Here is a 57671-nt window from a genome sequence, read left to right as displayed (position 1 = left end):
CGATGGTTCTGCGCGGCCTGGGCATTCAAGGTGCTGCCTATACGAATGCATTTACGGACATTACAGCGGATGCATGGTATGCACAAACCGTACAGGCGGGCATGAACTATGGCCTGATTAGCGGGTATGCTGACGGCTCCTTCCAGCCTCAGGCACTAATCAGCCGTCAGGAAGCTACCGTTGTGCTGTCCCGGGCAGCGGCCATTGCGGAGCTGGGCACCGCGATGGATGAGGACAAGGCAGAGCTCCTGCTGTCCACCTTCACGGATGGCAATGAAACTGCAGGCTGGGCGCGGATGAAGCTTGCAGAAGCCATTGACCTGGGACTGATTCAAGGCCGCGGCAGCAGGCTGGATGTCAGTGCCAGCCTGACCCGTGCTGAAGCAGCCGTGCTGGTACGCCGCATGCTGCAAGCAGCAGATTTGATTAACTCCTAGTATTTAGCATGATAAGAAGACCTCTCCTTTCTAGGATGAGGTCTTCTTTTTTTCGGTATAGCTTAACCTGAAATAGAAAAACCCCCGGGTCATGTGACCCCGGGGGAAGCTGGATTATGGCTTTGTAAGCTGGGCGTTGTGGTGGCCGAATTCAATTTCGTTACTGTTTAGATCGAGCACGCCATGTATGCTAAGGTTAATTACGGTATCGCTGGCAAGGTCAGCGTACCATTGTCCAAGGTCAAGGTCGACGGTATTGCTTCCGTGTGCGCCTACGTTGACAGTCTCGGGGTTCATAGGGATCTCATGTATATCGTGCGCATCCATGAACTCGTAGTTCACTGTGTTCCCAGCGGATTGAGTATTCACATCCCGATTGAAGGTCACGCGGAGGATATTGTCTTGAACGTGCTCCAAGCCAACAACCTTAAATGGTTCAGCCGGTGCATTTGGATCCTCCATGACATCCAGGGTATAGACTAACGTCAACATTTCACTATCCTGAAATTGAGATTTGACAGCAATCGCTTTAATGGTGACGTCCTCGGTGATCGAGATCGGGGCATCGTACAGCATGCTTTGATTTGTAGGTGTGCTTCCATCCATAGTGTAGTAAATTGAAGCACCCTCCGTTGCGGATGTCAGGGTTATGAGTGTCTCTTCTGTCACAGTTCCCTCTGGAATATCAGCCGTTGGCATCGCCACCTGCTCTAGCGCATCACTGGATACGGTGTAAGCTACACTCATAATATCGCTGTCTAGAAGTCCAGGCATGACAGCGATCGCCTGTACAGTCATATTGGCTAATACTGTGAGCTCTCCTCTGTATTGAGGACTGAGCCTCGTAGGCGTGCTTCCATTGGTTGTGTAATGGATCGTGGCTCCCGGCGTCGCGGTCTCTAGCTTAACCGTTGTGGAGGGAATAACTGGACCTCCCGCGATACTTGCCGTTGGCATCGCCACCTGCTCTAGCACCGGCGGTACAGGAGGAGTTACAGGCTCGGTAGGCACTGGAGGCTCAACAGGCACCGGGGGCTCCGCAGGCACTGTAGGATTAGTAGGCACTGGAGGCACTGGTGGCACCGTTACCGGAGGCTCTACAACCGGAGGAGATACAATGACCGGAGGCTGCACGGGTACAGGCTGCTCGGTTTTTTCCTCCTGCTGTTTCTTCTCTTCCTCAAGGCGCTGCTTCTCTTCTACCTGCTGTACGTAGACTTTTTTAGCTTCGTAGGAGGAAGTGACCAGCAGCTCTCGGACAGCAGGAACTGTGCCGCCAAAATTGCCATCTGCGCCGTTAACCATCAATTTCTTCTCCAAAGCGAGCGCTACATAACTCTTCGCCCAATCGGAGACCGTTTCATCCTTCACGGGAGGCGTAGACAACGCTTCTTCTTTCATGTCCAAGCCCCTCACAAAAAAGGTGGCCAGCTGTTCTTTCGTGACTTCCCCGGCAGGATTGAAGCGGTCCGAGGATACTCCGTCTGTAATCCCGGCTGCTTTGATAGCTTCAATATAAGGCAGTGCATAACCGTTAGCCGGGTCATCCGCCTTTACATCCGAAAAGGAAGATATATTCACATTTTTATCGACTTCGAGTCCAAAAATCAAGGCAGCCACTTTTGCGAATTGAGCGCGGTTCATTTCTTCCTTCAAACCGAAAGTGCTCTCGCTAACTCCTTCAAACACACCTGCACTGATCATGGCATCGAACTTGGCTTTGGTGGCAGCATCCAGATCCTTCAGGTCCGTAAAATCTGCGGAGGATTTGGCGGCAACGGAGCCGAGAGGACCCAGGGTGAGACACAGCAGCGAGAGAAGCAGAAAACTTAACCATTTCTTCATTCCAAGCAACACTCCTTTAATGTTCAAGTGATAAGCTACTCATTGTATCGGCTATAACTGGGCCAAAATGTAGGGGGTTTAATGGATATTTGCGGGGAGGAGGAGCATGGTTCACTGCTGTTTCACGAATATTTGCAAATCGGAGTGTCCATGGCTGAAAGGTGGGTCGGCAGCCGCTGTGCTTTAGTTTCATGAGAAGCTTTCTTTATGATAGTATAGACATAGGCAAGCGTCGATTTTATCAGGAAAGGAACAAAAGGCATGATTTATATATGGATCGTTCTTGCAGCAGTTATTTTGGGAGCGGTGTTGTTTATGAGCCTGCATCCTGTGTTTGGGGGCAGTCCAACTCGGGGACAGGTGGCCCGGTACAGCGAGATGAAGAACTATACCGGTAACCGGTTCAGAAATCTGGAGACGACCCGCATGAGCATGAATGTCTCGGATTTATTGTCCATGACGAGGGATTCAATGATCGGGAGGAAGGAGCGTACGCCCAAGGCTGCCCTGCCCATGGTTAAGACGGATTGGAGCCGTATAGATCGTGCAGAGGATCATGTGACATGGTTTGGGCACTCCGCTTTTTTACTTCAGATGGATTCCAAGCATATTCTCGTTGACCCCATGCTCGGTATGATGGCTTCGCCGGTCTCCTTCGCAGGAAGTAAGCGGTACAGTCAGGATGTGCTGCAGATGATACACGAGCTTCCGCCGATTGATGCGGTTCTGATTACGCATGACCATTACGATCATCTGGACTATCCGTCGATCTCCAAGCTGCGGCATAAGGTCCGTCATTTCTTCGTGCCTTGTGGTGTCAGCGCACACCTAATCCGCTGGGGGGTTCCGGAGGATGCCATTACGGAATTGAACTGGTGGGAGGAGCGGGAGTTTGAGGGCCTGCGCCTTGTGCTGACACCGTCGAAGCATTTCTCGGGCAGGGGATTGCTGAATAAGGACACGACTCTTTGGGGAGGCTGGGTCATCCTGGGACAACGGACGCGCGTATTCACGAGCGGGGATGGCGGATACGGGGCTCACTTTAAAAAGATCGGGGAGACATACGGCCCCTTTGACCTGGCGCTGATCGAAGGCGGTCAATATGATCATCGCTGGTCTTGGGTTCACATGACTCCCGAGGAGGCCGTGCAGGCAGCAAGGGATGTGCAGGGCGCGCAAATGATGCTAATCCACTGGGGGGCATTTACCCTGGCTTATCACGGCTGGACCGAGCCGATCGAGCGTGCGCTGCCAGCTGCGGAGCAGCTGAACATGAAGCTGGTTACTCCCCGGCTGGGCGAGACCATTCCTCTCATTCAGCAGGATAGAGACGAGACGTCCGGGTGGTGGAGAGACGTTGTAGGGAAGCCATAAACATACGATCCGATCGGATACAGCAGCACTAGCAGGAAGCTCCATTCAGAGATGAATGGGGCTTTTTGATGCGCTTTTTACAGAAACCGGCCTCATATTTAACATCGCTATGACCTGAGCCTAGCTTTTTTTCACTATGATAGATGAAGTGAACGCTCACATGGAATCTTTGAAATCGTCATGATCCTTGCAGTTGTGGGCAGACCAGATCAAGCAAAGGGGAAGGTGTGCAAAATGATAAATTCAAGGCTGCCCAGAAAAAGAATACTCGGCTTCATCGCCGGGCTACTTGTGTTTGTCCAGCTTGTAGTCAGCTTTGGGGGCGTGCATGCAGCAGAGGAGAGTGCTGTCGGTCCCGATACGATTTTGATTCACCAGGTGTACGGAGGTGGCGGCAAGAGCGATACACCGATCAGCCATAGCTTTATTGAGCTGTACAATCCGACGGAAGCGCCGATCAGCCTGGAGGGCTGGAAGATAGAATATTCATCTCTACGCAGCGCGGGGAACCCCGGCACCACGGCTGGGGAATGGGTGGCGCTGGAGCTTAGCGGCATCATTCCATCACATGCTTCTTATCTAATTCGGGGAGCGGCTGAAACGACCAGTGTCAGCCTGCTTCAGATGGATTCCTTTGATCTGGATTGGACAGGCCGTTATATCGACAATGACCAATATAATGTGCGTCTTGTGAACGGCAGCGGTGGCGTCGTGGATCAAGTGACTGTGAAGGAAGCGGGTAAGGACGGGGTCGAAGGCCAGGTAATCCCGTCTATCTCCAAGCAAAAATCAATCCGGCGCGTTAATTTTAACGATACAAATCAGAACAACACCGATTTCGAGGTTCTGGAATACAAAAGCCAGACGCCGGAATTCATAGCGTTACACCGTCCTCGCAGCCTGGCTGACGGAGCTTGGGGGCTGACGGCGCCGACCGAGCCAACTCCGAATCCGGTACCCAACCCGGCGCCAACTCCGCAAATCCCTGCAGTGCCAGCCGTGGGCGGAGAGCCGGCGGTCCCTGGTGGCCTATCTTACTGGGGCAGCTTCTTCACGGGCAGCCAGAATGAGGACGGCGGCGCGGCCGAAATCGTCAAGTACAACCCGGATAACGGAAATATGTATCTAGTCAACGGTAATGCTCAGACGATCGACATCATCAGCCTCGGAGATTGGAGTGCTGGCAGCGCGTCCTTTTCACTGAAGAAGCAGGTGAGCCTGAGCAGCATGATTCCCGGCTTCACCTTCGGAGATGTGACGAGCGTTGATATCCACACCGGGCACCAGCTCATTGCAGTCGCTGTTCAGGAACAGGATTACGCCAAGAATGGTGCTGTGCTGCTGCTAAATTATGATGGAGATTACGTGACCCATCTGGAGGTAGGCGTACAGCCGGATATGATTACCTTTACGCCGGACGGGCAGTATGTTCTGACTGCCGACGAAGGGGAGCCGCGCAGCGGCTACGGACCGGGAGCCGTAGATCCTAAGGGCTCGGTGTCCATCGTCGACCTGCGTGACGGCATCAACAGCGCCAAGGCGGTTCAAGTTACCTTTGAAGCTTGGGATGCAGCCCGAGCTGAGCTGGTAAATCATCAGGTTATTTTGAAAAAGAACACCCTGCCTTCTGTCGATCTGGAGCCGGAGTACATTGCGGTCGCAGATCACAGCAAAACGGCCTATGTGACCCTTCAGGAAGCCAATGCCGTCGCGGTGCTGGATATCGGGAGCATGAAGTTTACGAGCATCAAGGGACTCGGATTCAAGGATCACAGTCTTCCTGGCAACGAGCTGGACATCCACCGGAACGGCCAGATTGAAATCCATAATTACAGCGTATTCGGTGCGTACATGCCGGATGGAGCCGCTACGGCAAACATTGGCGGCGTGACCTACCTGCTGACCCCGAATGAAGGAGATGCGAGAGAGTGGGCAGAGTATGCGAACATCGGCAGCACTTCGGTAAGCGGCGGTTCCATAGATACACTGAAGAATGAAGAACATGACGGATTAGAGAATGACAAAACGTACATTCTGGGCGGTCGCTCCTTCTCCATCTGGAATGCAGAGACGCTGGAGTTGGTGTATGACAGCGGGAGTGATTTTGAAAAAATCACAGCGGAGCGCTATCCGCATCAGTTCAACGTATCCAATGACAATCTGACGCTGGATCACCGCAGCTCCAAAAAAGGGCCGGAGCCCGAGGATATTAAGGTGCTGGAGGTAGAAGGTAAGGTGTATGCCTTTATCGGGCTGGAGCGGATCGGTGGAATTATGGTCTATGATATTACGAATCCGGCTGAGGCTAAATTTTTCGATTACATGAACACCCGTGACTATAGCGCCAAGATTAAAGGAGATGTCGCGCCGGAAGGCCTGGCGGTCATTAAAGCGGCCGACAGCCCGACCGGATATCCGCTGCTGCTGGCTGCTCATGAGGTCAGCGGAACGGTCGCCGTGTATCTGCTTCATCAGGGCCATGTGGAGCCGGACAACGATGTGCGTCCGCTGAAGCTGGACGTGCAGAAGTCCACCGCATCCGGCATGTCGGTCTATCAGTATTCGGTATCACAGACTCCGGGCGCGCCTGTCTACAGCTCAGGCTATGATCTTGTTGTTCAGGTGTATGAGGGTGCAGACTACACAACGCCGGGCCTGACGCTGATCAAGCACGTCCAGAACGGAACAGACATGGTTTCTGAAGAAATTCGTATCGGCCAGAACAAGAAGGTCAAGATTATGGTGGTATCCGCCGTGGACGGCGAAAACATTCAGGTGCTTGCCGATGCTTACGGGGTGCAATAAAGATGAGAAATCTACAACGAAGAGGAACAGGCATGCGCAATTGGGTCGCTGCCTTGGTGATGGTTACATTCGGCGCAGCTTGCCTGCCGCCTGCCGCCCACAGTTCAGCACTTCTGCCTGAGGCAGGCGCGGTTTCGGCCCCTTTACAGGCCGTGAGCCAGGCATCCACGCTGACGCTGGAGGCTCCGGCACAAGCTGCAGCGGGTAAGGAGCTTGTCTTTACCGGAGGGTCCCATTCCTCCGATGTTATTCTCACTGTGCGGAATACGGCAGGTGAAATACTCTATTTCGATACCGTAAAGACGTCATCGAACCAGTATCGCAGCGCGATCACCGTCCCGGCGGCTTGGGCTTCGGGTTCATACGAGGTGTCTGCTGCCTCTGGCGGCAGCCGGGTGACCCGGCCGTTAACGATCCTGGCTTCCAGCCCGCAAAATCCCAACAACCCAGATACAGGCTCACCGGGCGGGTCCACGGGCAGTCCGGTCCAACCGGGATCGCCGTCCCCTTCGCCGATCCTGCCGGGACAGACCGGAGTTAGCCCGGATGGAGCGAAGGTGTTCCTTCAAGTGCCTGGAAGCCAGGTGAGCGGAGTCACGAAGGCCGTCGTCTCTGGAGATCAGATGAAGTCGCTGATTGAGCTGTGGAAGCAGGATGCCGGAAGTCCTTCCAAGAAGAGAATGCTGGAGCTTCAGCTGTCTGCAGGAGCGGCATCAGCTAACCGGGTCTCCCTGGAGCTGCCGGAAGGTACAGCCGCCTTGCTGAGCGGCAGCGGAATCCCCCATTTGTCCATCACCACGCCTCTTGCACAGCTGTCAATGGACACGAAAGTGATTCAGGCCTTCCAAACCCAGGTGCGCGGAGCCATGCAGATTGAGGTGTCCAAGATCGAAACCGCTGCAATGCCAGTCCTCGTGAAGACGGTGACAGGGAATCGGCCTGTACTTGATCTAAGCATCCGTCACGAAGGAGGCACCGTTGCCGACTTTGGCGGCGGCACCGTCAAGGTGTCCATTCCATATTCGGCTGCAGCGGGCGAAGCTCGTGACGCTCTGGTTGTATATCATATTGCCGAGAACGGCACCCTGACGGCCGTGCCAAATGGATGGTTAGATTCAACCAACGGGATGTATACCTTTGCCGTTAAGCATTTCTCGATTTATGGGATCGGGTATAACAAGCAGGAGTTCCGTGATGTTTCCGGGTGGTCGCAGAGTTATGTTACGTACCTGGCCGCGCGCGGTTTGGTGCAGGGCTATGGAGCAGACCGCTTTCAGCCTGGTTCTTCCATGACACGAGCGGAGTTCCTGAGCGTGCTCGCGAGGATGTCCGGGGACAGCCTGAGCATTGCCGGGGAGCAGCCGTTCAAAGATGTGAATGCCAGTCACTGGTATGCGGACATTATTCACTGGGCTTCCCGTGAAGGCATTGCTTTGGGCAAAGGCCCGGATACCTTTAAGCCTCATGATCTCATCACCCGGGAAGAGCTGGCCGTCATGCTGGGTCGCTATGTCCGGCATATCGAATATGAGCTGCCTGTGCCGGACGCAGAGGGCAGTCTCGAGTCGTTCCGTGATCGCAGCGCGATCAGTGCCTGGGCGCAGGCGGATGTCGAGCAGCTTCAACGTGCAGGTATGATTCAGGGCACGCCGGGTGGATTGTTCCAGCCGAAGGCGGCTGCAAGCCGCGAGGAAGCTGCGAAGCTGCTGGCGCTGCTTCTGCAGGGTATGAGTAAGTAAGACAGTAAATGATAGGTCGAAATTTCACAGCCCCTCTGCACGTTCAGTCGTGCAGGGGGGCTGTGTTTTCATTGCTTGTGAGTATTTTGTGAGTGTGCCTCTGTATAATTGTCGAAATATACATGATTCTGATGTTTATTGTCGTAATAGTGCTATATAATGGAACTAAAATCAGAAGAAGAGTTACTCCTGCCGTGGAATGAAGTCAAATTTAACAAAAGCGAGCTGAACACAATGGCTGAACTATCGATTATTATTCCGGTGTACAATGTGGAACGTTATATTCGTAAATGTCTGGATTCGATCCAGCAGCAATCCTATGCGGATTTTGAATTACTGCTGGTGGATGATGGCTCGCAGGACGAGAGTTTCTTCATCTGTCAGGAATATGCGCAGCGGGACAGCCGAATTTCTGTATTTCAGCAGCATAATCAGGGTCCGTCCGCGGCCCGTAATCTGGGTATTCGCCACGCGCGCGGGAATTATATTTCCTTTATTGATGCCGACGACTACATTATGCCGACGATGTTCGCGGAGCTTATTCACGGAATGAAGGAGAGCGGGAGTGATCTGGTGATCAGTCCAATGACGGTTGAGTATGTGTACTTCAAGAACAAGAGAATGCTGCGCCCCGAGCTCGCCTTTGACGGCAAGATCAGCATCTCGAAAGAACATGCTGCAGAAATTCTCTCTCTGTTTGAAACCGCACTCATTAACAGTCCCTGTGCGAGACTCTATAAAGCTAGCATCATCCAGGACTATGATATCAAGATGCCGGATGGAGTTCATTATGCGGAGGACCTTATTTTTAATATAGAGTATCTGAAATACTGCCGCTCAGTGTTTATTCTGAATCAATCCCTGTACTACTACACGAAGAAAAAAGAAGGCTCCCTCACGACCAGCTACCGCCCTCAGCAGTTTCACTCTGTCAACCTGGCGCATGATAAGGCGCTGGAATATTTGCTGGGGAGCGTTGGCATTCAAGGGGAACTGGAGCCGAAGGCGTATTATATTTTCGTGCCCAATACGATCATCAGCTTCATTAATCTGTTCTATAAAGACTGCCCCCTGACCCGGTCCGAGAAGCTGGCATATATCCGCAGCATCCTGAACGACCAGAAGGTGATGGACAAGATCGATAAGGCATACAAGCCGGGGCTTCTGCCTCAATTGTACAAGACGCTGCTCCAAACCAGACGTACCCGGTTCGTGTATTATACCTGCAAGCTGTACCGCTATTACAAGCTTTCGCTTCAGGACCTCAGCAGGAGGACGTCTTGAGAAGCATTCATTATATTTCCTGCGACGAACAGACCGGTTACGGAACGGCCGCGGCCGGTCTGATCACTGCGCTGAAGGCCGCCGGCATCAGGGTAGAGCAGACCTTGATCCGCTCCGGACGCGTGAACCGCGGCGGCATTCTGGTGCGGGAGGAGCGCTTCCCTGCCCGAGCCTCCGCCGAGGCGGTGATCATTCACACCGTGCCGGAATATTACCCGTACTGGCTGGAGAAGACAAGCCGCACGCACCCGCACGCACCGGTCTGGGGCTACACCGCCTGGGAGACCGATCGCATTCCGCCGCACTGGGCGGGACTGCTGAACCGGCTGCACGGCGTGTTTGTGCCAAGTCAGTGGAACCGGGAGGTGCTGCTGGCTTGCGGCGTGGAAGTGCCGGTGGTTGTGCTGCCGCATGTGTCAGAGTTTGGTGGGGCGACCCCGCACACAGCGCCAAGTCATGATCTGCAAAAGGTGCTTGCAGAGGCGGAAGGCCGCTTTCTCTTTTATAGCATTGGCATGTGGAATGAGCGAAAGAACCAGCCTTTGCTGATCGAGGCTTTTCGGGAGGAGTTTCACCAAGATGAGAAGGCCGTCCTTCTCTTAAAGACAGACGCCTTCGACTGGACGACCTGCCGCCGCAGCTGGAAGAAGCTGTTTCTCCGGCCGACCTTTGACTCCAGCAGCTCCAGCTTGAAGAAGCTGACGGAAGCGCATCCTGAAGGAGGACGTATACTGCATGTGACGAAGGAATGGTGTGCCGGCGATCTCGCCTGGCTGCATCAGCAGGGAGACTGCTTCGTCTCCTGCACGCGCGGCGAAGGCTGGGGTATGGGCGCGTATGAAGCCGCCTGGTACGGCAAGGCCGTTGTGATGACCTCCCACGGCGGACAGCTGGATTATTTGTCTCCGGAGGATGCTTATCTGCTGCCGTTCCAGCTGGAGCGTGTGGCCACCGCGTTCGGCAAAGGCTCCTATACCCAGGAGCAGCAATGGGCGGCGGTGGACAAGCAGGAGGTACGCAAGGTATTACGGGCAATCTATCAGGACCCGTCCCGGGCGAAGCATAAAGGCGGGCAGCTTCGGGACAAGGTGTCGCGTGCCTTCCATCCTGAGCGTATTGCCAATACATGCATAGAGGTGCTTTTTCCATGACGATGATTCCCAAGGTGTTTCACTTTGTGTTCGGCTTGAAGCCGCAGACCGAGCCCTTCCATCTCTCGCACTATATGGCGATTGTCTCCTGTATAGAGGTGAACCGGCCGGAACGGGTGTATTTTCACTATGAGCACCTTCCGTATGGGGAGTGGTGGGACCGTATCAAGGATTCCCTGGTGCTACACCCCATTCAGCAGGATGAATCTATGGCCGCCTATGATTATAAAGACCCTTCGCTTGAGCAATACCGTTATGCGCACCTGTCTGACATCTCCCGGCTGGAGATGCTGCTGGAATACGGCGGGGTGTATGTAGATATTGATACGATGTTTGTGAGGCCGATTCCGGAAGAGCTGTACCGCCATCCCTGTGTCATGGGCCATGAAAAAGTGGATCTGAACGTTTCCGCTGCCCGGGAAGCCGGCGGCTCGCTGTGCAACGCTTTGATTATGGCGGAGCCGGGCTCGCGCTTTATTCAGTACTGGCTGGATTCCATCATGCAGGAATTTGACGGCTCGTGGAGTGCGCACTCGACGTTTCTGCCGTACCGGCTCAGCCGCAGCTTTCCAGAGCTTGTTCATGTGGAGCCGGAGTCGTCCTTTTTCCATCTGGACTGGAGCCGGGAGGGCATACGCCGTCTGTTCCACCAGCAGGTGGAGCTGCCGGAGAATGTATACAGTCTGCATTTATGGAGCCATTTGTGGTGGAACAAGGAACGTAATGATTTCACTTATTTTCATGCAGGGCGATTGACGCCGCATTTTATCGCGCACGGCAGCAGCACTTACAGCGCGCTGGGACGTTCTTTTTTGCCGCAGGATGAGGTTTATGCACGGAGCGAGTATCAGAGAGAGATCTGGAGAAATCGGGTAGAGAACCTGGCTCTTTTCTTCCGCCGCATACAGAGGGCATGGCATGACTGAGGTGTTAAAGCTGAAGGCGCAATGCTACCGGCTGCGGGAAATTTATGCAGCGGCTCCAGCGGCGCTGAAGTCCAGGCTGCAGCTGGCACTGGGACTGGCCTGCGTCCTGCCGGCTGTGGATCTATTGATCGTATACGTGACCTACGTCCTCGTAATGACGCTGCAGGCAGAGCCTGCCGCGATGGGAGGATGGTCCTTCGGGCAAGAGGATCTGTCTGGACTCATGGGGCTGTTCATTGGGGTAACGCTCCTCAGGCAAATCCTTGAATATATTTCCGTGTGGCAGTCCCGCACCTTCACCCAGCGTTTGTACCGGGAGTATTCGAGCCGGCTGTTACATATGTACATGAATATGTCCTGGAAGGATTTCACCGCCGGGACCCGGGCCGTGAAGGCAAAGCATCTGACCGCAACGGCGCTGGACAGTGCATTTTCGTACCAGGTGTTTTTTAATTTTATCGGCTCGGTCATGAATCTGGTGCTGCTGGCGGGAACGATGCTGGTTCTGGCTCCGGGAGCGGTGCTGGCGGTGCTCGCGGTGCTGCTGCTGTTCGGCCGGCTGACGAGCCGGGTGATGAAGCCCCGGATCAACCGGGCTGCCCATGAGCATAACGTGCATGAGCAGAGCTATTATAACCGCCTGCATGAGAATCTGAATTTGTTTCGGGAGATTCGGGTATTTGGAGCCGAAAAGGTGATGGAGGAGCGGGCGGTCAAGGAGCTGGACCGGCTCAGTCAGGCCAAGATCTCCCTGTCGGTGCTGCCGCATATCCCCAAAATCGCTCTGGAATCGCTGTTCACCCTGGCCATCGGACTCGGCATTCTGTACGTGATTTCGGTCGATCAGGCTGGCACACCGCAGCTTATTGCCGGCCTGGCGTCGTTTACCATTTTGTCCCGCCGATTGATTCCGTCCATGTCCCTGCTCATTTCCTCCTACGCCGAGCTGGAAGGGACACACAGCCAGCTGAGTATCCTGAAGCAGGAGCTTGCACAAGGGGAGCAGGGAGCTGAAGCTCCTTCTCACAGCGTGTCCCTTCAAGAGCCGGAGCTGCTGAGACTGGAGGGAATTTCTTTTGCCTACGAAGACGACAGGGCGATGATGAAGCAGCTGTCTGTGAGCATCTGCGAGGGTGACCGCATTTCGATCTCCGGGGATTCCGGCCGGGGCAAAAGCACGCTCATGATGATTCTCGCCGGCTTCATCCCGCCCTCCCGGGGCCAGATGTATACCTCACGAAGTATAGAGCCGGGTGCAGGGGGGATTGCGTATGTGCCGCAGGAGACGGCGCTGCTGAGCGGGACGATTGCGGAGAATATCAGCTTTACGCAGGAGAGGGCGGATGAGCAGAGGATGATGAAGGTGCTGTCTCTGGTGAAGCTGGAGAGCCTGGTCCGAAGCTTGCCCCAGGGGCTCAACACGCTGGCCGGGGACAACGGCATCCTCCTCTCCGGCGGACAACGGCAGCGGCTGGGCATCGCGCGGGCGCTGTATCATCAGCCGCGTCTGCTGCTGCTGGATGAAGCGACCTCCGCGCTGGATGAAGAGACCGAGCGGCAGGTGATGTCCAGCATTTGTCATGCCATGGGAAAGGGCGCGGTTGTGTTCATCTCGCATCGGAAAGAAAATGCTAAAGCGTTTGCCACCCAGGTCATTGAGCTATAGAGGAAGGGGAGTTTCCATGGATCTGCTGACATCGCGGCCGAGCTTGGCGGTTCGGCCGCCGGAGGTGCCTTGTTCACAAGGCCGGAGGAGAGTGCCTCTGCCACCTCAATACCGGCGCAAGACAACGCATAATGCCCTGCCTCTGACAGGCCCGGACAACGTGACGGACTGCGCTGCGCCGCGTCCCCGGCTATTGCTGATCTCTCCGGTGTTTCCCGATCTGAACGGAGCCGGCAGAGAGAAGCGGGCTTGTCAGTGGACACAGAAGCTGGAGGAGAGCTATGAGGTTCATATGCTTGTCGTTCTCTCAGGCAGTCAGGCTCCCCCTGACCATGCCATGCTGAGACTTCACCCCCGGCTTCGCTATATCCATGCCAGCCCGAAAGAGCACTCCAGGGGAAAGCAGCTATGTCAAGCGCTCGTGTCTCTGTGCAGTGGACAAATCTCTCATGCCTCTCTGTCCGGCTGGCCGACAATGGGAGAGGAAGAGCAGGAGCAGCTAAGACCCTATTACAGCGGTATGAAGCTGGACAAGATCGTATGCTTCCGGCTCTATCTGAGAGAGTACGCTGTATACCTGCAGCGTTTGACAAGCTGTCCGGCGATGGAGCTGGATCTGGACGATATGGAATCCTCGACGCATTACAAAATCGCGCGCTTGTACCGGCAAGAAGGGCAATGGCCAAGATCTCTCCTCTATATGCTTCGGGGAATGCATTTCAAGCGGGAAGAGGAGCGCATGGGGCGCGACTTTGAAGCCGTGTATGTCTGCTCGGAGGAGGATCAGGCCCTGCTCCAGCACAGGCTGCCGCAGCTGCGCCTTCATGTCATGCCTAATCGTCTGGCCGGCACGCCGGTGCGCCTTCCGCTTCCGGATACGCCTCGCAGCCTGCTGTTTATCGGCTCGCTCGATTATTTCCCGAATGAAGAGGCGGTCTCCTGGCTGCTTCGGGAGGTGCTGCCCCGCCTGAGAAGAGTCAATTCGGCCTGGACACTTCATATAGCGGGACATACGAGCAACGAGACCCTGCGAAGACGGCTGAATGACAGCGGGGGCGTCCATTACTATGGACGGGTTGAGCGGGTTGAAGAGGTATACCGCCCAAGCTATATCGTCGTCTCGCCGCTTCATGCCGGCGGCGGCACAAAGCTGAAGATTCTGGAAGCGATGGGCTTCGGGCGTCCGATCGTGGCTACAGGGGAGTCGGTATACGGGCTAGGCTTAACGCCGCAGGAGCATTATGTGCCGGCCGAGACCGCCGGAGAGTTCGCGGCGGCCTGTGAGCGGCTGGCGGAATCGCCGGAGCTAGCCTTTCGTCTCTCGGATCAGGCGCGGCAGGTGTTCATAGAGAAGTACACGTTTGAGATGACAGACTACCCGGGCGGGTCGAAGTCGTCACTGTAAGCTTACGCAGCAGGAAAGTGAAGTGGGAGTGGGACAACATGAAGGTATTGATAGATCCGGAGATTTTTTTCTATGGCCGGTGCGGCATGGTCCGCTACTATAGCGCGCTGTTTCAAGAGCTGGAGCGAAGAGGGGTAGAGATGGATCTGCCGCTGCTGCGGTCACAAAGCGACTTTATCTCGGGCAGGCTTCAGTGGCTGGATCGCGCCAAGCCGCTTCTGGACCGACTGCCTTATGGCGGCAAGCTCTATACGTTCGTAAACAAGATGTCCAAGGCGTGGTACCGCCAAAAGGTGAAGCAGGGACATTACGATGCGCTGTTCATGACGTCGCCCGTGTTCGAGGATTCCTTTCTGAACGACCTGCCTGGTGGCAAGCCTTCCTTCATGGTCGTCCACGATACGATGCGCTGTGTGCTGGGTCCTGACGGATTGTATGATCCTGCAGGCAGTAATGCCGATCGGCTGGCAAGCCTGATCCACCGGGCGAGTAAGGTGTTTGCCATTTCGCATCAGACCGCGCAGGATATCGTGTCTTTGACGGGGACAGAGCAGCCTCATATGACGGTGATCCATACCGGAAATTTGCTGTCCTTGCAGGCGGAAAGAGCAGTAGAGGGCCTGCCTTCCCGGTATTTGCTGTTTGTAGGAGACCGTACCGGCCGCAAAAATTTCCGTTTCCTGCTGCAGTCCCTCTCCCGCTGGCTGCGGGAGGAGGAGACGGGCCTGCAGCTGGTCTGTACGGGACCAAGCAATCCGTGGGAGCAGGATCTGCTGGGACGTCTCGGCCTGCAGGAGCGAGTGACCTTCGTGGAAGCGCCGGATGAGGTGCTGGTGTACTTGTACCGCCATGCGGAGGGATTATTATTCCCCTCCCTGTATGAAGGGTTTGGGCTGCCGGTGCTGGAGGCCATGTCTCTCGGCTGTCCGGTGGTTACCTCCGGTCAGGGCGCTCTGCTGGAGGTCGGAGGTGAGGCTCCGATCTATGTAGATCCCTGCGATGCGGCCTCGATTCTGGAGGGCGTGAAGCTGCTGATGCAGGATGAACATCGGCAGCAGAGAATAAAGGCCGGGCTGGAGCAGTCTCGCAGGTTTACCTTGTCGCGCATGGCGGATCATTTTCAACAGGAAATGGAAGAAGTGCTGCGAGGCGGTGGCAGAGGAGAGCGTTCACGGCAGGAGGAACAGACATGATCGCCTTTTGTACCGTCATTACAATGGACTATATGGACCAGGCTGCGGTGCTGTTTCAATCGCTGGCGAAGCACCAGCAGGACTACCAAGGCTTTGCGCTGGTGATTGACGCCGATTCCGTAAGCGACCTCCCTGCGGACTTGCCGTATACGGTCATTCTGCTCGAGGAGCTGGACATTCACAATCTGGACCAGATGGTTATTTACTACAATGCATTCGAATTGTGCAATGCGGTAAGACCATCATGGATAAAGCACCTGATGCTGCACTACAACAGCAGTAAGGTCATCTATCTGGATTCCGACATTTATGTCACCTCGTCGTTCGACGAGGCGCTGAGCCTGCTGGATACCTGCCTGTTCAGCTTCACACCGCATATTACGAAGCCGCTGCCGCTGGATGGTCAGCAGCCGGATGATCTGCAGCTGCTGCAGGTAGGGCTGTATAACAGCGGCTTCTGGATGTTTAGGCAGCATGAACGCTCTTTAGAAATGCTGGACTGGCTCATCAGCCGGTTTGAAATTTACTGCTTCGATGACTTGAGCCGGAGAATGTTCTGCGACCAGAAGCTGCTGCCTATGCTGGTTCACCATTACGCCGAGGATTTCCGGAGGCTGGATGCGCCCCAGTACAATATTGCGCACTGGAATATGTTCCAGCGGGAGCTGTACCGTGAGGATGGCCGGTATTGGGTGGACGGTAAGCCGGTCGTGTTTGTTCACCTAAGCGGGTTCAAGCCAGAGCAGCCCGAGGTGCTGACACACCATCTGCACCGCATGAGTCCGGAGCTGCTGGAGGTTATCCAGCCTCTTCTGCAGGAATACGCCAGCCTGCTGACTCGCGCCGCCGCTGTGTTACAAGAAAAATCGGTCCCGGGGCCTAGGGGCTCCAAGCGGCTTGGCCGATCGCCAATCCCCGAAGTCACCAGGGAATACAAATACCTGCGCGAGCCTCGGACGGGATGGATTCTGACGGATTTTCGCAGAAGATATTATTTCCAGCATCGAAGTCTGGAAGGAGTTAAAAGACTGGAGCGGCGGGCATGGTTAAAAAAGGCGATAAAGCGCGCTCTGACCGGCTGGATTATCAGGCGATAACAGAAGTTCAAACAAACAAGCAGCCCCGCCAAAAGTGCTTCCACTTCGCGGGGCTGCTGTTATAGAGAACCGGCACGGCGCCTGTGACGAACCGCTAGAACGCAGCGTTGCAGGCCTGCATAACGCGCCCGTCTACGATCGTTGTCCGGGTGTTCCCGGACTCTAGTGCATACCTTGTCCCGTTTGCGGGGCCTTGGTGTACCCGTTCAGCATGCTGTTCATATCCTGCTGCATCAGCTGCGGCACCTGATAGTAGCCATGCTTGTTCTGATACAGGAAGATCTCATAGCTCATCTCGATAAAGTTCGGCACACTGTCCGCCATAATGCGGCGCAATACCGGGTTAGTCATCTCCAGCGCGGTCATGGCGAGCAGGGTAGCCAGGGCTTTCGTGTTGCCTAGCATATAAGCCGACAGCCCCTGATCAGACAGCTGATTGACCGAGGCATTCGGCTTCTTCGGCTGGCTGGGCTTGATGCCGTACACAATCTCGTTATTCTGCGTCATTGTATACTGCTGCGTGGGCACTCTTGGGTCCTGCCCTGTGGAGAAGGAGTCTACCATAGTGTTGTAAGCCTGAATGACGAAGCTGTGCTGCCGCTCGTTGATTCCCTTCAGCTCAGGGTCCTGGATGTGCTGCTGGTACATTTGATACTGATCCAGCATATTGATCATGCCGGCCAGCACCTCATGAGCGTCAAAAATCTCATGCCCCCCGTGATTGTTAAACTGCGATGTGCCGGGCTGCATGTTCGGTGTCATGGCGGACTGGGGGTTGTTATTCTGCATATGCATGGATGGTGTGTTCCTCCTTGAGTTGAATGATGTTCCCCTCTATCCTCTCCCGGTTTCACATATCCATGCATGAACATTATGTACATAAAATAACGCTCTTGAGCCACGATAAAAGCAGATCAACTGAAGGAAGGCAGGTCAAATCATGCTACCCACCAAGCCCATTCAGCCCAGCTGCACGTCCGAGCACGGCGAACTGGAGGCCGTGCTGCTATGCTCGCCATCGGTACTGGATGTTCCGGATCTACAAACGGCAGAGGATGTACAATGGAATGCGCCTGTCGATCAAGCCAAGGCTCATGAAAGCTTTGCCAGCGTGCGGGATACCTTACGGGCCGAAGGCGTCCATATTATTGATTATTCTACCGAGCTGACGGAGGAGGAGAGCCAGCTGAGCCGGCAGCTGATCAATCGGTTTTTTGTGCGGGATCTGGCCTGTGTATTCGGCGAAATTATCCTTCCAGGCGAGCCGGGCATCTCTATGCGCCGGCCGGAGTATATCCATGCACACCGGCTGCTGGAGACATGGTTCCCGAAGCAGTTTCACATCACGGCTAACAATAATATGCCTGCCCTGGAGTTTGGCGATTGCCTCGTGCTGAACCAGGATGCCGTCTGGATTAACGTTGGCCTTAGATCCAACATCACGAGTGTAGACGTGATCAAGGATACCCTGTTTCAGGCCGGCTTCTCCGAGATCGGTATCATAGATCTGCCGCGCCGTCCTGATACCCTGCACCTGGATATGAACTGCAATGTGGCTCATGAGGATCTCATTCTGTCCAAAAGCTATGTGCGCTACTTTCCTCTTCATGTGCTGACCCGAAGCGGCGCGCGGTACGAAATGCCGGAGCAATTCCTTAAGCGCCACGGCTTTGAGGTGTACTGGATCAAGGACTGCAAGACCGTACCGGATATTAACTTCCTGAATGTAAATCCCGAGACGCTGCTGATCAGTAAGGATGCACACAAGCAGATGCTGACTCGCCATGACAAGCTGCACAAGAAAAACATTATTGAAGTGGACGTCACAGAGCTCGAAAAAGGCGGCGGAGGCATCCGCTGCATGACACTGCCCCTGGTGCGAAAAGCTACTTGAGAATACGGGATATGGTTTGCTTCATCCGGGTGAACGGGCATTTGGACGGGCTGCTGTTATCATCGCTGAGAAAATATTGCTTCCATTCATGATTGTCATCCTGGCCGTACCATTTCAGATCGGGATGACCGGGGAACCCGTCGTATTCCACCAGACGCTTGCGGATCAGCTGCTTCATCTTGCGACCCAGCACGGTGGAGGCGTTCATCTCATCAAACACCCAGCGGGGCTGAAACGCCAGCAGCATGCCCGGAAAATGACGGCTTCGCCGCTCCACATGCGCCGGGGTCGCGCAAAATGCAAAGTAAGGCTCCCCCTGAAAACAGAACTCCCAGCCCGGATCGGTCGGATCGGTCGGGATGCCTTCGGGCCACTCCCGGGGATCCAGTGAGGTGACCTCATTCAAAAGCTTCCAGAACAGCGACCGATAATCCTCGACAGTGCTATCCTGCAGCAGCTCTTCTGGCGTCTCCACAAATACCGCTAATGAAGCGTAGTTACCGGTGCTGCGGGATATTTCGCCGTAGGCTCCAAGCGCCTGAGCCAGCTGTTGGGCCGAGCCGGGATCCCGGGGATCGCCGATAAATGCGTACCGCAGATGATTCATCAGAAAGCCCTGTCTTCCCGGAATGCAGGGATACGTATTGTCACTGTCCGCAATAATGGAGGCGAAGGATGTGAAGGCTTCCCGCTTCCAGGGAGGCAGGGTGTCCAGCTGCGCCTCCAGCTCTTTTTTATCCACGAGGATTTCCACTTAGTATTCCCTCCTTCTTTATACCGATACGATATTAAGAAGGGGTGGAATGGGTGACTGTCTATACATAGGTTTTTCAATGGGGAGTCGAAACAGAAGATTTGAAATTCACCGAGATAGGAAAAATTTACTGTTGGAGTGCCGAATTCTGTAGTAGACTACCAATGTCAATTTGAACAATGCTTGCTGAATCGCTAGCTAGAGGAGAGGACAACATGATGAAAAAGCTTATACTGCCTATGATGGCGTCTGCTGTTCTGCTTGCAGGGTGCTCGTCCGGGGATACGGCTTCCCTTGAGAAAGAAGTGGAAGATCTGAAACAGGAGGTCGCGGCGCTCAGAGACATCCTCGGCGTCACACCGGTTGTGTCCGCAGGGGGAAGCGGGGACCAGAGTGAAGCCAAAGCTCCAGCCGGAGAGGGTGGATACGTGGCAGGACAGCCTTTTGAATTTGAAGGTGTAACATATACCTTCACGGTAGGTGAGCGCCAATCGCAGTTAAGCGATAAGGTGCCCGCGGATGACGGCAAGGAATTTTATATCGTGAATGCAGACATTCATAATACAGGCAATGAGGACTATGCTTACAGCCAGGCCAGCTTTAGCGTGGTCACCTCATCTGGTGAAATAGAAGGCAATTATGTCTTCATCGATACAAAAGATCAATATGATGAGCTGGGTCATGGCGATCTGGCGCCGAACGGAAAGAAATCGGGATGGATCGCGTTCCATATCCAAAAGGGCGACCAGCCGTCCGAGCTTCGATACGAAACCAGAACCTTTGCCGAGAACAGCAAGTTCAAAGTCCAGCTGCCATAGAACAAGAACCTCCCTTGCGGATGACGGGTCAGAGCGTGAAACCCGGTGCAGGGGAGGTTTTTTCATGCTTCTCAAGGCGCTGTCGCGGGTGACTAGATGCTGAGCATACCGACCAAAGGCCAGATGCTCTTGACGACGTTCATTCCGATCTTGATCATCGGCATATAACGGTTGACCGTATTGAACAGGCCGCCCATGCCGCCCGCCGCGCCTGCTCCAGATGGATTTGCCGTTGCGCTGCTCTCCGGCGTTCCACCGGGATTGCCCTGCGGCGGGCGCCCCGGAGGCCCGAACAGTGGCCCACCGGGGTAGCCCCCGAACGACGGCCCGCCAGGGCGAGGGCTTCCCATTGGCGGGCGCCCGCCGTATCCGAACGGGGTGAGGCCGGGATAGCCGCCAAACATCGGCCCTCCTCCTGCGAAGCCCGGCATTGGACCGAACAGGCCGGAGGTGGATGCGCGTTTCTTTGCGCGTTTCTTCGATTTACGTTTGCGGGGATTGGGGTGTCTCGGCGGGCTTCCCGTGGCCTGAGATAAGGTGACATGCTTCTTGGTTAGTGTCTCCAGGGTTCCGATGCAGTAGCTTCCATCATCCAATAGCAGACAGACCGGCTGCCCGATCCACTGCTTTGCTGCTGTGTACGTCACTACACTTCCTCCTTTCTCGCCAGTACACCGGTTACATGAGCATTTTATTCGAATCAGTGCACACTTGTATGGACGCTTGTACGTAGCGAGCCAAAGGTTGGGCCGCGGCGGCAGCACAATCCTGAGGATAAGGTTGCCAAAATCTCACGGTTTCGTTATGCTACATTTAGAGCTGAATAGCGCGGGTGCTGGATGAAGTCCGGCTGAGATGGGAGCCTTGTGCTCCGGACCGTTCATCTGATCCAGGTAATGCTGGCGTAGAGAAGTCCATTCGAATTGTTCAAGCCATTCGTGTATTCTCGAATGGCTTTTTTTGCATATTTCAGCGTGTAGATCTGCTGCATGAATATCCAGCACAGAAAGGAACATGAGTATGAATGAGCGTTATTCCAGGCAGATGCTGTTCCCGCAGGTGGGTGCTGCAGGTCAGGAGAAGCTGCAAGCCAGCAGGGTGTTGATTGTCGGCATGGGGGCACTGGGCACGGTACTGGCGAACCATATGGTCCGCTCGGGGGTAGGCCATGTACGTATGGTGGACCGGGATTATGTAGAGCCCAGCAATCTGCAGCGGCAGATGCTGTTTGATGAAGAGGATGCGGCGCAGGCGCTGCCCAAGGTGATTGCGGCCCGAAACAAGCTGGCGCGCATCAACTCCGAGATCCAGATTGAGGCCGTATTCACGGACGTAACGCCTGATAATGTGGAAGGGCTGCTGGAGGGAATGGAGCTGGTGCTGGACGGCACGGACAACTTCCAGACCCGCTTTCTGCTGAACGATGCCTGCTTCAAGCAGGGCGTTCCTTTTGTATATGGGGGAGCGGTCAGCTCGCGGGGCATGAGCGCCATTCTGGTGCCGGGCGTTACGCCATGCCTGCGCTGCTTCATCCAGTCCGCGGACTCTGGCGGCCAGACCTGCGATACGATTGGGGTCATCTCGCCCATCGTTGATATTGTGGCTTCCTACCAGGCGGTGGAGGCGCTGAAATATCTCGTCGGGGACACCGGGGCGCGGCGAGAGAGCCTCATTACGATGGACGTGTGGCATAACCAGTACCATGCCATGAAGCTGGGCAAGGCCAGGGAGCAATGTCCATGCTGCGGACTTCATGAATATCCTGCGCTTACGCAGGAGGCCAATACAGAGCTCAGCCTGTGCGGTCGGGAGTCGGTACAAATCTCGGGGCACGAGCCGTTCTCCCTGTCGGTGTGGGAGGAGCGGCTAAGACCTGCCGTGCGTGAACTGAAGGTGAATGAGTACTTGCTGCGGGCGTCGTTAGCCGATGGGGAGCGGCTGGTGCTGTTCGCCGATGGGCGGGTGCTCATTCAGGGAACCGATGATTTGGTTCGGGCGAAGAGTCTGTATGCCCGTTATGTGGGCCATTAAACAATCGTGACAGGGGAGAGGAAGCAAATGATGCCAGATTTCAGGCTGTACGCTATTACAGGCGAGAATTTTCACCCTGGACGGAGCCTTCTTGAGGTCATGGAGGAAGCGATTCAGGGTGGAGCCGATATTATTCAGCTTCGGGACAAGACAAGTCATAAGGATGAGCTGCTGCAAAAAGCGAAGGCGCTGCGGGCACTGACGCGCAAATACGGCATTCCGTTTATCGTGAATGATCATGTGGAGCTGGCTCTTGAAACCGATGCCGATGGCATTCATCTGGGACAGGGAGATATGCCGATCCTGCAGGCGCGTCAGCGGGTAGGGAACAAGATTATCGGCATTTCTACCCATGCGGTGGAGGAAGCGCTGCTGGCGGGACAGCAGGGAGCAGATTACATCGGCGCGGGGCCGGTGTACGCCACACAGACTAAGGCGGACGTGGTGGCTCCGGTCGGACTATCGTATATTCGCGAGGTGGCAGAGAAGAGCCGGGTCCCGTTTGTGGCGATTGGGGGCATTAAGCTGAGCAATGTGGACGAGGTGATCCGTGCGGGCGCAACGCGCATCTGTGCCGTCAGTGAAATTGTCGGCAGTGAGAATGTGGCGGGCACGTGCCGGGCATTCTTGGCCAAGCTGGATCAAGGAGGCCGAGGAGTATGAAGCTGATGATTAACGGCGGCGAGCGTGAGGTGGATGCCCGGACGATGGCGGAGGTGATCGACCGGCTCGGCCTGAGCGGCAAGCCGGTGGTAGCCGAGGTGAACGGCCATGTGCTGGTGGCCGAGGAGTGGGAAGCTTTTCCGGTTTCGCCGGGCATGGTGATTGAGCTGGTTCATTTTGTGGGAGGGGGCTAGAGATATGCTCAAGGATACATGGCGTATTGGAGACTGCGAGATGACCTCGCGCTTCTTTCTCGGAACAGGGCTGTTTCCGAGTCCGTTCGTGCAGCAGGAAGCGATTGCGGCTTCGGGAGCCGAGGTGCTGACGTTTGCGATTCGCAGAGTCAATCTGGAGTCGGTGGAGGATGACTCGATCCTGCAGCATGTGGAGCCGGATTCATTCACGTTTCTGCCCAATACCTCGGGAGCCCGTACCGCTGATGAGGCAGTCCGGATTGCAAGGCTGGCGCGGGCGTCCGGTCTCAGTGACTGGGTTAAGGTCGAGATCAGCGCGAGCGACAAGACCTTGCTGCCAGACCCTATCGAGACGCTCCGGGCGACAGAGCAGCTGGTCAAGGAGGGCTTTACGGTGCTTCCTTATATTTCAGATGACCCCGTCATCTGCCGCAGGCTGGAGGAAGCGGGGGCGGCCGCGATTATGCCGGGCGGAGCGCCGATCGGCACGGGCCTGGGCATCCTGAATCCGTACAACCTGGGCCTGATTATCGAGGAAGCATCGGTTCCGGTCATTGTGGACGCAGGCCTTGGCACCGCGAGCGATGCAGCGCTGTCGATGGAGCTGGGCGCCTCTGCGGTATTGATGAATACGCCGGTAGCGAAGGCTAAGGATCCGGTCGGCATGGCGCTGGCGATGAAGCTTGCGATTGAGGCCGGGCGGCTGGCCTACCTATCCGGCCGGGTGCAGAAGAAGCGCTATGCATCTGCAAGCAGCGGCCTGGAGTCGATGATGCTGAAGCCTGCTTCGGCCGGCGACTTCGGGAGCTAGGAGGACCCCATGAACGATTGGATCATTATGGGCGGCGGCATTGTCGGCTTATCCTGTGCGCTGGAGCTGCGGCTTCGCGGAGCCCGGGTCCAGCTGCTGGAGACCGGAATCTGCGGCGGCCAGGCCTCCGGCGCGGCGGCTGGCATGCTGGCCCCGTATTCCGAGAATCCGGAGTATCCGGATGAGTTCTTCATGCTCTGCCGGGAAAGCCTGAACCGGTATCCGGCCTGGCAGCAGCTGGTGCGTGAGCTGTCGGGCCGCGATTTTGAATATACCGCCTGCGGCAGCCTGTATGCGGTCTATCATGAAGCGGATCTGCTAGGCCTCAGAAGCCGCATGAATTGGCAGCGGGAGTATGGCTCAAGCGCCGTTATTTTGCAGGGAGCAGAGCTGCGGGAAGCGGAGCCCGGCTTGTCGCCTCAAGTGGCAGCCGCGCTGTGGACACCGGAGGAGAGCCATATCTATGCACCGGATTTTGTGGCTGCGCTGAAGGATGCTTGCCTCAAGGCCGGGGTTCTCATTCGGGAGGGCCTGGAAGCGGTGCAGCTGAAGGAATGGGAACAGGGCATCAAGGTAGTGGCCCAAGGTGGAGAAGTCTTTCAGGGAGACCAGCTGCTGGTCTGCACGGGAGCCTGGGCAGGCGAGCTGGCAGATGAGCTGGGCATTCGGATTCCAGTTCAGCCGATCCGGGGACAGATCTGTGCGTATGCCTGGGGAGAGGAGCGCACGCCCTTGCGCCACATGGTGTTCTGCAATCAGGGCTATCTGGTGCAGAAGAGCAATGGGACTCTGGTGTGCGGAGCCAGCGAGGATATTGCGGGGTTCGATACCAGCGTGACGGACAAGGGCATCCAGCGCTTGCTGAAGTGGAACAAGAAGGTGCTGCCTGCTCTGGAGCAGGCCGAGCCGTTCCACCGCTGGGCGGGCCTGCGCCCGTCCACGCTGGATGGCCGCCCGCTGCTGGGCCGCCTGCCCCAGGCGGAGCGCGTGCTGTTTGCGGCAGGACATTACCGCAACGGCATTCTGTTGAGCCCCGTCACCGCGGCACTGGCGGCGGATTACGCGGAGGGCAAGGAAATGCAGGCTTGGCACGAGGCGTTCCGGCCAGACCGGTTTGGAGCAGCCGCCCGGGCTTAGTGAAGCGGTGAACGTTCTTTATAAGGTGGAGAAATGAGGCTCTTGCGTTGCGGAGCACAATCTCCGCCTTTTTTGGCTGTATCGGTACCCCGGGTTCGATATGTCAAGGGTCTCGCTATATTTTACCGACGAATCAGATAAGGCATCCGGGAGCTATGCTATGATTGTCAGGAGCACAACGATATCTGAGGGTAGGTTGAGGTAGCAATGAATCGATTAACCATAGGCATGTTCGCACATGTGGATGCAGGCAAGACCACACTGGCCGAGCAGATGCTGTACCATACAGCGAGTATTAAGGAGCGGGGGCGTGTCGACCATCAGGATGCGTACCTCGACAGCCATGCTATTGAACGGGCACGGGGGATTACGGTGTTTGCCGATCAGGCGATGATGACCTATCAAGGGACGGTCTATGATCTGGTAGACACCCCGGGACACGTCGATTTCTCCCCGGAGATGGAACGGGCCGTGAGCATTATGGACGCTGCCATTCTGGTGGTCAGTGCCGTTGAAGGGGTGCAGGGCCATACCGAAACGGTATGGCAGCTGCTGCATCAGCACGCTATTCCGGTGTTCTTCTTCATCAACAAAATCGACCGGGAAGGCGCAGATGTCGCCCGGGTGATGGACGAAATCCGGCAGCATCTGACCGGGGATGCCCTGCTGCTGAAAGGGCCGCTAGATGACAACAGCCTCAGCGAGTCGGAGGCTCTGCTTGAACAGCTGGCCGAGCGGGATGAGGAGCTGCTGGAGGCGTATTTGGCCGGAGAGCGGGACGGAGCCTTCTGGCTGCAGGCACTTCAAGGCCTGGTGAGGGGGCACCGACTCTTTCCGTGTGTCCAAGGCTCTGCGCTGCAGGATCAAGGGATACAAGAGTTTATAGAGCAGCTTCATCTGCTCGCCACAGCACATTATAACGAGGCGGCCGACTTCGGAGGACGCGTCTACAAGATCCGCCATGATGACAGCGGCATCCGCTGGACGTATATCAAGGCAACGAGTGGGATCCTAGCGGTGCGCGATGAGCTGCGTTGCTGTGTGGAGGCGAGTGATCCGTACGAGAAAGTGACACGTCTGGCAAGAGTTAACGGCAGCAAGCTCCAGATGGTCGAGCAGGTCCGGGCTGGCGAGCTGTTCGCGGCCGCCGGGCTTTCCTGCCCAGCGGCCGGGGATGGTGTAGGCATTGTAAAGGACAAGCTGCATTATGATATGGTGCCGACACTGACCTCCAAGGTAATATTTGAGGCATCGCTGAACGTGAAGGAGGTGCTGCAGGCCTTTTACATGCTGGATGCCGAGGACCCTTCGCTGGCCGTCATCTGGGAGGAGAGCCTGAAGGAAATCCATATTCATGTGATGGGAGTCATTCAGCTGGAGGTGCTGCAGCAGCTGGTGGAGGAACGTTTTGGCTTACGAGTGAGCTTTGGTCCACCGGAAATACTGTACAAGGAGAGTATTATGGAGCCGGTCATCGGCTACGGTCATTTTGAGCCGCTTCGGCATTATGCGGAGGTGCATCTGCGGCTGGAGCCAGGAGCGCGGGGCAGCGGCATCACATTCGAGAGCGTCTGCCATGTCCAGCAGCTCAGCAGCGGGCACCAGAATCTGATCCGGACGCATCTGTATGAGCGGGAGCATCATGGCCTGCTCACTGGCATGCCGCTGACGGATGTGCATATTACTCTGCTGCAAGGAGCCGGTCATCTGGAGCATACCCATGGCGGCGATTTCCGGGAAGCGACGTTCCGCGCGCTGCGGCAGGGGCTGGAAAAAGCGCATAATGTGCTGCTGGAGCCGTATTACGATTTCAAAATCAAGGTGGAGCTCGAAGCCATGGGACGAGTGCTGTCGGATGTTCAGCGGTGCTCCGGCACCTTTGAAGCACCGGAAATGTCGGCTTCCCATGTCGTCATCCGGGGCAGGGTGCCGGTGTCTACGTTTATGAATTACAGCACGGAGCTGGCTTCGTTCACGCACGGCAAAGGGGTACTGCAGCTTCGGTTCGGCGGCTATGGCGACTGTCATAACGAGCAGGAGGTCATTGAGCGCAAGGGCTATATTAAAGAGGCTGATCCGTTGTATACTTCCACCTCGATTTTTTGTGCGAAAGGCAGCGGATATGCAGTTCCTTGGGATGAAGCGGAGGCTAAAATGCACCTGCTGTAGCCACAAAAGCCAAGATGATAAACATCAAAAAACAGCCTCGAGGCAGCAATCCTGCGTTCGAGGCTGTACTTGTTCTACGGCTGCATGCCGTTATCAATCCGGTTCATGAACTCTTCTGCCGCACTGTAGCCCAGCTGCTTCAAATACCAGCTGTTCGCAGCAGCTTCAATCAGGCCGCCGACGTCGCGGCCGGGCTGCAGCTGAATCTCGATGTAGGGAACCTTGACGCCAAGATAATCGCTGTACTTCTGCTCGACCTCCAGCTCATTGTTCAGCGCCCGGTCCTGCCAGGACGTCAGCTCGATATCCAGCACGATGCGGGATTCATCCTGAAAGGCCGTGCGTCCGTATTGCCGCACCACATTAATGAGACCAATGCTGCGCAGCGCGAGAAATTCGCGGGACGTCTCGTTATGAGTACCCAGCAGGGTAGCCGGTCCCAGCTTCTTCAGCACAACAATATCGTCGGCGACGAGCCGGTGACCCCGGCGGATCAAGGTGTGGGCGGTTTCGCTTTTGCCAATGCCTGATTTGCCGCGGAGCAGAATACCGATGCCGGCCACATTGAGGCAGACCCCGTGGATAGAAATTTCCGGTGCGAGCTCCTTCGTCAGATAACGGTCGAGCTTCGCGATAAATTCGGTCGTGGACTCTTTCGTCCGCAGCAGCGGAATGCCTTCCTCCTCACAAAACAGTGTAAGATACGGAATATCCTGCTGATCAGCCGTGACGATAAAGCAGGGTGGATGATAATGAACAATATTCCGGATATGCAGCACGCGCTCCTCCACCGTGAGCGTGAGCAGATAGGTAATCTCCTTGCGTCCAAGCACCTGTACCCGTTCCATTGGAAAAAAATCAAAGTAACCGACAAACTCCAGCCCCGGCCGGTGCACTTTGGAGCGGGCAATGCTTCGGTCGGTATGACCGCTTCCAGCCAAGACCTCCAGTTGAAAGGCGTTGGCCAGGCTCTGAACCGTGATGGATTTCATGGTGACTCCCTCCTGCAGCTTGTCTTTCTTCTCACTTCCCTATATTCCACAGCCAGGACGCAGATTCCTGCCGGGTTCACGTTCTTTGCAGGAGCGGTCCGTGCTGGTCTGGACGGCAGAACATGGTATAATCACAGCAACAGCACTAACATGTAGGAGGCAAAGGGATGAGAGATGAGCTATTGACACAGCTTGAGGACTGGCATGAGGAGGACGAGTTCCAGCGCATTGCAGAGGCTATTGAAGAGATTCCGGCTGAAGAACAGGATTATGAGCTGATCAGCCAGCTCGGCAGAGCGTACAGCAACCTGGAGCGCTATGAGGATGCCATTACCCAGTTTCTGCGGATCGAGGAGGAAGGGCAGGAGGATCCCTTGTGGCATTACCGGATCGGACTGGCCTACTACTATGCGGAGCGCTATGATGAAGCCGAGCAGGCCTTCCGGGAAGCGGACCGCCTGGAGCCGGGCGATGAGGATACGCTGGAGTTTCTGGAGTGGATTGAGCAGGAGCGGGAAGCGTCTGCGGAGCCGGACCTCGGCGAAGAGGAGGCAGAGCCCGCCGAGCAGGCTGTGACAGCCGGAGCTCCATCCTTCCGCACCTATCAGCCGGCGGCTGCGTTGGATCTGGAGAAGGACCCGCTCAGCTTCTGGAACGATGACGCTCCGGCGGCAGAGCTGTACCGATCAGACACTCCCTCAGAGGAGCTGATCGCTTCCGTGGAGGAGGAGCTCGTCTTCAAGCTGCCAGAGTCCTACGTATCCATGATGAAGCTCCACAATGGCGGAGCGCCCCGAAACCGGTTCTACCCCGTGGAGGCTGCGCCGGGACAGGCCATCGAGATCACCGGCATCCTTGGCATCGGACGGGAGAAGAAGCACTCTCTGTGCGGCTCCTTTGGCAGCCGCCATATCATTGAGCAGGGCGGCTACCCTGAAGTCGGAGTCGTGATCGGCCAAGGTCCTTCAGGCCATGATTGCATCATGCTGGATTACCGCGAGACCGGCAATGACGGCGAGCCGGCAGTGATCCATGTGGATCGGGGTCATGGCTATGCGGTGACGAAGCTGGCGGAGAGCTTTGCGGATTTCATCGACAGATGGGCCCGGGGCTAAGCCGAGGGGGATAGAAGCTCCTTATCCTTGCATACACCGTGCGTGAACAATAACAGGCTGTCTCCCAGGGGTTTTAGGTCCCGGGGGGACAGCCTGTCCGCAATTAAGGGGTCAGTACGTCGAAGCGGACAGCTGAAACAGCCGGGCGACCTCTCCGATGCGAAATCGATTTTTCATAGTAACAATACTCCTTGGGTGTACAGGTTCAATACTTTAAGGTGAAGTGGAGGGATGCAGCATGGCGCTGTCACAGGTTGATCATGATGGACGGAAGGATAAAATGCAAGTCGCCCGCTTGGCCATGGGCTGCTTCTGGTCCCCGGAGGCATTGTTCGGTGCGCTGCCAGGCGTCATATCCACCCGGACGGGCTATGCCGGCGGCAAGCTGAAGGGGCCAACCTATCGGCAGATGGGAGATCACAGTGAAAGTGTGGAGCTTCATTTTGATCCCGGCCTGATTTCTTATGAGGAGCTGCTGCATATCTTCTGGAGGCATCATACTCCAGAGGTCATTAATGACTATAAGGGCCGGCAGTACCGCTCTCTGCTTCTGTACAGTGGAGAGAATCAGCGGAAGGCGGCGCTGGATGTTCTGAAGGAGCTGGCAAGCGCAAGCGGCAGAGCGCCTGCAACGGAGCTTCTGCCCTTTGAGGCCTTTTATCCTGCCGAGGATCGGCATCAGAAGTACTATTTGAAGCGATTTCCGGATGCGATGGGTAAGCTGGAGCAGCACTTTGCTTCTCTGGAGGACCTGCAGCGCTCTACGCTTGCAGCACGGTTAAATGGCCTGGCGAAGGGCTTTACGAACCGGGAGCGCATCCTGCTGGAGCTGCAGCAGTGGGATGTGAGCGGTGAGGAGAAGGAGCGGATACAGCGGCTGATTACCTCGATCCGGTGGTAGGTAGCCCTGGAGCAAGGAAGCCTCATTGGCTTCCACGCATAGAAGCAAGCAATGCAAAGCCCCGCGGGACCGCCCTAAGATCATCAGATCCAGGGACGGCCCCGCGGGGCTTGATCGGTTTACAGTCCAGGCAAAATGCCGGAGAACAGGCTAAGGACAAAGACGGTAGCCAGAGCGGTCAGGCCGGCAATGAAGCCGCCGAGTGTCCAGGCTTGAAGCGTCTGCGGCACGGTCAGCTTGCCGAAGCGGCTGACTACCCAGAAGCCGGAATCGTTCGGCAGGGACAAGCCGATGCCGCCTGCACAGATGGCGAGACCGAGCAGAATCGGGGATACGCCCAGATCGACAGCCATCGGTCCGAGGATGCTGGAGGTGGTCACAAGGGCCACCGTCGCGGATCCCAGCGAAGCACGCAGAATTTGCGAGAAGATAAAGGCCAGCAGCAGGACTGGAATGCTCCAGCTCTGCATCGTCTGAATCAGGTAGTCGCCGATGCCGCTCTTGTTAATGACGGCTCCGAACGCTCCGCCGGCTCCTGTAATCAGGATAATGATCCCGGCCGAGTTGATGGCCTCAGAATAGAGGCGGCTGTAAGGAATCGAGATATAAGGGCGGAGCAGGAACAGGGCAGCGAATACACTGATCAGCAACGCGACATTTTTCTCGCCGACGAAGCCGAAGAAGCTGGAAATGGATGTATCCGGCAGCAGCAGCTTGGACACGGTGTTTGCCAGAATGAGTACGATGGGAAGCGCTAACATAAAGAAGCTGAGGCCCGTGCCGATTTCCTTCTTCGGCTGGTCTGCGGGATCGACCGCAATTTCTTCCATGTCTCCGGAATGCTTCATGCGCTTGCCAATCAGCATCCCGTATAGGTAGCCGCCCACCAGTGTGGCGGGAATGGCCACGATGATGCCGTACAGGATGAACAGGCCAAGCTCTGCGCCGGTATTCTCCGCAACGACCAGCGGTCCGGGAGTCGGGGCAATCATGTTATGGGAAACGATAAGGCCGACACCCAGCGCGGTGACGAAGGAAACGATCGTAATGCCGGTCTTGGAGGACAGACTGCGAATCAGGCCGCTCAGAATGACAAAGGCAGCATCAAAAAATACAGGGATCGACACCGCGGTGCCTGTCAGCGCCAGGCCGGCGGGAGAACGCTTCACGCCGAACACCTTCAGCACGGACTGGGCAATTTTCTCCACCGCTCCGGATGCGCCGAGGAACTGGCCGAAGATTACGCCAAGGCCAATCAGAATCCCGACGCCGGTCAGCGTGTTGCCGAAGCCGGTCGTTACGGTGGATGCCACTTCATTCAGCGGCATGCCAATGACAAGAGCAGTTACGAGGGCGACGCTGACGAGCGCGAGAAAGGGCTCGATTTTTAACTTCAGAATGGCGAAGAACAGTGCCGCCAGCGATAACAGGAAAATAACAATGAGCAGGTTACCAGTAACCATGGATAAGCCCCCTTAAATATGAGTCAACGTATATTACGGCTGGTTCGTGCCTTCCAGCATCGCTGCAACATCCCGCAGCGTTGTAACCGCCCCGACATTGCCGGGAAAAATAATGTAAGGCAGATGAGGGAATTTGCTCTCCTCCCCTGTCGTCCATACCGGGATGCCGGGAGCTACCTGCCCGGCTACCGTCGCACGGCGAACGCCCAGGCCATTCGTGCCGATATCACTGGAGGTGATGCCTCCCTTGGCGATCAAGTAACGCGGAGTGACGGCAAAGCGCTGGACAATGGAGGTTACCGCGCGGGAAATATCGACCGACAGCTGCAGCTCCTTCTCCTTCATGTTCTGACCCAGGTCAAGCCGCTCGCGCCGCGTATAAATGACGGTGGTCACACCGGCCTGAACCTTCTCTTCCGCTTCCCGCTGAACACGGTCAATTTCTTCCTGAAAGTCTTCCGGCTCCAGTACGAGATGGGCATCCAGCTCCAGAAAATGCAGAGTGGATAGCTCTTTGAGCTTCTCCAGCTGATCGGTCGTCTTCTGCACATGGGACCCGATCATGATGAGGCCGCCGGTGGAAGCTTCTGGATTTACGAGCTCGGGTGCGGTAAGCAATGGCCGGGATGAGATGTTCCCGATCACCTTGGTGAAGGCTGCCGCTGTGCGGTACAGGAACGTCTTGCCCTGGCGCAATGCGCGCATTAGAGCGATAGTAAATACACGCACGTCCTGCTCCTCAGCGGCATCGACCACGACCTTGTTGAAGCGACTCACATTCATGAGTAGAGACGTGATCTCGTCGATCGCCAGACTGCGGATCATGGAGAGCGGAATCAAGGTGACGTCCTTCGCAGAAAATCGTCCGTCCGTCTTCTCTTCTACATATTCCGCAAGGGAGCTTGAGCGGTAGCCAAAGGTGCGGTCTTTCGCAAATTCGGTTTCGCCCGCCGGAATCAGCTCATCCTCCTGACGTACATAATGCACGCCTTCAAGCGTTAGCCGTCCGCCTTCAAAGAAGAAGGGAAGCAGGATTTCGCCGTCGATAGGATTTCCTTCTCCTTGCAGCGTCTCATACAGCACCTCGGTCTCCAGCGGATAATGTCCTCTCAGCGTGGAATCGCCCCGGCTGATGAGCAGGAAGGGCTGATTCAGCTTGCGGCTGACCGCGGCCGCGCGCTCCGCGATATCCTGATGCACCTGGCGCGTCTCCTCTTCGGAGAAGGCGCGGGAGTTCGTCAGAATAAAGAACAGGCTGCCAGGCTCAAGAAATCCTTGCTCGATCGATGCCTCGCTCCAATCGGTGTACACGGACACGCCGTGCACCGTCTGGACTCCGGTCGGATCATCATCCAGCACGATAATCTGGTGCTTGAAGGAAGAGATCTCTTTCTCCCACAGCGCGTTCACCGCGTCCGGAGAAAGAGAAGGGTAACGGGACAGGGCTGTACTGGCCTGGATCCTCATTGGCTGTCACCGGACACTTGGAAATTGGCAATTTTCTCATAGTATTGGACCAGACCGCCGTGATCATCCGCAGCCTTTCCATCCGCCTTCAGGGAGTGGAACATTTCCAGCACCTGACTGGTGAGCGGTAATGGAACGCCGATGGCATGCGCAGTGTCCATGACGTTCGTCAAGTCCTTCGCGTTGATGTCAATCCGTCCGCCGGCTACGAAATTACGCTCCAGGATGAGCGGCACCTTGGCATCCAGCACGGCGCTTCCAGCGAGACCGCCGCGGATGGCTTCATACATCTTCTGCAGATCAATGCCGGCCTTAGCTGCCAGAATGAGCGCTTCGGACATGGCTGCAATATGGACATTGACCAGGATCTGATTCGCCAGCTTGGCCGTGGTTCCGCAGCCATGCCCGCCAACGAGCGTAATATCCTTGCCCATATGCTCCAGAACCGGCTTCGCCTGCTGGAAAGCGCTTTCCGGGCCGCCGACCATAATGGCCAGCGTGCCGTCTACGGCCTTCGGCTCGCCGCCGCTGACCGGCGCATCCAGCATCTCCATGCCTGCAGCCTGCAGTGCATCGGCAATTTCCTTCGATACGACAGGAGAGATCGAGCTCATGTCTACGACGATGGCTCCCGGCTTCGCGCCGTGAATAACCCCTTGCTCACCCAGGATTACGCTCTTCACATGCTCCCCGTTCGGCAGCATCGTAAAGATCAGCTCACTCTGCTCGCCGACCTCCTTCGGAGAAGCTGCGGCAATAGCACCGCTTGCGGCCAGTTCCTCTACAGCGCTTACATTAATATCGTACACGGTCAGCTTATAGCCGGCGCGGATCAGATGCTGTGACATCGGCTTTCCCATGATGCCAAGTCCAATAAATCCAATTTTCACAGAAACAACCTCCTTGGTACTATCCATAGATTCTGCTTCGAACATATCGTCCGGCAGATTATTTGTTATCGCTTACAATTCTTATTGTACACAAATATAATTATTTTGTATACAAAAATATTTAATAAGTATACATATTTTATTCTGTTAAACATTATGCCCACGCATTATACTGGAAATGACAGGATTTTTTTCAGCTGTATGATTTCCTAAGGTACTCTCTCTTGAGGAATGGTAATAAAGTTCAAGTTCAATGAAGCAGGTTCATCAGAATTGACGATTAAAGAATATAAGATTTAGGAGACGACAAGGCATATGATCAAGAAGTCATCTGTAGCGTTTATGAAAGCCTACGAAATGATCCGGGACCAGATTCTGAACGGCGAGCTGCCGCGAGGCACCAAGCTGATTGAAGAGAAGCTGGCTGAAGAGATCGGGGTCAGCCGCACCCCCGTTCGTGAATCCATCCGCAAGCTGGAGCAGGAGGGCCTGATTCAGCAGAAAAGAGTGGTGAATCCCACAGAAACGGATCTGCGCAACCTGTTTCAGGTCCGGATATTATTGGAAGGCTTTGCCGCGCGCAGTGCCGCGCAATTTCTGGGCGAAGAGGAGCTGGTGGAGCTTCGCAGCTGCGTCGATATCGGACGCCATGGAAGCCCGGAGGAGATTATGACGGCGAACGCGCGCTTTCACGATATTATCGTACAGGCTACGCATAATCCGTTCATGATTGATACGATTGCAAGAATGCAGTCGATCATTTACCTGTTCCGCAAAACGGTGGTGTACCACAAGCGCCCCTTCCTCATTGATGAGCATGAGCAGATCTGTGAGGCGATCTCGTCCCATGACGGCGACCTGGCGGAGCGGCTGATGAAGGAGCATTTGCAGTCGGATCTTGAGTTCTGCATTCATTTATTGAAATAAAAAAACGAAAACGCACCCCGCAAGGCGTGGAGTGCGTTTTGGCTTACACAAAAGAAGGCAAAAGCTACTTTTCAAAACGAGGGTTTTTAATGAGGGCGTATGCCAGATAGCCTGCCATTCCGATGAATAACCCTGTCCCGCTTATAATGAAAAAAATCGTAAACCATTTGCCGAGGGTTGTCACGGGCTCAAAGCTTGGGTGGCCAACGGTGCTCAGTGTAGCAACACAGAAGTACAAAGCATCCAGCGGCTCCAGTCCCTCCTGCTTGACATAAAACAAGGTGCCGGATGCAAGCATAATGATGACCAGAGAACCTAGAATTTGAAAATTTTTCAGCTTTAGCGCATATCTGAAGCCTTTAAGGGTTCGTTTCAGCGTCAAGATAAAAGATAGCATAATCCGTTGTCGTCCTTTCACATGTAATTCATTAGTTTCTATTATATCCGCGAATCCCGTTCCGTTGCACAGAGAACTTCATAGAATAGGTTAGAGAATCGAGAAGTGCAGTCAGCACGGCAATCATAACAGGAAAAGGGTGAACAGACATGCGTAGATTAAGTATCATTTTGAAGTTTTCCCTTGCGATTACGGCATGGTTTGGACTGACCGGGGCGGAGGCGGCCTCCCGTTTTGACCAGTCTACGACGATCTCAACCTGGCTGTGGGACACGGCCACCATTGTAAAGGAAGAGCAGCAGGAGACTGTGATCTCCAATCTGGTGAGCCACCATGTGGATGTGCTCCAGCTTCAGATTCAGACGGATATTCAGCTGGAGGTGTATCAGCGATTTATCCGCAAGGCTCATGCGGCCGGCATTGCAGTCCATGCTCTTGACGGCAGTCCGTATTGGGCGGACCGGAATGGTCCCAAGCTGCAGCAGGCTTTTCTATCATGGCTGACGACATACCAGAACCAGGCCGCTCCGGAAGAAAGGTTCAAAGGCATTCACCTGGACGTGGAGCCATACGGCCATGACAAGTACGAGCAGAAGAAGAACATGCTGTGGACAAACTACCAGACGATGATGCTGACATTTAAGGACTATGCAGACCGGCATGATCTCGTGTTCGAGATTGATATTCCGTTCTGGCTGTATGGCATTCCATATAACAATCAATACGGCAAGGGCAATGTCGCAGAGTGGGTTTGCGGCCATGTGAAGCATATTACAATTATGGCTTATCGGGATACGGCCTTCCTGAATGATGGCGTTGCGGGAGTCGCCGCTGCAGAGATGAAGCTGTTTCGCAAGTATGGGGTACAGGGCATGATTGCCGTCGAGACCGGCAAGCTGCCGGAGGGGAACGACTTCGTGACCTTTTATGGAGATGGCAAGGAATATATGTATGGACAGCTGGAGCAGGTTTACCAGAAATATAAGAAGGATCCTGCCTTCCACGGGATCGCGATTCATCACTATGAAAGCTGGATGGAAATGAAGTAGTTGTTTTCAGAAAAAGTTTGTCAATCTGGTATTAAATGATGTTATGGCATACTTATTCACATCTTCGCATATTGACACCTGAGTCCTACTACCTATAAGATGTGGTAGGAGGTGTCTTATGAAGTCGAAAGCTAGATATATATTATTGATCTTGTCTATTTTTCTGGCAGGGCTTGTCGCTGCCGTTGTCCTTATACCTGAGAGAAATTCAGATGTCACAACCGATGATCAACCCGAAAAGATCCGGTTTCCCTATGTCAGCAAAGTGGAAAACGGTTCTTTTCATGTGCGCACAAATACAGGCTGGGAGCCGTTTTTCGTCAAGGGTGTCAATATTGGGGCCGGCAAGCCGGGCGCCTTCCCGGGTGAGCTGGCGATTACTTATGAGGAATATCTTCGCTGGTTTCAATACATATCAGACATGAATGCCAATACGATTCGTGTGTACACCACGCTCAGACCGCAGTTCTACAATGCACTGCTCGATTTTAACCAGAGCAATGAGGCTGCCGGCAAGGATCCCCTGTACCTCATTCACGGGGTGTGGGTAGATGAGAATGACATCCTGACGATTGAGGATGCGTTTGGCGAAGAAGACAAAATTGTGAATGATGTGATCCGCAGCGGGAAGGAAATCGTAGATATTTTACACGGTGACCGCTATCTGGCTCCAAACAAGGGGCATGCGGATGGAACGTATACATCGGATGTATCAAGCTATGTGATCGGCTGGATCCTGGGGATCGAATGGGAGCCGGCTTTTGTAGTGGGCACAGATGAAAATAATACAGCACGTGACCAATTTAAGGGCAAGCATCTTTTTACAGAGAATGCCTCTCCGTTTGAGATTTTCCTGGCCGAGATGGGCGACGGCATTATGGCCTATGAGCAGGAGAAATATGGAATGCAGCGTCCGGTGGCCTTTTCCAACTGGGTTACCACCGATCCGCTGACGCATTCAAGTGAGCCTTATCCGAACGAGGATTTGGTAGAGGTTAATGTAGAGCATATCAAGACCAAGGAATCCTATGAGACGGGGATGTTTGCATCGTATCACGTGTATCCATATTACCCGGACACCTTTAGCTTTCAGAAGGAATACATTGAATATATGGACGAGCGGGGACAAGCCAACCCCTACCGTGCTTATCTGGAGGACCTGAAGCAGGTGCACAGCATTCCGATTGTCATCTCCGAGTTCGGCATTCCAGCCTCCCGCGGTAAGGCTCATGAGAACAGGGTGACCGGCTTTAACCAGGGCTTTATTGATGAAAAGACCCAGGGCGATATGATTATGCACATGATGACCGATATTCATGATGCAGGTCTCGCCGGAGGCATTGTATTTGCCTGGCAGGATGAATGGTTCAAGCGAACCTGGAATAACAATGATCTGGATCTGCCGGACTCCCGTCCGTTCTGGAGCAACACGCAGACCAACGAGCAGCATTTCGGCCTGATGGCGTTTGACCCGGGCAGCCCGGGCAATGTCGTGGATGTGGACGGAGATGTCAGTGAATGGCAAGGAGAGAAGTCTTTTTACGAGGATGAGCGGCTGAAGCTGTACGTCCGGAGTGATGAAGCTTATATGTATTTTAGGGTGGAAGCCGAGAATTATGATTTTGAGCAGGATACGCTGCTGCTGCCGATGGACACGATATCTGGGCAGGGCAATGACGGGATGAAGGAGATGAAGGTATCCTTCAGCGAGGCCGCGGATTTTGTGCTGCAGATTCAGGGACCGGACAACTCGCGCCTGCTTGTCGATGCCTATTATGACAATTATTATTTCCGCTATGCGGTGCTGACGGATCTGTTAGAAAGACAGGCTGAATATCATGCCAAGAACTCGGGCCTGTTCAATCCCATCTTCCTTGCGCTGAACAAACAGATCAAGATTCCGACAAGCGGAGAAGTTATTCCGTTTACCGGCTATGAGACGGGGAAGCTGCTGTACGGCATCAGCAATCCGGAGCATCCGGAGTATAACTCATTGAGCGATTTCTATTACCAGGACGGCCAGCTGGAGATCCGTATTCCATGGCAGCTCCTCAATGTGATGGACCCTTCGCGCAAAATGATCATGGATGACATGCATGCACGTGGAACCATCGCTTCATTAAAGACAGACAGCTTTCACATTGGCATTGTGCAGCCTGATGAGAATGCCCCCTCGAACGTGCCGATGTCTCGCTATACCTGGGAGGATTGGGAGCGACCTAGCTACCATGAGAGGCTGAAGCCGTCCTATTATATTTTGCAGGAAGGCTTTAAGGGCCTGTCCACGGTAAAGGAGTAGGAAGACATGAAGAACAGAGCCTTCAAGCTTCGTTATATCCTGCTCGCAGTGCTTGTCATTCTGGTTCTTACGCCCTTTGTCTGGTGGCTGCTGAAACCAACCAAGGCGCTGGATGTAGTCGTGGTCAACAAGACCTTCCCGATTCTGCAGGACAGCAAGGACAAGCCACAGCTGGATTATAGCAAACAGCGCGGGCTGTACTGGGTGCTGAATCATCAGCGGATTGACAATCCCAAGACCGGCAAGGCCTACAGCATGGATACGGATTACTCCGGCAATGCCTTGAGCAATGGTAAGCTTGTTCATAAGCCGCTGCAGATCAATAACGTACCCGACATGATCTATCTGCTGGATGCCTACGGCACCGGAGGCTCCAGAGAGAGTGGAGTAGAGGAGCCTGGAATATCCGGTCTCACCCGGGACGAGATCGCTTGGGTATCGAACAGCTACGCCAGAGGCACCACGCTGCTTGGCGAATATAACATTGCCGGTGAGCCGACGAGTGACGCGGTATCCCAGGAGCTGGGCCGCTTGTTCGGCGTGTCCTTTACTGGGATGGCCGGCAAATTCTTCTCGGATTTATCCTCCGAGATCGACGTTCCGGACTGGATCCGCAACATTTATCAGAAGCAGTACGGCAAGGCCTGGTCTCTGAGCGGAGCCGGCATCGTGATCGCCGGCAACGACCAGATTGTCATTCTGCAGCGGGATATCGGGTTTACGGGAAGCTCGCTGCAGGTTGGGATGAACGAGGACCTGAACGGGAAATACGAATCGGAAGCAGTGAACTACTATAACTGGTTCGAAATCGTGGAGCCGGATGCTCCTGAGGATGTGATCGCCTGGTATAGCCTGGACCTGACGGAGGAGGGCAAGAAGCAGCTGGAGCCTTACGGGCTGAAGGGAACGTTTCCCGCCATCGTAGACCGCCGCGAAGGGGCACAGCGCTCAGTGTATATGGCAGGAGACTTCTCGGATTACAGAGGTCCGGATAAGCTGCATGGCTTTATCGGGGCAGCACCCTTGTACAAGCTCTTCAGCATTGAAAGTGAAGGGGATTTGGGTTACTTCTACTGGCGCTTCTATGTTCCCTTCATCACTAACGTGATGGAGGAGATCGAGGCTCAAGAGGAGCCCCAGTCCTTTGTCGTCAAGGCAGATGAAGCCTCCGGCGTGAAGCTGGTTTCCGCCATTGAGGAGGGCCAATTCTCGGTCTACCGAAACGGAGTATGGGAGAAGAGGCACATCCAGGGCGTTAATTTAGGCTCAGGCATTCCTGGCTACGCTCCGGGCACTTTCCCGGAGGATGCTGCTTTTTATACCGAGTGGTTTCAGCAAATGGCGGATATGAATGCCAATACGTTGCGCGTGAAGGACCTGATGCCGCCTGTTTTCTACCGGGCTCTGGATAATTTCAATGTCAGCCATCCGGATCAGATGCTCTCTCTAATTCAGAACATATCACTTGCGTCCGATCCGGCTCCGCAGGATGTCTTAAGTAAGGAGGAGCAGGGTGCGTTCCAGCAGATCATGGAGAACACGGTACATGCTCTGCATGGCAATCATGAAAGCTCGGGTTCGAACGAGACAGAACGTTATAGTAATGATGTGTCAGGTTATGTCCTTGCCTATACGCTGGAGCCGGCATGGAGCAAGAGCTCGGTAGCAGCTGCCAATACAGCGCATGCCGGCTACACCTATGAAGGTGACTTCATGTATTCAACGGATGGAGCGACGCCGATCGAAGCCTGGCTGGCTTCCATGCTGGACAAGCTGGCAGGCGTAGAGCTGCAGCAGTACGGCATGCAGCATCCATTGGCAGTCGTGCTAAACCCGGAGCTGGATCCGGTGTATGTCCGTAAGGCCGGGCTTACGTCCACGCCTGACGGACAGGTGGAGCTGGACCATATAGGCACCACAGCCCAATTCAAGGCACAGTTGTTTGGTGCCTATAATATTTATCCATCTAAGCTTGAGGAGGACGGCAAAGCAGGCTTCTTTGCAGGCTATCTGAATGACTTGGTGAAGGAAGAGGACCGCTATCACATCCTAGTCAATGAATTTGGAATTCCGACCACGAACGGCATCACGGAAGAGGATCAGGGCCGGGAGCTGGCGGATATGATTCAGAGCATTCAGGATAGCGGAGCTCTGGGTGGACTCGTTTACGAATGGGCAGACGAATGGGGAAGCAGCAGTCCGGACACTGCGCCGTACATGATTCCCAAGAAGCGGGGAGCGTTGTGGCATAACACGGACGATCCCGCGCAAAATTACGGCATTGTGGCGATGGAATCGGATCGCAATGTGCCTTTGACCTTGAATCTGAAGGGCTCAGGTCCGCTGGATTCTATAGGCATGGGTGCGGATGAATCGTATTTCCATATTCAAGCACAGTTCAAGCAGCTGCCGGATTGGGACAAGCAGCAGCTCATGATGTATATCGACACGATCGACCGCAAAAAAGGCGAGTATATGCTGGAGCCAAACGTCAATGAAAACTGGTCAGGGACTGAATTTAAGCTGGTCATCCCGCAGCCGGATCAAGCTGAGCTGCTGGTGATCCCTACGTACAACAAGAGCCGCGGCACTTATTTTACAAAGGTTACGACAGACGGCATCTTTGAGCGGCTATCACCGCTCCCGGATCAGGGAGCTTCCGCTCGCGCCAAAGATCTGTCTGTCCTTACGGCAGGCAGCTTCGAACGAGGGGATACGCATCTAAACCTCCAGGAGAACACTTTGAAGGTAAGAATTCCATGGGCCCGGCTCAATTTCACCGATCCTTCCAGCCTGCTTGTGATCAGTGACGAGCAGCAGCAGGGAGTGCCGGGATCGGATGAGGCTATCTCCGTCAAGATGACGGATGGCATGGTAGTTTCACTGGTGGTCATGGACAAGCAGACACGTAAGGTAGAATATCAATTTCCGGAAAGTGTCACCTCACAGGGATACCGCACGTTCACCTGGAAGACCTGGGATGTGCCCCAATACACCGCTCGAAGCAAGAGCAGCTATGAATGGATTCGTGAGGCATACCAGGATGAACTCAGTCCCTGAAGCGGCTGAAGAGGAGCGGAGAGAGAGGCGGTAGGAGTGAGAGAAGCATTTATATTACTGTGGATATCTTCCGGGCTTGTCATGGTCTTTTTCATAGCCATTGTTCTTATGTGGATGAGCGCGCATCATCGAATGAAGAAGGAGCAGCAGCTGAGTGCAGTCTTTGAACAAGAGCTGAACGAGCTGCTTAACGGCAAAGTACGGGAGTCACGAATCCGGACCGGCGAGTGGAGCCGGCTGCTCCGCGGCAAGGCATTCCGCTACGAGCTGCTGATCTCCTGTCTTGCCCGCAGAGGGGAAGACGAGCTCTACAAGCACCAGGAGCTGCTGTATACGTTCTACGACAAGGTCGGTATTATAGATTTCTTGGAGCGGCGGCTGCACTCGAATCAGGAGCATCTGCAGGCGCTCGCTTGTCAGTATATTGGTGATCTGCGGCTGAAGTCATTCGGAGACGAGATGTCGAGGCTGTCTTCAAGCAAGAGCAATCATGTGGTGTATCATGTGCTGCTGGCCCTGGCCAAGCTGGGAGATCTGGAGCGCTTGTCGGGTACGCTGGTGAAACAGTCCTCTACCCTGTCACTGTCGTTCCGCACTCTGCTGGAGGTACTCTCCGAGTTTAAAGGCTCCAAGCGGGACCTGTTCAAGCTGACGCTGGATCAGAGTGATGATTATCTGAAGAGCATCCTCATTAAATCCGCGGCCGATGAACAGCTGGAGGGCTTGGAGGAGTATTATCTGGAGCACCTGAACAGCAGCAATATCAATCTGCGCATTGCTTGTATCCGAGCTCTCGGCGGGTGGAAGGATTCCTCCATAGAGCCGGAGCTTGTCCGGCAGCTGGAGGACCCGGCCTGGGAGGTTCGAGCGGCGGCGGCCAAGAGCCTGGAGGGCACAAGGACACGCGCTAGCTTGCAGGCGCTGGTCCAGGCGACTGGCGACTCTGAGTGGTGGGTCCGGCATAACGCCGCCAAGACGCTTGCAGCTTCACCGGATGGAGAAGAGTATGTTCAGCGCATTATTAACGGCGAGGACCAGTTTGCCCGTGAAGCAGTTATCGGTGTAATGGAGATCTCTGTATAACGATCAACATGACGAATAGGGAAAGTTGGTAGCGATCTAATGTATTATTTCTGGAAGTTCTTGTTGTATTTCAGTGAATTCTGCATGATTTATACGATCGGCATTAATTTGTTTTATAATTTTCAAATGTTTATTTCGGTCCTGGATTTGTCCAGCTACAAGAAGAAAATGAAATCCTCGGATTATGAGCGGTATACCGAGTCCAAGAATATGGTGCCGATTTCCGTACTCGTGCCTGCATACAACGAAGAAATGACGATTGTAGATAACATTAAATCGCTGCTGGCCTTGAACTATTTTGAGTATGAGATCGTGATTGTCAATGATGGCTCGCAGGATGCCACAATGGCCCGGATCATTGATGAGTTTGGCCTGGTACAGGTCAAGCAGCCCTATAAGAAAAGTCTCGAAACTCAAGAAATTCTCGGCATTTACCGGAATCCGCAATATGAGAAGCTGGTGCTGGTGGACAAGCTGAACGGCGGTAAAGCGGACGCGCTGAATGCGGGGATTAATGTTTCGGCGTATCCGTTTTTTGCAAGCATTGATGCCGATTCTGTGCTGGATCAGGACGCGCTGGTCAAGCTGGCGATGATGTTCGTTGAGCGCCCCGATACTGTAGCCCTGGGCGGCATTGTCCGCATTGCGAATGGCTCAAAGCTGCACAACGGGGAGCTCGTGGAAATGAAGCTGCCCAAGAGCAAGGTGGCCGGGCTTCAGATTGTGGAGTACCTGAGAGCTTTTCTGACGGGCCGTACCAGCCTGAGCAAGCTGGATTCCATTCTGATTATATCAGGGGCCTTCGGGGCCTTTAACAAGCAGGCAGTCATTGATTGCGGCGGATATAAATTGAAGTCGATCGGCGAAGATATGGACATTATTATGAGGCTGCACAAGTTTATGAAGGACCGCAAGCAGCCGTATCAGATCAAGTTTCTGGCGGATGCAGTGTGCTGGACCCAGGCGCCGGAATCTCTTAAAGACTTGCGGGTACAGCGCCGCAGATGGCAGATTGGCCTGTTTGATAACCTGTTAAGCTATAAGCATATGATGCTTAATCCTAAATACGGCAAAATCGGTCTGATTACGCTGCCATACTACTGGATTTTTGAGCTGATTGGTCCTGTTATTGAATTTCTGGGATATATCTTTATTCCATTAGCTTATTTATTCGGCCTGCTGGAATTCAGCAGCTTCCTGATGTTCTTTATGATTGCTTTCCTGCTGGGCACGACCTTGTCCCTGGGAAGCATCCTGCTGGAGCAATTCTCCTTCCGGAGATATTTGCGCTTCAGCGATCTTATGAAGCTGGTTGGCTATGCATTTATCGAGAACCTGGGCTTCCGGCAGCTGACCATTCTTTACCGCGTAGAAGGCATTATCCGCTTCCGCAAAACCCGTCATGCCTGGGGACAAATCAAGCGTCAGGAGTTTGCCTCTGGCAAAAACAACGCTGCAGGATAACAGAGAACAGACCTGAAGGGGCCGCATGCGGCTCCTTTTTTACTGCTGCTGGCGTGATGATGGTCAGAAGGACGCAGATCCCGCCGGCCGCCGTTGCGATCTTTCCTCCTGTTCCGGGTATAATAGAGCATAGATGTGTATTCACATAGAAATGATTCCATGTAAGAACGACTGTGGAATTTCAATAAGAGGATCGCAAAGGAGCCTAGAACGCCATGACACAATCACAGCAGCCGGCAGCAGCCGGATGGAAGCTTGATAACAGCTATAGCAGGCTGCCGGACCTTCTGTTCACGAGACAGGAGCCAGCGCCTGTCAAGGCACCGAAGATTATCCTGTTTAATCGTGAGCTGGCAGAGACGCTGGGGCTGGATGCCTCCAGCCTTCAGAGCCCGGAAGGAGCGGCCGTGCTGGCCGGAAACGAGCTGCCTCAAGGTGCGGAGCCTCTGGCTCAGGCCTATGCAGGGCATCAGTTCGGCTATTTCAATATGCTGGGGGATGGACGGGCAGTGCTGCTCGGGGAACAGCTTACGCCAGCCGGAGGCCGCTATGATATACAGCTGAAGGGATCGGGGCGTACACCTTACTCCCGGGGCGGAGACGGGCGTGCAGCCCTGGGGCCCATGCTGCGGGAATATATCATCAGTGAGGCGATGCATGGCCTGGGCATCCCGACGACCAGAAGTCTGGCCGTGACGGCTACCGGTCAAGAGATTCAAAGAGAGCTGTCGCTGCCGGGGGCTGTATTGACCCGGGTGGCCGCCAGCCATATCCGGGTTGGAACCTTTCAATATGCCGCGCAGTGGGGAACACCGGAGGATGTACGCACCCTGACAGACTATACGATTGCCCGGCACTATCCTCATGTAAAGGATGCAGAGCAGCCTTATCTTTCTTTACTGCAGGAGGTCATCCGCCGCCAAGCCTCACTTATCTCGCAGTGGCAGCTGGTCGGCTTCATTCATGGCGTGATGAATACGGACAATATGACGCTGAGCGGAGAAAGTATTGATTACGGACCCTGTGCCTTTATGGATGCTTACCATCCATCGACCGTGTTCAGCTCCATTGATTCGCAGGGCCGCTATGCCTATGGCAAGCAGCCGTACATTGGAGCCTGGAATCTGGCGCGGCTGGCAGAAGCGCTGCTTCCCTTGATCGATGAGGATGTGAACAAGGCTGCGGAGCTCGCAGAAGAAGAAATTGCAAAGTTTGGCGTCTGGTTTGAGGACAGCTGGCTGCACGGCATGAGAGCCAAGCTGGGCCTGTTTAACGAACATCAGGACGACCAGGAGCTCATAACCAGCCTGCTGGATTTGATGGCTGAGCACCGGGCTGACTTTACCAACACCTTTCGCGCCCTGACGCTGGGAGAAGACACGGAGATGCAGGAGATCGAGGCGTTTCAGCGCTGGCAGGAGCGGTGGAAGAAACGGCAGCGCCAGCAGGAGGAATCGCTGGAAGCGGCCTGGCGCTTGATGCGGGGCAGCAATCCGGCAGTCATTCCGCGGAATCACCGCGTGGAGGAAGCTTTACAGGCAGCAGAACAGGGCGATCTGAGTGTGTTAAAGCGGCTGCTGGAGGTGTTATCCCATCCCTATACGTATTCTTCGCAGCAGCAGCCCTACTGCGATCCCCCTGAGCCCACCGGCCGCGCCTACCGCACCTATTGCGGGACATAAACATAATCCCCCCAGAAAGAAGCAGACCATTGCGGTCCGCTTCTTTTTTTGTGCGCAGCAGGCGAAAATGTTCCTTGTTCATGCGAGGATATTCCGATGCGCTGGGATATTCTGTAATGCTATAACTAAACCATAGAGCCGCTAAGGAGCGGGAATCTTATACGGAGTCATTTTAAACCATACCTATAAAGGGGGCATACACGTGAAAAAGAGTAAAAAATGGATGAGCCTGATTCTCGGGCTGACACTGACCATGGGTCTGGCGGCATGCGGAGGCGGGACCGAAACCGGCTCCACCGGCACAACAGAGCCGAACAAGGACAGCGGCAAGGCACCGGCCGAGGGGCAGACAGCGAAGGTGGATGAAATCTACTTCCTGAATTTCAAGCCGGAAATTGCACAGGTGTATGACAAGATTGCCAAGGATTACGAAGCGGAGACTGGCATTAAAGTGAAAGTGGTGACCGCTGCTGCCGGCACTTACGAAACCACGCTGAAGTCCGAGGTGGCCAAATCCGATCCTCCGACGATTTTTCAGATTAACGGTCCGGTCGGATATAACAACTGGAAGGACTATGCCAGCGATCTGAAGGACACCAAGCTGTACAGCTTCCTGTCTGACCCAAGCCTCGCGGTGACGAGCGGAGAGGGTGTATACGGCATCCCTTACGTGGTTGAAGGCTATGGCATCATCTACAATGACGCTATTATGAAGAAATATTTCGAGATGGCCGACAAAGCCGTCAGCATCTCTTCCGCCGCAGAAATCAACAGCTTCGACACCCTGAAGGCCGTGGTTGAGGATATGACCGCGAAAAAGGATGCCCTGGGCATCAAAGGCGTATTCGCCTCCACGTCCATGGCTCCGGGCGAGCAATGGAGATGGCAGACGCACCTGGCGAACCTGCCGCTGTATTATGAGTTCAAGGATATGGACGGCTATGACAGCACCGTGCTGGCCGGACTTGATGCCAAGGAAATCGAGTTCAAGTATGGAAGCAACTACAAGAATATTTTTGACCTCTACATTAACAACTCTGTCAGCAAAGGCACGATGGTCGGAAGCAAGTCCGTAGCTGATTCCATGGCAGAATTCGCGCTGGGTCAGGCAGCCATGGTACAGAACGGAAACTGGGCATGGTCCCAGATTAACGAAGTTGGCGGCAACACGGTGAAAGCCGAGGATATCAAATTTATGCCGATCTATACCGGCGTAGAAGGCGAAGAGAACCAGGGTCTGGCTGTCGGAACCGAGAATTATTTCGCCATTAACAGCAAGGTATCCCAAGAGAAGCAGGAAGCTTCTGTCGCATTCCTGGAGTGGCTGTTCTCCAGTGACAAAGGCAAGCAGTATATCGTGAACGAGCTCGGCTTCATCGCACCATTCAACACCTTCGGAGATGATGAGAAGCCTGCAGATCCGCTGGCAAAAGAAGTGACACGCTGGATGGATGAAGGCACAACGTCCGTAGCCTGGACCTTTGCCGCCTTCCCAAGCGAGGAGTTCAAGAACCAGTTCGGTGATGCGCTGCTGCAATATGCCCAGGGCAGTGCAACCTGGGAGCAGGTCGCCAGCACGGTAACAGAAAGCTGGAAAGCCGAGAAGGCCAGAACAAGCCAATAACCCTGTGACTTTTTCGGGCCACTGCGTACAGTATGCTGCGCAGTGGCGCTTCTTTACTCTTTTTGGATTCTATGTGATCGGAGCGTCGATATGGAGAAATCAATCAAAAGATACGTCTTGTTCTTTACCCTGCCGACCCTGCTTGCCTTTGCTGCCCTGTTCGTGGTTCCCTTCGCGCTGGGCATCTATCTGTCCTTTACCGAGTTCACGACCGTTAATGATGCGACATGGGTAGGGCTGAGCAACTATGGCAAAGCCTTTGCCAATCCGGATTTTCAGAATGCACTCTGGTTTACAAGCAAGTTTACCGTCGTCTCCATCATTACGGTCAATGTGCTGGCCTTCCTGCTGGCCTTGCTGCTGACACGGGGCAGAAAGGGCACGAATCTGTTCCGGACAGCCTTTTTCATGCCGAATCTGATCGGGGGCATCGTGCTGGGCTACATCTGGCAGCTGATTCTGAACGGAATTCTGTACCGCTATGAGATGACACTGACGTTTGACGCCAAGTACGGCTTCTGGGGACTGGTCATTCTCATGAGCTGGCAGATGATCGGGTATATGATGGTTATTTACATCGCGGGCATCCAAAGCATCCCTAAGGACCTGTTCGAGGTCGCCAAAATCGAAGGCGCAGACCGCTGGGCAACCGTGCGGCACGTGACCATTCCGATGATTATGCCGGCCATTACCATCTGCCTGTTCCTGACGATGATCAATTCCCTGAAGCTGTTTGACCAGAACCTTGCGCTGACCGCAGGCGCTCCCTCCAAGGAGACCGCAATGCTTGCCCTGGACATTTACAACACCTTCTACGGCACGCCGGGCTTTGAAGGAGTGGGGCAGGCGAAGGCAGTCGTGTTCTTCGTGCTCGTGGCCCTGATCTCCATGATCCAGCTGTCTATCACCAGAAGAAGGGAGGTTGAGCAGTAATGCAAAGAGAAACGGTCCGTGACAATACGATCTTTGTGCTGTTTCTGGTACTGATGGCCGTGTTCCTGTCCCCGATCCTGATTGTGCTCATGAACTCCTTTAAGGGGAAATTTTTCATCAGTGATGCGCCGTTCAAGCTGCCGGACAGTACCACCTACGTCGGTCTGGAAAACTATATCAGCGGCCTGGAGAAAACAGGCTTTCTGAACGCGTTCGGCATGTCCCTGCTCATTACGGTGCTGTCGGTGCTCGTCATTGTCTGGTTCACGTCCATGACGGCCTGGTACATTACACGGGTGAAGACCGGGTTCACCAAATCCTTGTATTTTGCTTTCGTCTTCTCCATGATCGTGCCCTTTCAGATGGTAATGTTCACGATGACCAAGGTGGCCAATGTGCTGCACCTGGACAATCCGCTCGGCATTGTCATCATTTATTTAGGCTTTGGCGCGGGGCTATCTGTCTTCCTGTACTCCGGGTTCGTCAAGTCCATCCCTGTAGAGATTGAAGAGGCCGTGATGATGGACGGCGGCAATCCGCGGCAGATGTTCTTCCGGGTTGTGTTTCCGATTCTGAAGCCGATCGCGATTACGGTCGCCATCCTGAATGTGATGTGGATCTGGAACGACTATTTGCTGCCCTATCTCGTGATTGGTACAGAGTACAAAACCATTCCAATCGCCATTCAGTACCTGCGCGGCGGCTATGGCTCGATTGATATGGGTGCGATGATGGCGATGCTGACGCTCGCTATTGTGCCTGTGGTCATATTTTATCTGTTCTGTCAGCGCTATATTATTGAGGGCGTTGTGGCAGGGGCAGTCAAGGGATAAAGGGTGCGGCCTTCAGGCCGCCCTTTTTTTGTAGAGAGCGGGGCAGGAGGACTGCTGTTTTTGTCGAAAAAGAGATAGAGATAGGCCGGAGGAGGTTTCGCCGTATGTGGCTTCAGAAAAGCTTACAGTCCAAGCTGCTGCTCGGCATGATTGTATGCGCTATCATCCCATTGACCATTTCCATCATCATTTCCTACCGCACGACCTCCAGCTCGGTCCAGAGTCAGATCGTGGATATTAACCAGCAGGCGATGGACAGCAGCACCTACTATGTCAAAAGATATCTGGATAACCTGGATCAGATTACGCTGTCCTTTTATTTTGATCCCGTGCTGATGGGGTATCTCCGATCCCCGTCGTCTGCGGATTACGCCGAGCGAATGTATATATCGAACCAGGTGTACTCCATCTCCAAGGAGCGCCCGGAATTTCGGGCTGTCCGCTTCGCCAGCTCCCAGACGGGAGAGGTGTATTCGGACTCGGCTTTTTTGAGGCTGGGAGAGGGGGATCCGCCCGGCTCGATCTCCACGCCGGAGGACGATCAGGCCGGCTGGGGGGAAACCTACGGCTATGAGGTCGTGACGATGAATGGGGAGCGCCTGCTGGCATTTCACAAGCCGATCATTGATTATCCGCGGACGCATCTGCTCGGCATTCTGACGATTTATATCGGTCCTGATGAGCTGGGACAGCTCGTCCGGCCGGGCGAGGTTTCCACAACGGAAGGAGAGCAGGTCTTTCTGCTGATCCGGCGGGATCATGAGCTGCTGTATGCTTCGCAACAAGGACAAGAGTCTTTGCTGGGCCTGGAGATGGACCCCGCTCCTTGGAACGGGGACAAGGGCTATGTCCAAGGGAAATGGGCGGGACAGGAGGGCGTGCTTGTCTATGTTACTGACGATTACAAAGGGATGCCGCTGACGCTGGTAAAATATATCCCGTCTGCAGTCATGCACGAGGCGGCCAATGAAACACTGCGGAAATCGCTTGCGATTCCATTGATGATGACCCTGCTGGTGCTCCTCTGCTCCTCGCTCCTGTCCTACATGTTTATGACGCCGATCAAGCGGCTGGTGCGCAGCATCGCCCAGGTTCAGGCCGGCAACTTCGACATGCAGCCGATTCCGGCACGGCAGGATGAGCTGGGCGTACTGGAGCATCGGTTTCAGAGCATGGTCCGGGGTCTGGATGATCTGATGAACCGGGAATACCGGCACCGGCTGGAGCTGACGACCGCGCATTTAAAAATGCTGCAGGCGCAGATCAATCCGCACTTCTTATACAATTCGCTGCAGTCCATCGGTACTCTGGCGCTGCGCCAGGGCGCACCGGAGGTGAATGAGAAGATTGCGGAGCTGGGATATATTTTGAGATACAGCATGGATCTGAAGACGGAAAGCGTACCGCTGCACAAGGAGATCGAGCATATTGAGAACTATATGTCCCTGCAGCTGGGAAGGTTCAGAGACCGCCTGTCGTATGAGCTGTCCTGTCCGCCGGAGGCGCTCTCTATCCTGGTACCGAAGATGATTCTGCAACCGCTGGTGGAGAACAGTATCGTACACGGCATGGAGAAGGGCACCGGCAGAGGCGCCATTCATATGGCGGTGGAGCTGAAGGCGGAAGCGCTGGTCATTTCTGTCATGGATAATGGAAAAGGAATTGAGGCGTCCGTGCTGGAGGGGCTGCAGCGGGAATACGGGGGAAGGCAGCCGACATCCGGCAAGGAATCCGGCATTGGGCTTATCAATGTATTGGAGCGGCTGCGCCTTCGCTACGGCAGCCGGTTTACTTGGGAAATTCGCAGCATTCCTTATGAAGAGACGATCATTCAATTACATATCCCGCTGGAGGAGCGGAAGGACATGCAGCCCGCTGCTTCAGCACAGGAGGTGCACTCGGTATGAAGGTACTCATTGTCGACGATGAAGAGCATGTACGGGAGGCGATCGAGCTCTCGGTAGATTGGGGACATTACGGCATTGACCAGCGCCTGCTGGCTTCCAATGGAGCAGAAGCCCTGGAGCTGCTGCGTGAACATCGCCCGGAGGTCATGTTCTGTGATATGAGCATGCCCCGGATGGACGGGACGGAGCTGCTGCAAAGGATTCGGGAGGAGAACGAGAATGTGCAGGTCATTGTCATCAGCGGCCATGATGATTTCCGGTACACCCAGGCAGCCATTCGCGCCTTTGGCATAGATTACTTGCTGAAGCCGTTCCGCCGCGCAGACCTGGAGAAGGCGCTGGAGAAAGCCATATCGGTGTGGGAGGAGAAGGAATCCTTGCGCTCCGGCCTGCGGGAGTCCGCATACCGGATGAAGCAGGTGGACGCGATGTTGGAGGAGCAGCGGCTTGCGGGCTACTTGCGGGGAGAGATTGCATATCATGACGGCATCCGTCCCTGGTTCCGGAAATGGTGTGATACCGAGCAGCTGTGGGTAGCGCTTATGCTGCCAAGGAACCAGCTCGAAATTATAAACCGGCGGTTCGATGGAGATGCCGAGCTTTATGCGTTTGCGGTCAGCAATATCGTAGACGAGGTGCTGCACTCCTGCAGGGTCTGGAGCTTCTGCCGGCTGGATGCCTATCAGTGGGTGCTGCTGATTGGAGCGGACTCGCAGGGAGCCGACGGGTCCATGTTCCAGCTGTATGTCCGGCGGATTTCCGCCGCTTGGGAGCGCACTTTCGGATTAACCGTATTTACAGGGCTATGTGAGGAGAAGACCATCGTGAAGGACCTTCCCGGAGCACTGGGCAGCGCCCGGGTTGCCCTGCTCAAATCCCCGGTGCTGCCGGGAAGCGCTGCTCCTTCCGGACCTGCACCTCGGCTGTCCGAGCAGCAGCAGCTGCTGGAGGCCGCGCTGCAGAGCGGCAACAGAAGCTATGCGGCCGAGCTGATCCAGTCCTTCGTCCGCTCGGTGCGGCAGCGGGGCGCGTTGACGCTGAAGGAGCTGCAGGCCTACACGCTGGAAGCCAACCTGATGCTGGACCGAGCGGGCGGGCACGATCCCGCGGGACGGGAGCTTCCCGGCCTGCAGCTGCCGCTGTGGATCAACGATCTGGAGGAGTGGGGGCGCCTGCTGCTTCAGCAGTGGTGGCGGCTGATGGAGGAATCAGGAAGCGAGGGTGGCGGAAGCCGCGGCGTAGAAGCGATGCGGGAGTACATGAATGGGCATTATTACGAGGACATCTCGCTGTCGAGCCTGTCCGAGCGGTTTCATTTCAGTCCGCAGTATATTTCCAAGAAGTTCAAGGAGATGTATAACACTACGGTCGTGACCTATTTGACCGAGCTTCGCATGGAAAAGGCGGCATCGCTGCTGTCCCATACCGAGATGACCGTGCATGATATTGCTCAGCGGGTCGGGTACGGAGATGAGAACTATTTCGGCAAGGTGTTCAAAAAGCACACCGGCTTCTCACCGCTGCAATACCGGAAGCAGCGGCCGCAGCAGGAGGCTCACATATGAGCCGAAAAGCTTGGGCTATGCTGACAGCCGCACTGCTGCTGCTCGCAGCGGGCGTGTATGCCTGGACGCTGCCACCATCCCCGCCTCAGGCTGCCACAGGCGCAGAGCAGGAGCGGAAGCCCCGAACGACGCTGCGCCTGCTTCAGTTCAAGGTTGAGATACGGGAGCAGGTGCTGGCCATGGCAGAGGATTATATGCGGGAGCACCCCGATATTGTCATTGAAGCCCAGGTGCTGAAGGACTATGATACGACGCTGATCACGCGGTTTGCGGCGGGAGAAGCACCGGATATTTTCACGGTCAAATCCTACTCTGATATTCAAGACTGGGCTCCGCGCCTGGCAGATCTGTCCGGGGAGCCGTGGATGGAGCAAATCTCACCGGCTGCCGTGCAGGGCATGACGGTTGATGACCGAAAGCTCGGCTTCCCGATGTCCATTGAGGGCTACGGATTTATCTATAATAAGGAGCTGTTCGCTCAAGCCGGCATCAAAGAGGTTCCGCGCACGCTCGGTGAGCTTCGGACGGTCAATGAGAAGCTGAAGGCAGCGGGTATACGTTCCTATGCGGAGGGCTATAAAGAGTGGTGGATTCTGGGCCAGCACTTGTTGAACCTGCCGTTTGCTTATGAGGAAAACCCGGTGTCTGCGATTCAAAGCCTGAATCAAGGCACCCGGCAGCTGGGTGAGCTGAAATATATGGACGGCTTCTTCGATGTGCTGGATATGACGGTGAAATACGGGCAAGGCAGCCGCTCGACCTTGATCAGCTATGATGATCAGGTGGCTGATTTTGCCGCAGGGCGATCTGCGATGATGCAGCAGGGCGTGTGGACGATGGAGACGATCGGGCGGATTAACCGTGAGCAACACATCGGCATGTTTGCGATTCCGCTCAGTGAGAATGCGGAGGAAACCGCGCTGCCGGTCGGCGTGCCCGGTTATTATGTGCTCAACCAGAACTCCCCGCATCTGGAAGAGAGCAAGCAGTTTCTGGCATGGCTGCATCAGAACGGGGACAAATATCTGGTGCAATCCTTCAACAGCATTCCGGCCTTCACAGACCTCACCGCTGACAATCTGGGTCCGCTGGCCGCGGATTTGGCGGACTATGTCCGTAGAGGGCAGACGATTCCATGGGCTCATGCCCTCTGGCCTTCGGGCTCGCAGACGGAGCTGGCGAAGCCGCTTCAGGATTATGTTGGCGGCGGCGTAAGCCGGGAGGAGACGCTGCAGCGGCTGCAGCAGGTCTGGGACACGCAGGCGCGCTTGTCTGGTAATGGGGAAGCGGTGGAGGGGCCGTGAAGGGTCGGTACGATTCTTAGCAGACTGCCTCCCAAATGCCTGTAACGGGGAAAGAGCTCCGGATACGGTTCCCTTGAACCGTATCCGGAGCTCTTAGAGCTGTTAAGGTGAAGTGTCATGCATCCTGGCTGTGTACTGTTGCAGAAGCGTAAAGTCTCTCTGAACTTCTTACGGCACCAGCACCTCCAGATGCCGTGGCAGGATGCTGAGCGTGATGGGCAGAATCGGCCCTTCTTCGCCGTCTACGTTGGTGCGAACCGGCTCTGTGGAGGAGACGGTCACGCTTTTGGCGGTGAAGTAGTGGACGTCCTTATGATTCTTGAGGCTGCCAAATAGCAGCGAGAGGCTGGCGGTCATCGTCTTGAACAGGTTCAGATCCTTGATGACAAAGCAATGCAGCAGTCCATCGTCCACCGAGGCCTCGGGAGCAAGCCGTTCAAATCCTCCCACCGAATTGGTCAAGGCGGCCAGAAACAATGGAGATTCGCCTTCCCATACTTGATTATCGTAATGGATCGTCATGGGCACCGCATGGCTGTTGACCAGCTCCTTCAGTCCCTCTTTCAGATAAGCGAGCGAGCCCAGGCGTGATTTCTCCTCGGAGGTCACCGCGGACAAGGACTCTGCCAGTGCACCGGCAGCAGCGACGTTGGCAAACAGCTGATTGTTGATCGTGCCCATGTCTACCCGCTGTACTTTGGAGGAGGCCAGCGTCTGGATCGCATCCTCGGGACGCAGCGGAATCGACAGCGCCCGGGCGAAATCATTCACCGTACCCAGCGGAACAAGCCCAAGACGCGGTCGGTGGCTCTGGTTCATCATGCCGTTGATCGTCTCATGCAGGGTTCCGTCGCCGCCGATGGAGACGACGAGATCAAATGCTTCGGTACAGGCCGAGATGCAGTACCGGGTCGCATCAAGCTCCTGCGCCGTTTCCTGGATCAGGACCTCATAGCCTTGCTCCGCCAGCACACGTTCCACCTCTACGACTCGGCGCGGAGCCTCTTCTTTTCCGGAAGATGGATTGACAATGATCATAGCGCGTTTCTGGTTCATATACACGTTCCTCTCTGCATACGTTCTAATGATCATATACCCTCTTTTTCACTCTTTGATGAGGTGCCTTCTAAATAAGTAGGTGCAAGGGAATAAGGGGGGTGATATGATAGAAATAAATCCAATATTAAGATGAGGTGACAGCATTTGATAGGTCGCAGCGGTAACCCTACATTAAGCGATAATACGTTTGAGCGGCAGCAGTCTCAAGCGGGAGACAAGGTCATGACCATTGACGGCACCGTCCACAGAACGATGATTACTTTGGTCTTGCTGCTGGCAGGCGCATTTAGCTCCTGGAAGATGTATTTTGACGGGGAGAATGTGTTCCCTTTCATGATTGGCGGCCTGATTGCCGGCTTTATTCTGGCTCTGATTGTATCCTTTGTACCGAGAACCGCGCCATTTCTTGTCCCGCTCTATGCCGTATCCGAGGGCTTGTTCCTGGGAGCGCTGTCTGCAAACTATGAATATGTCTATGACGGCATTACCCTGCAGGCTGCTCTGCTGACCATGGGCGTATTCGTGGCGCTGCTGCTCGTGTACAGACTGCGGATTGTGAAGGTTACGGAGAACTTCAAGCTGGGCGTCATCGCAGCAACCGGGGGCATTGCACTGGTGTATCTGCTGAGCCTGGTGCTGGGCTTTTTTGGTGTCAGCATTCCTTATCTGCATGAGAGCAGCCCGGTCGGTATCGGGATCTCGGTCGTGATCGTCATCGTGGCCGCGCTGAATCTCGTGCTGGACTTTGACTTTATCGAGAACGGTGCCCGCAGCGGGGCTCCGAAATATATGGAATGGTATGGCGCGTTCGGCCTTGTCGTTACGCTGGTATGGCTGTATATTGAGATGCTGCGCCTGCTGTCCAAGATTTTTAGCCGTGATTAGAGGGCAGGGAGTGGGTGATATGTTCACCTGCCGGTAAACATAAAGAAGCAGTGGATCTAGGGGTGACCCTGGTCCACTGCTTCTTTGCTATATGATCTCCGCAGTCTTACTCTAACTGGCGCGGGACGGCGGTGCAAATTGGTGAACCAGCTCCTCCGGCGGCATCGGCTTGCTGTAGAAATAGCCCTGCGCGTTGAAGCAGTTCATTTCCTTCAGTAACCCTACCTGATCCTCTGTCTCTACGCCTTCGGCGACAATGCTGAGATTCAGCTGCCGGGCCATGGAAATAATCATCTCCGCAATGGCTCTGCTGTCTTTATCCGTGGTCAGCTTGTTGATAAAGGAACGGTCGATCTTCAGACATTCAATCGGCAGACTCTGTAAATAACTGAGCGAGCTGTAGCCTGTACCGAAGTCATCCATGGATACGGCGATCCCCGCCTTCCTCAGATCATTCAGAATGTGAATAACGTGCTCCTCATTATACATCATCGCGCTTTCGGTAATTTCCAGCTCCAGCAGATCGGTGTCAAACTGAAGCTCAGTAATGGTATCCATAATCGATTCAAAAATGGTCGGCTTCATTAAATGCACCTGTGAAATGTTCACCGCGACCGGAACGACGCTCAGGCCTTCAGCCTCCCATTGCTTCACCTGGGACATGGCGGTGCGGAGCACCCAGAGCTCCAGAGGCACAATATATCCCGACTTCTCCGCGACCGGAATGAATCGAGCCGGCGAAACCATGCCCAGCTGTGGGTGATTCCAGCGCAGCAGAGCCTCCACCCCGATCATTTCTCCGGTCCGCATGTCCATCTTGGGCTGATAGTAGAGCTGCATTTCCTGCCGGGCAATGGACCCTTCAAGGTCATTCTCCAGCGTAATTTGTTCAATGCTGCTCTGATCGCGCTGTGCATCATAGAACCGGTATTGAGAGCTGCCATTCTGCTTGGCATCATACATGGCGGCATCGGCCCGCTTGATCAGCGCATCGGCATCGGTTCCATCCTCAGGATAGCGGGCAATGCCGACAGAGGCCGACAGCTTGACCGTAAGATGGCCGACATGAAAAGGCTGCACGAACTCCTCTACAAAGCGTCTGCCAACAGCCTCGATGTCTTCTTTGGCGGAGAGCTCTGGGACGAGCACCGTGAATTCATCACCGCCCATGCGCGCGATGGTGCCTTCTGGAGGAAGACAGCTCTGGAGCTTGCGGGCCGCGGTCTTGATGACCTCATCCCCGAATGCATGTCCGAACAAGTCATTGACTCGCTTAAAGCGGTCCATGTCAATGAAGAAGACCGTGAATGCCTCAAACGGCCGATTGGCTTCCTCCGCAGTGCAGGAGGACAGGAAGTTTTGAAACGAGCGGCGGTTGG

The 57671-nt window shown here is 54.9% G+C and carries 46 protein-coding genes (2 of these 46 cut by a window edge); 35 read left to right on the top strand and 11 right to left on the bottom strand.

Annotated elements, in window-relative coordinates; translation table 11 throughout:
* Nucleotides 1–437, top strand: partial view of an S-layer homology domain-containing protein gene (locus tag ACH6EH_RS09370; protein WP_397332103.1) — the final stretch only. It extends 2539 nt beyond the left edge of the window; only the last 437 of its 2976 coding nucleotides appear in the window; the start codon falls outside the window, past its left edge; the stop codon is at nt 435–437.
* 114 nt (nt 438–551) lie between these two features.
* Here the strand turns inward: ACH6EH_RS09370 and ACH6EH_RS09365 are convergent, their stop codons facing one another.
* Complete coding sequence (locus ACH6EH_RS09365) at nt 552–2282, bottom strand: chitobiase/beta-hexosaminidase C-terminal domain-containing protein (protein WP_397332102.1); 1731 nt, start codon at nt 2280–2282, stop codon at nt 552–554.
* Between the two features lie 261 nt (nt 2283–2543).
* Here ACH6EH_RS09365 and ACH6EH_RS09360 point away from each other — a divergent pair, with 261 nt between their 5' ends.
* From ACH6EH_RS09360 to ACH6EH_RS09315, 10 genes are all read left to right on the top strand, one after another.
* Nucleotides 2544–3656, top strand: a complete 1113-nt coding sequence (locus tag ACH6EH_RS09360) for an MBL fold metallo-hydrolase (protein WP_397332101.1) — start codon at nt 2544–2546, stop codon at nt 3654–3656.
* A gap of 234 nt (nt 3657–3890) precedes the next feature.
* On the top strand, nt 3891–6461 hold the full coding sequence (locus tag ACH6EH_RS09355; RefSeq protein WP_397332100.1) for a choice-of-anchor I family protein: 2571 nt from the start codon (nt 3891–3893) through the stop codon (nt 6459–6461).
* Between the two features lie 32 nt (nt 6462–6493).
* Nucleotides 6494–8200 carry an S-layer homology domain-containing protein gene (locus ACH6EH_RS09350; protein ID WP_397332099.1) on the top strand — a complete coding sequence of 569 codons (1707 nt, stop codon included), beginning with the start codon at nt 6494–6496 and terminating at the stop codon, nt 8198–8200.
* A gap of 159 nt (nt 8201–8359) precedes the next feature.
* Nucleotides 8360–9484, top strand: a complete 1125-nt coding sequence (locus ACH6EH_RS09345; protein ID WP_397332097.1) for a glycosyltransferase family 2 protein — start codon at nt 8360–8362, stop codon at nt 9482–9484.
* On the top strand, nt 9481–10635 hold the full coding sequence (locus ACH6EH_RS09340; protein WP_397332096.1) for a glycosyltransferase family 4 protein: 1155 nt from the start codon (nt 9481–9483) through the stop codon (nt 10633–10635). The genes ACH6EH_RS09345 and ACH6EH_RS09340 overlap by 4 nt, the downstream gene beginning before the upstream one ends.
* Nucleotides 10632–11561, top strand: coding sequence for a glycosyltransferase (locus ACH6EH_RS09335; protein ID WP_397332095.1), 930 nt, complete (start codon nt 10632–10634; stop codon nt 11559–11561). Before ACH6EH_RS09340 ends, ACH6EH_RS09335 begins: the two co-directional genes overlap by 4 nt.
* Nucleotides 11554–13227, top strand: a complete 1674-nt coding sequence (locus ACH6EH_RS09330; protein WP_397332094.1) for an ATP-binding cassette domain-containing protein — start codon at nt 11554–11556, stop codon at nt 13225–13227. The genes ACH6EH_RS09335 and ACH6EH_RS09330 overlap by 8 nt, the downstream gene beginning before the upstream one ends.
* 16 nt (nt 13228–13243) lie before the next feature.
* Nucleotides 13244–14632 carry a glycosyltransferase gene (locus tag ACH6EH_RS09325; protein WP_397332093.1) on the top strand — a complete coding sequence of 463 codons (1389 nt, stop codon included), beginning with the start codon at nt 13244–13246 and terminating at the stop codon, nt 14630–14632.
* A 38-nt stretch (nt 14633–14670) separates the two neighbouring features.
* The gene (locus ACH6EH_RS09320; protein ID WP_397332092.1) at nt 14671–15825 is read left to right on the top strand and encodes a glycosyltransferase family 4 protein; all 1155 of its coding nucleotides are present in this window, start codon (nt 14671–14673) and stop codon (nt 15823–15825) included.
* The gene (locus ACH6EH_RS09315; protein WP_397332091.1) at nt 15822–16922 is read left to right on the top strand and encodes a hypothetical protein; all 1101 of its coding nucleotides are present in this window, start codon (nt 15822–15824) and stop codon (nt 16920–16922) included. The genes ACH6EH_RS09320 and ACH6EH_RS09315 overlap by 4 nt, the downstream gene beginning before the upstream one ends.
* A gap of 162 nt (nt 16923–17084) precedes the next feature.
* Here ACH6EH_RS09315 and ACH6EH_RS09310 read toward each other — a convergent pair whose 3' ends face one another.
* Complete coding sequence (locus ACH6EH_RS09310) at nt 17085–17717, bottom strand: spore coat protein (RefSeq protein ID WP_397332090.1); 633 nt, start codon at nt 17715–17717, stop codon at nt 17085–17087.
* A 145-nt stretch (nt 17718–17862) separates the two neighbouring features.
* Here ACH6EH_RS09310 and ACH6EH_RS09305 point away from each other — a divergent pair, with 145 nt between their 5' ends.
* The gene (locus ACH6EH_RS09305; protein WP_397332089.1) at nt 17863–18816 is read left to right on the top strand and encodes an arginine deiminase family protein; all 954 of its coding nucleotides are present in this window, start codon (nt 17863–17865) and stop codon (nt 18814–18816) included.
* On the opposite strand, the gene ACH6EH_RS09300 is transcribed toward ACH6EH_RS09305, so the two are convergent.
* Nucleotides 18809–19570, bottom strand: a complete 762-nt coding sequence (locus tag ACH6EH_RS09300; protein WP_397332088.1) for a YqcI/YcgG family protein — start codon at nt 19568–19570, stop codon at nt 18809–18811. The two genes, ACH6EH_RS09305 and ACH6EH_RS09300, sit on opposite strands and share 8 nt — an antisense overlap.
* A gap of 215 nt (nt 19571–19785) precedes the next feature.
* On the opposite strand from ACH6EH_RS09300, the gene ACH6EH_RS09295 reads away from it, so the two are divergent.
* The gene (locus ACH6EH_RS09295) at nt 19786–20388 is read left to right on the top strand and encodes a DUF4352 domain-containing protein (protein WP_397332087.1); all 603 of its coding nucleotides are present in this window, start codon (nt 19786–19788) and stop codon (nt 20386–20388) included.
* Between the two features lie 92 nt (nt 20389–20480).
* Here the strand turns inward: ACH6EH_RS09295 and ACH6EH_RS09290 are convergent, their stop codons facing one another.
* On the bottom strand, nt 20481–21035 hold the full coding sequence (locus tag ACH6EH_RS09290; protein WP_397332086.1) for a hypothetical protein: 555 nt from the start codon (nt 21033–21035) through the stop codon (nt 20481–20483).
* 373 nt (nt 21036–21408) lie between these two features.
* On the opposite strand from ACH6EH_RS09290, the gene ACH6EH_RS09285 reads away from it, so the two are divergent.
* The 6 genes from ACH6EH_RS09285 to ACH6EH_RS09260 all read left to right on the top strand — a co-directional run bounded on the left by ACH6EH_RS09285 (nt 21409) and on the right by ACH6EH_RS09260 (nt 27393).
* Nucleotides 21409–22419 carry a ThiF family adenylyltransferase gene (locus ACH6EH_RS09285; RefSeq protein WP_138227452.1) on the top strand — a complete coding sequence of 337 codons (1011 nt, stop codon included), beginning with the start codon at nt 21409–21411 and terminating at the stop codon, nt 22417–22419.
* A gap of 30 nt (nt 22420–22449) precedes the next feature.
* Nucleotides 22450–23082 (top strand): thiamine phosphate synthase, encoded by a 633-nt coding sequence (gene thiE / locus ACH6EH_RS09280; RefSeq protein ID WP_397332138.1) that lies wholly within the window; start codon nt 22450–22452, stop codon nt 23080–23082.
* The gene (gene thiS, locus ACH6EH_RS09275) at nt 23079–23276 is read left to right on the top strand and encodes a sulfur carrier protein ThiS (protein ID WP_397332085.1); all 198 of its coding nucleotides are present in this window, start codon (nt 23079–23081) and stop codon (nt 23274–23276) included. The genes thiE and thiS overlap by 4 nt, the downstream gene beginning before the upstream one ends.
* 4 nt (nt 23277–23280) lie before the next feature.
* Complete coding sequence (locus tag ACH6EH_RS09270) at nt 23281–24087, top strand: thiazole synthase (RefSeq protein ID WP_397332084.1); 807 nt, start codon at nt 23281–23283, stop codon at nt 24085–24087.
* Between the two features lie 9 nt (nt 24088–24096).
* The gene (gene thiO / locus ACH6EH_RS09265) at nt 24097–25224 is read left to right on the top strand and encodes a glycine oxidase ThiO (protein ID WP_397332083.1); all 1128 of its coding nucleotides are present in this window, start codon (nt 24097–24099) and stop codon (nt 25222–25224) included.
* A gap of 207 nt (nt 25225–25431) precedes the next feature.
* Nucleotides 25432–27393 (top strand): GTP-binding protein, encoded by a 1962-nt coding sequence (locus tag ACH6EH_RS09260; protein WP_397332081.1) that lies wholly within the window; start codon nt 25432–25434, stop codon nt 27391–27393.
* Between the two features lie 74 nt (nt 27394–27467).
* Here the strand turns inward: ACH6EH_RS09260 and hprK are convergent, their stop codons facing one another.
* Nucleotides 27468–28385, bottom strand: coding sequence for an HPr(Ser) kinase/phosphatase (gene hprK, locus ACH6EH_RS09255; protein ID WP_138227447.1), 918 nt, complete (start codon nt 28383–28385; stop codon nt 27468–27470).
* 167 nt (nt 28386–28552) lie between these two features.
* On the opposite strand from hprK, the gene ACH6EH_RS09250 reads away from it, so the two are divergent.
* Together ACH6EH_RS09250 and msrA are read left to right on the top strand one after the other, a co-directional pair.
* Nucleotides 28553–29500: an SMI1/KNR4 family protein gene (locus ACH6EH_RS09250; RefSeq protein WP_397332080.1), complete on the top strand. Its 948-nt coding sequence runs from the start codon at nt 28553–28555 to the stop codon at nt 29498–29500.
* Nucleotides 29501–29738: 238 nt separating this feature from the next.
* On the top strand, nt 29739–30401 hold the full coding sequence (gene msrA / locus ACH6EH_RS09245; protein WP_397332079.1) for a peptide-methionine (S)-S-oxide reductase MsrA: 663 nt from the start codon (nt 29739–29741) through the stop codon (nt 30399–30401).
* A gap of 119 nt (nt 30402–30520) precedes the next feature.
* Here msrA and ACH6EH_RS09240 read toward each other — a convergent pair whose 3' ends face one another.
* Genes ACH6EH_RS09240 through garR form a run of 3 tightly spaced genes read right to left on the bottom strand, consistent with a single transcriptional unit; the run spans nt 30521 to nt 34248 of the window.
* Entirely contained in the window at nt 30521–31864 is a 1344-nt protein-coding gene (locus ACH6EH_RS09240; protein ID WP_397332078.1) for a GntP family permease, read from the bottom strand.
* Nucleotides 31865–31897: 33 nt separating this feature from the next.
* Nucleotides 31898–33331 carry a four-carbon acid sugar kinase family protein gene (locus ACH6EH_RS09235; protein ID WP_397332077.1) on the bottom strand — a complete coding sequence of 478 codons (1434 nt, stop codon included), beginning with the start codon at nt 33329–33331 and terminating at the stop codon, nt 31898–31900.
* Entirely contained in the window at nt 33328–34248 is a 921-nt protein-coding gene (gene garR, locus ACH6EH_RS09230; RefSeq protein WP_397332076.1) for a 2-hydroxy-3-oxopropionate reductase, read from the bottom strand. Before garR ends, ACH6EH_RS09235 begins: the two co-directional genes overlap by 4 nt.
* A gap of 288 nt (nt 34249–34536) precedes the next feature.
* On the opposite strand from garR, the gene ACH6EH_RS09225 reads away from it, so the two are divergent.
* Nucleotides 34537–35148: a GntR family transcriptional regulator gene (locus ACH6EH_RS09225; RefSeq protein WP_397332075.1), complete on the top strand. Its 612-nt coding sequence runs from the start codon at nt 34537–34539 to the stop codon at nt 35146–35148.
* 64 nt (nt 35149–35212) lie between these two features.
* Here the strand turns inward: ACH6EH_RS09225 and ACH6EH_RS09220 are convergent, their stop codons facing one another.
* Nucleotides 35213–35545 carry a potassium channel family protein gene (locus ACH6EH_RS09220; RefSeq protein WP_397332074.1) on the bottom strand — a complete coding sequence of 111 codons (333 nt, stop codon included), beginning with the start codon at nt 35543–35545 and terminating at the stop codon, nt 35213–35215.
* A gap of 149 nt (nt 35546–35694) precedes the next feature.
* Here ACH6EH_RS09220 and ACH6EH_RS09215 point away from each other — a divergent pair, with 149 nt between their 5' ends.
* From ACH6EH_RS09215 to ACH6EH_RS09160, 12 genes are all read left to right on the top strand, one after another.
* Nucleotides 35695–36594 carry a hypothetical protein gene (locus tag ACH6EH_RS09215; RefSeq protein WP_397332073.1) on the top strand — a complete coding sequence of 300 codons (900 nt, stop codon included), beginning with the start codon at nt 35695–35697 and terminating at the stop codon, nt 36592–36594.
* Between the two features lie 118 nt (nt 36595–36712).
* Entirely contained in the window at nt 36713–38893 is a 2181-nt protein-coding gene (locus ACH6EH_RS09210; RefSeq protein WP_397332072.1) for a family 2 glycosyl transferase, read from the top strand.
* 6 nt (nt 38894–38899) lie between these two features.
* Nucleotides 38900–41953 (top strand): hypothetical protein, encoded by a 3054-nt coding sequence (locus tag ACH6EH_RS09205; protein WP_397332071.1) that lies wholly within the window; start codon nt 38900–38902, stop codon nt 41951–41953.
* A gap of 36 nt (nt 41954–41989) precedes the next feature.
* Nucleotides 41990–43036 carry a HEAT repeat domain-containing protein gene (locus ACH6EH_RS09200; protein ID WP_397332070.1) on the top strand — a complete coding sequence of 349 codons (1047 nt, stop codon included), beginning with the start codon at nt 41990–41992 and terminating at the stop codon, nt 43034–43036.
* Nucleotides 43037–43162: 126 nt separating this feature from the next.
* Nucleotides 43163–44500: a glycosyltransferase family 2 protein gene (locus ACH6EH_RS09195; protein ID WP_397332069.1), complete on the top strand. Its 1338-nt coding sequence runs from the start codon at nt 43163–43165 to the stop codon at nt 44498–44500.
* 215 nt (nt 44501–44715) lie between these two features.
* A complete protein-coding gene (locus tag ACH6EH_RS09190; protein WP_397332068.1) occupies nt 44716–46182 on the top strand; it encodes a protein adenylyltransferase SelO in 1467 nt (488 codons plus the stop codon).
* 202 nt (nt 46183–46384) lie between these two features.
* Nucleotides 46385–47806, top strand: a complete 1422-nt coding sequence (locus tag ACH6EH_RS09185; RefSeq protein ID WP_397332067.1) for an ABC transporter substrate-binding protein — start codon at nt 46385–46387, stop codon at nt 47804–47806.
* A gap of 90 nt (nt 47807–47896) precedes the next feature.
* Nucleotides 47897–48739 (top strand): carbohydrate ABC transporter permease, encoded by an 843-nt coding sequence (locus ACH6EH_RS09180; protein WP_397332066.1) that lies wholly within the window; start codon nt 47897–47899, stop codon nt 48737–48739.
* A complete protein-coding gene (locus ACH6EH_RS09175; RefSeq protein WP_138227426.1) occupies nt 48739–49572 on the top strand; it encodes a carbohydrate ABC transporter permease in 834 nt (277 codons plus the stop codon). Before ACH6EH_RS09180 ends, ACH6EH_RS09175 begins: the two co-directional genes overlap by 1 nt.
* Nucleotides 49573–49676: 104 nt before the next feature.
* Nucleotides 49677–51479, top strand: coding sequence for a sensor histidine kinase (locus ACH6EH_RS09170; RefSeq protein ID WP_397332065.1), 1803 nt, complete (start codon nt 49677–49679; stop codon nt 51477–51479).
* Entirely contained in the window at nt 51476–53044 is a 1569-nt protein-coding gene (locus ACH6EH_RS09165; protein ID WP_397332064.1) for a response regulator, read from the top strand. The genes ACH6EH_RS09170 and ACH6EH_RS09165 overlap by 4 nt, the downstream gene beginning before the upstream one ends.
* Nucleotides 53041–54348 (top strand): ABC transporter substrate-binding protein, encoded by a 1308-nt coding sequence (locus ACH6EH_RS09160; protein ID WP_397332063.1) that lies wholly within the window; start codon nt 53041–53043, stop codon nt 54346–54348. Before ACH6EH_RS09165 ends, ACH6EH_RS09160 begins: the two co-directional genes overlap by 4 nt.
* Before the next feature lie 168 nt (nt 54349–54516).
* On the opposite strand, the gene ACH6EH_RS09155 is transcribed toward ACH6EH_RS09160, so the two are convergent.
* Nucleotides 54517–55404 carry a diacylglycerol/lipid kinase family protein gene (locus ACH6EH_RS09155; RefSeq protein WP_397332062.1) on the bottom strand — a complete coding sequence of 296 codons (888 nt, stop codon included), beginning with the start codon at nt 55402–55404 and terminating at the stop codon, nt 54517–54519.
* Nucleotides 55405–55551: 147 nt separating this feature from the next.
* Between ACH6EH_RS09155 and ACH6EH_RS09150 the strand changes: the two genes are divergently transcribed.
* A complete protein-coding gene (locus ACH6EH_RS09150) occupies nt 55552–56292 on the top strand; it encodes a Bax inhibitor-1/YccA family protein (RefSeq protein WP_397332061.1) in 741 nt (246 codons plus the stop codon).
* A 111-nt stretch (nt 56293–56403) separates the two neighbouring features.
* Here the strand turns inward: ACH6EH_RS09150 and ACH6EH_RS09145 are convergent, their stop codons facing one another.
* Nucleotides 56404–57671 carry the 3' portion of a putative bifunctional diguanylate cyclase/phosphodiesterase gene (locus ACH6EH_RS09145; RefSeq protein ID WP_397332060.1) on the bottom strand. It continues 1171 nt past the right edge of the window, so only the last 1268 of its 2439 coding nucleotides appear in the window; its start codon lies beyond the right edge, outside the window; the stop codon is at nt 56404–56406.

Origin of the sequence: Paenibacillus sp. JSM ZJ436 (assembly GCF_044383795.1) — a bacterium.
GTDB lineage: Bacteria > Bacillota > Bacilli > Paenibacillales > Paenibacillaceae > Paenibacillus_AQ > Paenibacillus_AQ algicola.
This window is presented reverse-complemented; position numbering and strand designations above follow the sequence as displayed.

Excerpts from the sequence above, each read along its gene's own strand:
- ACH6EH_RS09365 (WP_397332102.1), bottom strand. The coding sequence starts at position 2,282 with ATGAAGAAATGGTTAAGTTTTCTGCTTCTCTCGCTGCTGTGTCTCACC.
- ACH6EH_RS09360 (WP_397332101.1), top strand. The coding sequence starts at position 2,544 with ATGATTTATATATGGATCGTTCTTGCAGCAGTTATTTTGGGAGCGGTG.
- ACH6EH_RS09355 (WP_397332100.1), top strand. The coding sequence starts at position 3,891 with ATGATAAATTCAAGGCTGCCCAGAAAAAGAATACTCGGCTTCATCGCC.
- ACH6EH_RS09350 (WP_397332099.1), top strand. The coding sequence starts at position 6,494 with ATGCGCAATTGGGTCGCTGCCTTGGTGATGGTTACATTCGGCGCAGCT.
- ACH6EH_RS09345 (WP_397332097.1), top strand. The coding sequence starts at position 8,360 with ATGGAACTAAAATCAGAAGAAGAGTTACTCCTGCCGTGGAATGAAGTC.
- ACH6EH_RS09335 (WP_397332095.1), top strand. The coding sequence starts at position 10,632 with ATGACGATGATTCCCAAGGTGTTTCACTTTGTGTTCGGCTTGAAGCCG.
- ACH6EH_RS09330 (WP_397332094.1), top strand. The coding sequence starts at position 11,554 with ATGACTGAGGTGTTAAAGCTGAAGGCGCAATGCTACCGGCTGCGGGAA.
- ACH6EH_RS09325 (WP_397332093.1), top strand. The coding sequence starts at position 13,244 with ATGGATCTGCTGACATCGCGGCCGAGCTTGGCGGTTCGGCCGCCGGAG.
- ACH6EH_RS09320 (WP_397332092.1), top strand. The coding sequence starts at position 14,671 with ATGAAGGTATTGATAGATCCGGAGATTTTTTTCTATGGCCGGTGCGGC.
- ACH6EH_RS09315 (WP_397332091.1), top strand. The coding sequence starts at position 15,822 with ATGATCGCCTTTTGTACCGTCATTACAATGGACTATATGGACCAGGCT.
- ACH6EH_RS09310 (WP_397332090.1), bottom strand. The coding sequence starts at position 17,717 with ATGCATATGCAGAATAACAACCCCCAGTCCGCCATGACACCGAACATG.
- ACH6EH_RS09305 (WP_397332089.1), top strand. The coding sequence starts at position 17,863 with ATGCTACCCACCAAGCCCATTCAGCCCAGCTGCACGTCCGAGCACGGC.
- ACH6EH_RS09295 (WP_397332087.1), top strand. The coding sequence starts at position 19,786 with ATGATGAAAAAGCTTATACTGCCTATGATGGCGTCTGCTGTTCTGCTT.
- ACH6EH_RS09285 (WP_138227452.1), top strand. The coding sequence starts at position 21,409 with ATGAATGAGCGTTATTCCAGGCAGATGCTGTTCCCGCAGGTGGGTGCT.
- thiE (WP_397332138.1), top strand. The coding sequence starts at position 22,450 with ATGCCAGATTTCAGGCTGTACGCTATTACAGGCGAGAATTTTCACCCT.
- thiS (WP_397332085.1), top strand. The coding sequence starts at position 23,079 with ATGAAGCTGATGATTAACGGCGGCGAGCGTGAGGTGGATGCCCGGACG.
- ACH6EH_RS09270 (WP_397332084.1), top strand. The coding sequence starts at position 23,281 with ATGCTCAAGGATACATGGCGTATTGGAGACTGCGAGATGACCTCGCGC.
- thiO (WP_397332083.1), top strand. The coding sequence starts at position 24,097 with ATGAACGATTGGATCATTATGGGCGGCGGCATTGTCGGCTTATCCTGT.
- ACH6EH_RS09260 (WP_397332081.1), top strand. The coding sequence starts at position 25,432 with ATGAATCGATTAACCATAGGCATGTTCGCACATGTGGATGCAGGCAAG.
- hprK (WP_138227447.1), bottom strand. The coding sequence starts at position 28,385 with ATGAAATCCATCACGGTTCAGAGCCTGGCCAACGCCTTTCAACTGGAG.
- ACH6EH_RS09250 (WP_397332080.1), top strand. The coding sequence starts at position 28,553 with ATGAGAGATGAGCTATTGACACAGCTTGAGGACTGGCATGAGGAGGAC.
- msrA (WP_397332079.1), top strand. The coding sequence starts at position 29,739 with ATGGCGCTGTCACAGGTTGATCATGATGGACGGAAGGATAAAATGCAA.
- ACH6EH_RS09240 (WP_397332078.1), bottom strand. The coding sequence starts at position 31,864 with ATGGTTACTGGTAACCTGCTCATTGTTATTTTCCTGTTATCGCTGGCG.
- ACH6EH_RS09235 (WP_397332077.1), bottom strand. The coding sequence starts at position 33,331 with ATGAGGATCCAGGCCAGTACAGCCCTGTCCCGTTACCCTTCTCTTTCT.
- garR (WP_397332076.1), bottom strand. The coding sequence starts at position 34,248 with ATGGATAGTACCAAGGAGGTTGTTTCTGTGAAAATTGGATTTATTGGA.
- ACH6EH_RS09225 (WP_397332075.1), top strand. The coding sequence starts at position 34,537 with ATGATCAAGAAGTCATCTGTAGCGTTTATGAAAGCCTACGAAATGATC.
- ACH6EH_RS09220 (WP_397332074.1), bottom strand. The coding sequence starts at position 35,545 with ATGCTATCTTTTATCTTGACGCTGAAACGAACCCTTAAAGGCTTCAGA.
- ACH6EH_RS09215 (WP_397332073.1), top strand. The coding sequence starts at position 35,695 with ATGCGTAGATTAAGTATCATTTTGAAGTTTTCCCTTGCGATTACGGCA.
- ACH6EH_RS09210 (WP_397332072.1), top strand. The coding sequence starts at position 36,713 with ATGAAGTCGAAAGCTAGATATATATTATTGATCTTGTCTATTTTTCTG.
- ACH6EH_RS09205 (WP_397332071.1), top strand. The coding sequence starts at position 38,900 with ATGAAGAACAGAGCCTTCAAGCTTCGTTATATCCTGCTCGCAGTGCTT.
- ACH6EH_RS09195 (WP_397332069.1), top strand. The coding sequence starts at position 43,163 with ATGTTTATTTCGGTCCTGGATTTGTCCAGCTACAAGAAGAAAATGAAA.
- ACH6EH_RS09190 (WP_397332068.1), top strand. The coding sequence starts at position 44,716 with ATGACACAATCACAGCAGCCGGCAGCAGCCGGATGGAAGCTTGATAAC.
- ACH6EH_RS09180 (WP_397332066.1), top strand. The coding sequence starts at position 47,897 with ATGGAGAAATCAATCAAAAGATACGTCTTGTTCTTTACCCTGCCGACC.
- ACH6EH_RS09175 (WP_138227426.1), top strand. The coding sequence starts at position 48,739 with ATGCAAAGAGAAACGGTCCGTGACAATACGATCTTTGTGCTGTTTCTG.
- ACH6EH_RS09170 (WP_397332065.1), top strand. The coding sequence starts at position 49,677 with ATGTGGCTTCAGAAAAGCTTACAGTCCAAGCTGCTGCTCGGCATGATT.
- ACH6EH_RS09165 (WP_397332064.1), top strand. The coding sequence starts at position 51,476 with ATGAAGGTACTCATTGTCGACGATGAAGAGCATGTACGGGAGGCGATC.
- ACH6EH_RS09160 (WP_397332063.1), top strand. The coding sequence starts at position 53,041 with ATGAGCCGAAAAGCTTGGGCTATGCTGACAGCCGCACTGCTGCTGCTC.
- ACH6EH_RS09155 (WP_397332062.1), bottom strand. The coding sequence starts at position 55,404 with ATGAACCAGAAACGCGCTATGATCATTGTCAATCCATCTTCCGGAAAA.